Consider the following 56702-nt stretch of genomic DNA (forward strand, 5'->3'; position numbering starts at 1 on the left):
TAACGACGGCACCGGCAACGGTGCCGTCGTTTTTTGTGCGCCACTGGCGGGCCGGGCACTGGCCTGCCTAGAATCGGCCAGCCGGGACAAGGGGTCCAGGCAGGGGGAGAGAAGGATGCATAAGCGCTGGCTGGCCGCCATCATCGTGGCGGGACTTTGGTGTGGAACCGCTGCTGCGATCGATCTGGGCGCCTATGTGCGAGCGGACAAGTTCGGCGATGTCATGCTGTCTCCCGGGGGCGATTATCTGGCCGCGACCGTGCCAGCGGACGGCTTCACCGCTGTGATCATCCTTCGTACGGACGACAACACGCCGGTGGGCAACCTGCGCCCACCACTCAATTCGCATGTCTTCGGCCTGCACTGGGTCAACAACGATCAGGTGATGTTCGGTCTGGCGCAGAAGTTCGGTACCCGCGACGCGCCATGGGCCACCGGCGAGCTGCTGACACTGGATGCACGCACCGGACGACCGGAACTACTGGTGGGCTACCGCGACCTTGGCTTGCGCGTGCGGCCCAAGTACCGGACGTCGGCCGCAGCGTTCCTCAGTGACGCCCTGCCTGGCGACGATGCGCACGTGGTCATCGCGGTAGGCGGATCGCGGCTGGATGCCAACGGTTATGCGGCCCAGCTGGAACTGGCAAGCGGCAAGCAGCGGCTGCTGGCCCGCGCGCCGATGCCGGGTGCCTCCTATGTGGTGGATGCCCGCGGCGACGTACGTTTCGTACAGGGCGCCGGTACTGACAACGTCCATCGGCTCTACCACCGCAATGGTGGCGACTGGGCGCTGGTCAACGATGAGACACGTAGTGGTCGCAGCGAGGCGGCGCTGGGCTTTTCCGCCGACGGCCAGCTGGCCTACCTGCTCAGCGAGCAGCCCAGCGGCCCCGATGCCATCGTCAGCTGGAACCCGGCCACGCAGGAGCGCAAGGTCGTGCTGCGCGATGAGGTTGTCGATCCGGCACGACTGATCCGCAGCCCGGGCAGCACCGTGCCGGTCGGCGCGCTGTTCCTGGGAAACACGCCGCATACCCGGTTCTTCGACGAAAGCTCGGACGAGGCACGGTTGTACCGCAGCTTGGAGGCGGCCTTCCCCGGGCGTGCAGTATTCATCACCTCCAGTACCCGCGACGGTCGCCGGCTGCTGGTGGAAACCGGGTCCGGTTCCAATCCGGGCGAGTTCTACCTCTACGACCGCGACCGCAACCAGGCCCGCTTCCTGATGGCGCGCAGCGAATGGATTGATCCGGAGACCACTGCGTCGGTGCGGCCGGTCCTGCTGAAGGCGCGTGACGGGCTGGAGCTCCATGGATTCCTGACAGTCCCGCATGGCAGCACTGGCCGTGACCTGCCGATGGTGGTGGTGCCGCATGGTGGGCCGATCGGGATATTCGACAACGGCAGTTTCGACCACGAGAACCAGTTGCTGGCCGCTGCCGGCTACGCCGTGCTGCAGATCAATTTCCGCGGCTCGGGCAACTACGGCCGTGCCCACAGCCGGGCAGCACTCAAACAGTGGGGGCGCGCGATGCAGGACGACGTGACCGACGCCACGCGCTGGGCGATCAGCGAAGGCATCGCCGATGCCCGGCGCATCTGCATCTACGGTGCCAGCTACGGCGCCTACTCGGCGATGATGGGCGCCGCGCGCGAACCGGGGCTGTACCAGTGCGCGGCCGGCTATGTGGGCGTCTACGACCTGCCGCTGATGTTTACTGGCGGCGATATCCAGGACCGCGATTCCGGAATGAGCTACCTGCGCGAGTGGCTGGGTGATCCGGCCACGCTGGGCGCGGTCTCGCCGGTCAACCTGGCCGAGCGGATCAAGGTGCCTGTGTTCCTGGCGGCCGGGGGTCAGGACAAGCGCGCCCCGATCCAGCACACCGAACGCATGGAAGCGGCGCTCAAGCGTGCCGGTACGCCGGTGGAAAGCCTGTACTACAAGACCGAAGGGCACGGCTTCTATACCCAGGCCCATCGCAGCGAGTACTACGGCAAGCTGCTGGCGTTCCTGTCGCGCAGCCTGGGTGGCAAGACCGCCACGACTGCGGCTGCGGACGGCAAGGGCAGGGCGCCGTAACGCAAAGGGCGGCGGATGATCCAACCGCCGCCCCGGTTCCTGCCTGTGCGTGGGCTTACTTCACCCCGTGCATCATCTTCTTCAACAGTGGTGCGGCAATGAAAGCGGCCAGCGCACAGCCCAGGCCGATCCACATCAGCAGCCAGAACAGGTGCGCATAGGCACCGGCGGCGGCCACCATGTCCAGCGATTCGCCTTCCGGCACCTCGATCGCGGCCAGCTTGCCGAACAGCGCGGCCAGCGTCTCCGAGAAGGCGGTGGCCAGGAACCAGGTGCCCATCATCAGGCTCATCACCCGCGGCACGGCCAACTGGGTCACCGCCGACAGGCCGACCGGCGACAGGCACATCTCGCCACTGGCCAGCAGGAAGTAGGCCAGCACCAGCCACCACACGCTGGCCATCTCGCCGGTAGCGCCCACCTGCTGCGCGGCCAGTGCCAGCGGCACGAACGACAGTGCGCCGATCACCAGGCCCCAGGCTGATTTGACCGGCTTGCCCGGTTCCCAGCCGCGGCGGTCCATCCACGTCCACAGCGCGGCGAAGGCCGGTGCCAGCAGCACCAGGAACAGGCCGCCGAGGTAGGTCAGCGAGCCGGCGGTCTGCGGAATCACCAGGCAGTCGCGCACCAGCAGCACCAGCATCAGCACGACGATGGCGGCGAAGAACGTGCGCGGCGCAGCCGAACCCGGACGACGCTCGGACAACCGCGCGCTGACCACGAAGCCCAGCGGTGCCAGCAGCAGTGAGAGGATCGACCACGGCAGCGGCGTACCGCCGGTGATCACCAGCGAGGGCACGATGTCCTTGGTCAGCAGCCGGTCGGTGAAGGTCACCCACGAGCCGTAGGACTGCTCGTACATGGTGAAGAACACCAGCGCCATGAAGATCAGCACCATCAGCGCGATCATCTGCTGGCGCTGTGCCGGCGTGCACTTGCTGCCGGTGAACCAGGCGAACCAGACCAGCACGCCGCCCAGCACCACCACCATCAACATCAGTGCCAGGCTGATTTCACCGCCCAGCGCGAACGCGCCGTTGCCGGCCGCCCACATCAGCCACGCCACCGGCAACACACCGAGCACTGCGCACAGATAGATGAGCCATTCGCGCGGCAGGCCCAGCACCTTCTGCTTCAACGCCGCCGGTTGCGGCGGCTCGGCGTGGCCCTGCAGGTACTTCTGGCCCCACAGGAACATGGCCAGGCCGGCCAGCATGCCGATGCCGGCCGCACCGAAACCATACTTCCAGCCGTAGGCCTCGCCGAGGAAGCCGCACACCAGCGATGAGAACAGCGCGCCCAGGTTGATGCCGGCGTAGAACAGCGAGAAACCCGAATCGCGGCGCGGATCGTCCTTGGCGTACAGCTTGCCGACAATGGTGGAGATGTTCGGTTTCAGGAAACCGACGCCCATGATGATCAGCGCCAGCGACAGGTAGGTCACCGCCAGTGCCGAGGTGTCGCGCACCACTTCGCCGTTCACCCGGTACGCAGCGTGGCCTTCGAAGGCCATGCCGAGGTGGCCGAGTACCAGCAGGATGCCGCCGAACAGCACGGCCCGGCGCATGCCCAGCCAGCGGTCGGCCAGCATGCCACCGAATACAGGGATGCAGTACACCAGGCCACCGTAGGCGCCGAGCAGGTCCAGGCCGGCCTTGTCGCCGAACAGGTGGTACTTGGTCAGGTACAGCAGCAACAGCGCCTTCATGCCGTAGAAGGAGAAGCGCTCCCACATTTCGGTGAAGAAGCAGACATAGACGCCTTTGGGGTGGCCCAGGAAGTCGTCGGAAGCGATAGCGGTGGAATTCATCGCGGAATTATAGGCCTGTGGCCCGATCCGCTTTCAGTAGATCCACGCCATGCGTGGATTGCCGGACTGGCCTGGGCGATCACAGGTACCGCAACCACGGCAGGTCACGCCTTCGCGCCTTGAACCGCGCGAATGCCCGGGTCGGCGGGTACAGCACCACCGCCAGCGCACAGGCCACCAGCAGCAGGCCGCTGACCGAATCCAGGGCATACAACTCGCCATGGGTCGGCCCCCAGGCCGCCAGCGCGCCCAGGTACAGCGCCTTCAACACATACAGGTGCAGCAGGTAGAAGAACATCGGCGCGGCGCCGATATCGGCCAGCGGGCGCAGCGCACGCGCCAGTGGCGGCCATTCGTACAGGCGCAGCAGCAACAACCCCACGCCCAGGGTCAACAGCAGGAACTGCAGAGACGGCGGGTACTTGGTGATGTTGAGGATGCTCAGCCAGGTGCGCAGTGCTGTGGTCTGGTACTGCCAAGGGGCATCCCCGTACTCGTTGGCGAACCGCAGTAAGGTGAAAAGGGCCAGCGCGCCGACGCCTGCCCACAGCAGCCAGTGATGACGCTGCGCCGGCGCGCGCTCGCGGGCGAACCAGGGCCCCATCAGATAACCCAGGGCGATCACCCCGATCCACGGCAGCACCGGATAGGAGGTGCGCAGGCGCAGCGCGCCGGCCTCGATCCAGTCGCGCTGGTGCAGCACTTTCCACAGCACCGCCAGCAGGCCATTGCCTTGCACCCGTAAGCCGTCGAACAGGTTGTGCCCGGCCAACACCGCGATTGCCAGCACCAGCAGGGCCGGGCGCGGCAGCCAAAGCAGCCCGGCCAGCGCGATCATGCTCAGCCCGATGGCCCAGATCACCTGCAGGTACAGGGTTTCCGGCGGCAGCTGGAAGGTCCAGGCGAAATTCACCAGGGTCAGTTCCAGCACGACCAGGAACAGCCCGCGCTTGAGCAGGAACGCGGCCGTGGCCCGGCGCGGATCCGCCTGGCGCTGGCCGTACAGCCAGGCCGACAGGCCGGTCAACAGGACGAACACGGGTGCGCACAGGTGGGCCAGCAGACGGCAGGCGAACAGCGCGGGGGAGACCGTCGCCGCGTCCATCGGGTCGCTCACCTGGTGCTGCAGGAAGAAGGTCTCGCGCACGTGGTCGAGCAACATCAACAGCATCACGGTGCCGCGCAGCTGGTCGATGGAGGCCAGGCGGGTAGTGGGGGAAGGGGCCACGTGCGAGGTTCGGTCGGCGTGACAGGATATAACATTACAATTGCGTCTTTCCAGCGCGTGCTGGGCGGTTCCGACGAGCGCGCGCGTCGGCTCAGGGCAGGCAAACCGAGGGGCTCCAGCCCAGCGCCTCGTCGTAGTGGACCTGGATCGCTCGCAGGCTCCCGTCGGGGTTGGCCTTCAAGCAGAATCGGGCGCTGTGGTGTTGCGTGGCGCCGGTCCTGGAGGCCGACAGCGAAACGTCGTACAGGCGTCCGGGCTGCAGCGGCATCGCCGTCTGCCTTGAAATGGCGTTGGCTGGCAGTTCTCCGTAGACCACGCAGGCTCCGGGCGGAAGTGGGATTGATGCGGGATGGGCAAAGTAGAACGACCATTGCCGCCGCAGCGGTGGAGTAATTGCGTCATGCACCTCCACACCAAACACCTCCGGAGTTTTACCGATACGCTTGCGCTCCTTCCTGGGTAGTCCGAAACAAGGTTTGCCGGCGTTGTCGGTGATCTCGACTGCGCCAATGCGGCTCCAGGCAGATGCGTAATCGCAAAGCGGCATCAGGCAGGTCAGGGTCACGACAGCCACGACCGGTAATTTGATCGGGCGGATCCGCAGTGGGTTGTTCATCGGGCGGCTCAGCGTCATCGGTTCAGATCATGAACACGATGCACGGGGCGTTGAGGCACTTCAAACGATGATGGCTGGAATGCTGCAGTACTGGTTGGCCGGGCCCCTACAGGACAAAGAGACCGCGAGGCCCGGCAGCCCTCCGGCATGTGCCCCATGCGCTTGATGCGTTGGCCGAGTTTGGCTGGAAGCGACTATCTCACTGCCGACCTGGCCGCAACCCTCCCGAACCGCACTGGACTTGCTGCCTCCTGAACGCTAGCGTGCAAGGGATTTTTTGCCAGCAGGGGCTTCCATGAACCACGACGCTGCGCCCAAGCAGCTCACCTTCCGCGCAGTGGCCCTGGCCATCGTGCTGGCGGTGGTGCTGTCGGCCGCAAACGCCTACCTCGGTCTGTTCGCAGGCCTGACCATCGCCACCGCCATTCCCGCCGCGGTGATTTCCATGGGCGTGCTGCGCCTGCTGGGCGGTGGCTCCATCCTTGAAAACAACATCGTGCAGACCGGCGCTTCGGCCGGTTCGTCGATCGCCGCCGGTGTGATCTTCACCATCCCGGCGCTGGTGATCATGGGCTACTGGCCGGACTTCAAGTACTGGTGGGTGCTCGGCATCGCCGGCCTCGGCGGCCTGCTGGGCGTGTTGTTCTCGGTGCCGCTGCGTCGTTCGATGATCGTCGAAGACCCGCTTCCGTTCCCGGAAGGCAAGGCTGCGGCCGAAGTGCTCAAGGCCGGTGAGAATCCGGGCCCGGGCCTGAAGATCCTCGGCCTGTCGGCGGTGATCGGTGCCTTCGTCAAGCTGGCCGCGGAAAGCGGCATGCGCCTGATCCCGGATGCCTGGGCCACTTCGGCCTACGTCGGCAGCTCCAAGGTCACCGCCTTCATCGGTACCAACCTGTCGCCGGCACTGCTGGGCGTGGGCTACATCGTCGGCCTCAACGTCGGCATCGTGGTGGTGTCCGGTTCGATCCTGACCTGGCACATCGCCATTCCGATCTACCAGGCGTTCTTCATGAACACCGATCCGGCACTGGCCGCGTCGGTTGCCGCGGCTTCGTCCACCGAGGCGGCGTTCGCCATCTGGGGCGCGAAGATGCGCTACCTGGGTGTCGGCGCGATGCTGATCGGTGGCATCTGGACCCTGATCTCGCTGCGCAAGTCGCTGCTCAACGGCGTCAAGAGCGGCTTTGCCGCCGCCCGCAAGAGCGGTGGCCCGGTGCTGGCGCACACCGAGCGCGACCTGCCGATGAAGTGGATGCTGGTGGCCCTGGTGGTCTTCGTGCTGCCGCTGCTGGCCCTGTACCAGGCCATCGTCGGCCAGTGGCACGTGTCGATCCCGATGACCCTCATCATGATCGTCGCCGGCTTCCTGTTCGTTTCGGTCTCGGCCTACCTGGCTGGCCTGATCGGTTCGTCCAACAACCCGGTGTCGGGCATCACCATCTCCACCATCCTGTTCGCCTCGGCCGTGCTGGTCGTGCTGCTGGGCGCCGACGGCCTGAAGCCGGTCGGTGCCGGCGGCGCGCCGCTGGGCGCCGTGGCCGCCATCATGATCGGCGCGGTGGTGTGCTGCGCCGCTGCGGTTGGTGGTGACAACCTGCAGGACCTCAAGGCCGGCTACATCGTCGGCGCCACCCCGTGGAAGCAGCAGCTGATGCTGGGCATCGGTGCCTTCTCGTGTGCGCTGATCATGGCCCCGGTGCTGAACCTGCTGGCCACCGCCTACGGCATCGGCGTGAAGTCCGAGCTGCACCCGAACGCGCTGGCCGCACCGCAGGCCAACCTGATGGCCTCGGTGGCCAAGGGCCTGTTCGGTGGTGAACTGCCGTGGACCTTCATCGGCATCGGTGCCGTGGTCGGTGCCGCCATCATCGCCTTCGACAGCTGGCTGAAGGCGCGCAACGCCCGCTTCCGCGTGCCGGTGCTGGCCGCCGCCATCGGCATCTACCTGCCGCTGGAACTGATGGTGCCGATCTTCCTCGGCGGCCTGATCGCCCACCTGGTCGAGCGCTTCCACAAGGTGCGCGCCGATGACGAAGAAGGCCGCGACCGCGTGCACAAGCCGGGCGTGCTGTTCGCCGCCGGCCTGATCACCGGCGAAGCGCTGATGGGCATCGCCATCGCGATTCCGATCGTGGTCAGCAGCCGCGCCGACGTGCTGGCCGTGCCGTTCCACCTGCCGGGCGCGCAGTGGATCGGCCTGGCCGTGCTGTTCCTGGTCGGCTGGCTGATCTACCGCACCGGCAAGTACGCCAAGGCGTAAGGGGGCTCTGCCCCTGGGTTCAACGGGTAGTGCCGGCCGCTGGCCGGCAATCCCGGAATCCCGTGATACCCCTGGTTGCCGGCCAGCGGCCGGCACTACCGCAGACCCCGCTTCGGCGGGGTTTGCTGTTTCTGGCGATTGTCCGTCTGCAGCCATGACCGATGGCCTTGGCAGCCCCGGCCGCACGGGCCTACCATCGGTTTTTTGCCGTCCTGCGGAGACCCCGATGAAACTGCGTCATGCCCTGCTGCCACTGAGCCTGCTGGCCGCCCTGCCCAGCGTCGCCGCTGCCCGTGGCCTGGAAGTCCGCGACATGGTGGCCATGGACCGCGTCTCCGCGCCGGTGCTGACCGCTGACGGTGGCACCGTGGTGTTCGCCAAGCGCAGCGTCGATGCCAACCTGAAGGCCTCCACCGCGCTGTTCGCGCGCAGCCTGCGCACCCGCGATGCAGCGCCGCCGAAGCAGATCACCCCGGCCGGCTGGAACGTCAATTCCGCTTCGCTGTCGGCCGATGGCCAGACCGTGTATTTCCTCAGTGCCAGGAACGGCAGCCAGCAGCTGTACGCGCAGCCGATCAGCGGCGGTGCTCCGCGCCAGCTGACCGATTTCCCGGTCGACGTGGACAGCTACCACGTGTCGCCGCAGGACGACCGCGTGCTGTTCAGCGCCGGCGTGTTCCAGGACTGTGCCTCGGACCTGGCCTGCACCGAGAAGAAACTGAAGGAAAAGAAGGACGCCAAGGCCAGCGGCCAGGTGTGGGATTCGCTGTTCGTGCGCCACTGGGACACCTGGAACGACGGTCGCCGCAACACCCTGTTCGTCGCTCCGCTGCCGACGGCCAAGGCCGGTGCGGTCAAGGGCGCGTCGGCGCTGAGCGCGACCATCGATGGTGATGCGCCGTCCAAGCCGTTCGGCGGCAATGATGACTTCGCGTGGTCGCCGGACGGCGCCAGCGTGGTGGCCAGCATCCGCGTGGCCGGCAAGCAGGAGCCGTGGTCGACCAACTTCGACCTGTACCGCTTCGACGCCGCCGGCAAGCAGGCACCGGTCAACCTGACCGCCTCCAACCCGGCCTGGGATGCCGGCCCTGTGTTCAGTGCGGACGGCAAGACCCTGTTCTACCGTGCGATGAAGCGCCCGGGCTTCGAGGCCGACCGCTTCGGCCTGATGGCGATGGACCTGGCCAGCGGCAAGACCCGCGAAATTGCGCCGCAGTGGGATCGCTCGGCGGGCGGCATCACCCTGTCCGCCGATGGTGCCAGCATCTACACCACGGCCGATGACCTTGGCGAACACCCGCTGTTCCAGATCGACGTGGCCAGCGGCAAGGCCACCAAGCTGATCGGCGACGGCAGCGTGACCTCGGTGGATGTGGCCGGCAACAGCGTGGCGATCACCCGCAACAGCCTGAAGAGCAACGACCAGGTGCTGGTCGGCCTGCTGCCGGCTGCGGGCGAGGCCATCGGCGAACTGCGCGCGCTGACCCCGGCCGCTGGTGAGGTGCTGAAGGAGGTCAGCTTCGGCGACTACGAGCAGTTCGAGTTCAAGGGCTGGAACAACGACACCGTGCATGGCTATGTGGTCAAGCCGCACAACTACCAGGAAGGCAAGTCCTACCCGGTCGCGTTCCTGATCCACGGTGGCCCGCAGGGCAGCTTCGGCAATGGCTGGAGCTACCGTTGGAATCCGCAGACCTACGCGGGCCAGGGCTACGCCGTGGTGATGATCGACTTCCACGGTTCCACCGGCTACGGCCAGGCCTTCACCGATGCGATCAGCCAGCACTGGGGCGACCGCCCGCTGGAAGACCTGCAGAAGGGCTGGGACGCGGCGCTGAAGAAGTATTCCTTCCTCAACGGTGACAAGGCCTGTGCGCTGGGCGCCAGCTACGGCGGCTTCATGGTCAACTGGATCGCCGGCAACTGGAACAGCCCGTTCAAGTGCCTGGTCAACCACGACGGCGTGTTCGACCAGCGCATGATGGGCTACGCCACCGAAGAGCTGTGGTTCACCGAGTGGGAGCAGGGCGGCACGCCGTACCAGAAGGCCGCGAACTACGAAAAGTTCAACCCGGTCAACCACGTGGCGGACTGGAAGAAGCCGATCCTGGTCATCCACGGCCAGCAGGACTTCCGCATTCCGGTCGAGCAGGGCCTGGCCGCGTTCACCGCTGCCCAGCGTCAGGGCATCGAATCGAAGTTCCTGTACTTCCCGGATGAAAACCACTGGGTGCTGAAGCCGAACAACAGCATCCTGTGGCATGACACCGTCAATGCCTGGCTGAAGCAGCACATCGGCAACTGATGACTGCAGCGCCGCCCTTCGGGGCGGCGCTTTTGTTTCGCCATCTGCTTTACCGGTGGGGGCCGACCGTTGGTCGGCACACCCTCATGATCCGCCGCCAACAGCAGCCGGCCAGCGGCCGGCTCTACCCAGAGCACCTGCATGATCCAGAACGACATCGTCGTCTTCGGTTTGATCGCCGCCACCCTCGGCGCCGTGTTCTGGACCGCCTCGCGCGAGCAGGGCCTGTGGAAGCGCTTCTACACGTTCGTGCCGGCGCTGCTGCTGTGCTACCTGATTCCCGGCATCTACAACACCGTCGGCCTGATCGATGGGCAGAACACCAAGCTCTACAACCCGATCGCACGCGACATGCTGCTGCCGGCAGCGCTGATCCTGCTGACCCTGGCGGTGGACATCAAGGGCATCCTGCGGCTGGGCCCGAAGCTGGTGCTGATGTACCTGGGCGCCTCGGCCAGCATCATGCTCGGTGCGGTGGTGGCGTTCCTGGCGATGCGCGCGCTGCATCCGGAAACCGTGGCCGGTGACACCTGGGCTGGCATGGCCGCATTGGCAGGCAGCTGGATCGGTGGCGGTGCCAACATGCTGGCAATGCGCGAAGTATTCGACGTCAATGCGACCACGTTCGGCCAGTTCGCCGTGGTCGATGTGGGTGTCGGCTACGTGTGGATGGCCGCACTGATCTTCCTGGCGGGGCGGGCAGCGAAGATCGATGCGCGCAGTGGCGCCGATACCTCGGCCATCGATGAACTGAAGGAGCGCATCGCGCGCTTCCAGGCCGAACACGAGCGCATTCCCAGCCTCACCGATCTGATGCTGATCGTGGCGGTGGCCTTCGGCGGCGTGGGCCTCTCGCACGCCATCGGCGCGCCGTTGGCAGCCTGGTTCAAGGCCAACGTCAGCTGGGCCTCGCAGTTCAGCCTGGACGCGCCGTTCGTGTGGGTGGTGGTGCTGTCGACCACGCTGGGCCTGAGCCTGAGCTTCACCCGTGCGCGCACGCTGGAAGGCGCGGGCGCATCGCGCCTGGGCTCGCTGCTGCTGTACTTCCTGATCGCCTGCATCGGCATGCAGATGGATCTGCTGGCGCTGCTGGACCGCCCGTGGCTGTTCCTGCTCGGCCTGATCTGGATTGCCGTGCACATCGTGCTGCTGTGGTGCCTGGGCAAGCTGCTGAAGGTGCCGTTCTTCTATTTCGCCATCGGTTCGCAGTCGAACATCGGTGGACCGGCCTCGGCGCCGGTGGTGGCCGCGGCGTTCCATCCGGCACTGGCGCCGGTGGGCGTGCTGCTGGGCACGATGGGCTACGCCACCGGCACGTACCTGGCTTACATCGTCGGCATCACCCTGCGCGCGCTGGCAGGGCAGGGATGATGGGGTAGTGCCGGCCGCTGGCCGGCAACCAGGTAATGCTTCACGGGTTCATGAGGTTGCCGGCCAGCGGCCGGCACTACCGATGCGTTACGCCACCGGCAACCCACGTTCGATCAACCACGCCTTCGCGTCTTCGGCGTCCTGCTCGAACCGCGCCGAGTGAAAAGAGGGGCGCCGCAAGGTCCGGCGCGTCGCCACGCGCCCGTGGCCAACCGCGCCCGCGGCCTTACGCCACCGGCAACCCGCGTTCGACCAGCCACGCCTTCGCGTCTTCGGCGTCCTGCTCGAACCACGCCTGTGTCGACCCCAGCCGATACGTGTACCCCCAGGCATCCATGTCGGCCATCAACCGCGCACTGCCGACACCAGGCAAACGCCCGGCCAGCACGATCTGCAGGTAGCAGGTGGCATCTTCCTCGGCCACCGAATCGGTGGCGTCGGTGTGCACCTGCGCGCGCCGCTCCGGCGGCAGTACGATCAGGTGGCAGGCTTCATGCAGCATCGAATGCACCGGGGTGTCATCGCGCACATAGACATTGCTGGCGATGATGCCCGCCTCGGGCTCGCCCCAGTAGCTGCCGGGAATCGGTTCGCCTGCGGCCACGTGGTGCAGGCGAAGGCCATGCGCGGCGAGCAGGCACTGCGCGTCGGCGAAGGCGATGTCGCCCACGCAGGTGATGTCCACGGCGGTTGTCGTATCGGTCATGCAGGTCACGCGGCCCCGCCCATGCAGGCACGGGCGGGGCGGGGCATCAGGGTTTGTCCGGGCCTTCAGGCAGCGCCACGGAGATGTCCAGCACATCGTGCTGGCCATCCTTCACCAGGTCGACCTTGACCGCATCGACGTCGATGTTCACGTACTTCTTGATCACTTCCAGCAGCTCGCGCTGCAGCAGCGGCAGGTAGTCCGGGCCACCGCGGTGGCTGCGTTCCTGCGCAATGATGATCTGCAGGCGGTTCTTTGCGGTTTCGGCGGTGGTCTTCTTCGCTTTGAGGAAATCGAACAGGCCCATGCTTACCCTCCGAACAGCTTGCTGAAGAAGCCCTTCTTCTCGACGCTGGTGAAGCGCATCGGGCGATCTTCGCCGAGGATGCGCGCGACGGCGTCGTCATACGCCTGGCCGGCAGCGGATTCGACATCCAGGATCACCGGTTCGCCCTTGTTGGAGGCATTGAGCACGTCGCCCGATTCGGGGATCACGCCGATGGCCTTCAGCCCCAGCACTTCCTCGACGTCGGCGATGCTGAGCATCTCGCCGGTTTCCACGCGCAGCGGGGTGTAGCGGGTCAGCAGCAGGAAGGCAGGCACGTTCTGGCCGGATTCGGCCTTGTGGGTCTTCGAGTCCAGCAGCCCGATGATGCGGTCGGAGTCGCGCACCGAGGACACTTCCGGGTTCACCACCACCACGGCGCGGTCGGCGAAGTACATCGCCAGGAATGCTCCCTTCTCGATGCCGGCCGGCGAGTCGCAGATGATGTAATCGAAGCCATCGGCGGCCAGGTCCTTCAGGACCTTGCCCACGCCTTCCTGGGTCAGTGCGTCCTTGTCGCGGGTCTGCGAGGCGGCCAACACGTACAGGTTGTCGAAGCGCTTGTCCTTGATCAGGGCCTGCTTGAGGGTGGCTTCGCCATGCACGACGTTGACGAAGTCGTACACCACGCGGCGTTCGCACCCCATGATCAGGTCGAGGTTGCGCAGGCCGACGTCGAAGTCGATCACCGCCACCTTCTTGCCGCGCCGCGCCAGGCCACAGGCCAGGCTCGCGCTGGAAGTGGTCTTGCCCACGCCGCCCTTGCCGGAGGTGACTACGATGATTTCAGCCAAAGGACTTCTCCTGGTTCTGCATTAGTTTGGGGCTGCGTCAGTCCAGCGCAGCGATCTTGATCTGGTCCTGTTCCAGCCACACCTGCACGGCCTTGCCGCGCAGGTTGTCCGGAACATCGTCCAGTACCTTGTAGTGGCCTGCAATGGCCACCAGTTCCGCATGGAAATCACGGCAGAAGATGCGTGCCGCGGTGTTGCCCTGGGCCCCTGCCAGCGCGCGGCCGCGCAGGGTGCCGTAGATATGGATGCTGCCATCGGCGATGACCTCGGCGCCGGCGCCGACGGTGGCCATCACGGTCAGGTCGCAGTTCTCCGCGTACAGCTGCTGGCCCGAACGCACGTTGCCCAGCTGCATGCGGCCCGGCTGCGGCGCGGCTGCATCGGCGATCTTGGCTACCGGTGCGGCCGGGGCTGGCTTCGGTTCGGCACGCGCGGCGCGGCGCGGTTCCGGTGCGGGCGGCGGCGGGGCCGTTTCGGCCTCGGCACGTTCGTACTGGGCGCGGAACTTGGCCAGCAGCGGCAGGCCGAGCTGCTGCGAGAGCAGGTCGACCGCGCTGGTGCCATAGGCCAGCGCCACCGGCAGCACGCCGGCGCTGCGCAGGCCATCGACCAGCGCCTGTGCAGTGGCCACGTCCGGAACCTGGCTCAGGCCGCCGAAATCGAGGATCACCGCCGCGCGGCCGAACAGCTTCGGCGCACGGGTCACGCGCTCGCGCATTTCCTGCACGAGGCGTTCGACATCAAGGGTACGGATGCGAAGGTTGGCGATGCCCACCTGGCCGATCTTCAGTTCACCGGCCTGTTCGTAATCGAAATTCACCGCCACGCTCAGGTCCCCGTCGGCCGCTGTGCCTGCGCCGGCAGCTGCCGGGCGCGTGTCCATGCCACATCCGGCAGCTTGCCGCCGTAGGTCTCCTGGACCCACGGGTAGCTGCACAGTTCCTTGGCCAGCATGCTGGCACGCACATCGACCTGGGCCATGGTGTTCTGGCCCAGCTCGCGGAAGCCGAAGCTGCCGTGGAAGAGCAGGGCGGCATCGGCGCCGTGGTCGAGGAAGACTTCGCAGGTCATCTGCGGGTAGCGCAGCTCGGCAAAGCTCTGCGCGTCGGCATAGAACGCACGGCCGACGCCACCGCCGCGGCGGCGGCTGGCGACCACGATGCGGTCGATGTAGAAGAAGGGGGTGTCCAGCTGCTGCTTGAACCAGGCGAAGTTGCTGCTGTCGTGCTGGCTGTCGCTGCCGAAGCCGATCAGGAAGCCGGCCAGGTTGCCGTCGCGCTCGGCGACGCGGAAATACTCAGCGGTTTCATAGAACAGGCGCAGACGGGCCGCATCCAGGGGAAGGATGGCCAGGCCAGCGTTGTTGTTCAAAGCCAGGACGGAATCGAGCTCGTGCTCGCGCACGTCGCGGATGACAATCGACATTGTGACTCCGTGGGGTAACGCGGTTGGTCCATCAAGGGACCCTGCGCACGATTATTGCATGCCCGGGGTGGGCTGCGGCATGAACAGGCGACCGGGCAGGCATGACTTCCGTGGGGTGCGGTGTGCAGGCCGGGCCCGTAGAGTGCTGGCATGTTGGGAGTCCTCAGCCATACCCGCGTCCTTCGCCTGGCCGGCCTGTTCACCTGGGTCATGGTCGGTCTGCCCCTGGCGTACTCGCAGTTCGAGAACCTGCACAGCCGCGGTGACATGGGTGGCTGGGCGGTCCTGCTGTTCGTCGCCTACCTGTCCTTCGGCACCTCCTATTACTGGCTGACCCGCATCCTGCGCAGCGACAGCCCCACCAGCTGGCTGGACCGCGGCCTGCTGCTGCTGCTGACGATTTCGGCGCTGGGCGTCAGCTTCCTCAGCGGCTCGGGCCTGGGCAGCATCCTGATGATGGTGGCCGCCGGGGTCATCCCGTGGATGCTGTCGGTGCGGCTGGGCGTGCTGTGGCTGCTGGTCAGCCAACTGGCGGTGGCCCCGGTCTACTACTTGCTGCTGCGCTTCCCGTTGTTCGAAGCGGTGATGCAGTCGCTGCTGTACGGCGGCTTTTCCATGTTCATCTTCGTGACCAGCCTGGTTGCCCGGCAGCAGACCGAGGCGCGCGACGAACAGCGCCGGCTCAATTCAGAGTTGCGTGCCACCCGCGCCTTGCTTGCCGAGAGTGCCCGCGTCAATGAGCGCACCCGCATCTCGCGCGAGCTGCATGACCTGCTGGGCCACCAGCTGACCGCGCTGACCCTGAACCTGGAAGTGGCCGGGCACCTGGCCGAAGGGCAGGCGCTGGAGCACGTGAAGCGCTCCCATACCTTGGCCAAACTGCTGCTGGGCAACGTGCGCGAGGTGGTCAGCCAGCTGCGCGAGACCGGCGCGATCGACCTGGCCGCGGCGCTGCGCCCGCTGACCGAGAACGTGCCCTCGCTGGACATCCAGCTGGAGATCGAGGATCCGCTGAACGTGGAGGACCCCCAGCGGGCCCACGTCCTGCTGCGCTGTACCCAGGAGATCATCACCAACGCGGTGCGCCACGCCGGTGCGCGCCACCTGTGGATCAAGGTGTACCGTGAAGCCCCGGACCGGGTGGTGGTGGAGGCCCGCGACGACGGTGTCGGCGCGGACATGGTCAATGTGGGCAATGGCTTGCGCGGCATGCGCGAGCGCCTGCAACAATGTGGTGGCCAGCTGCAGATCGAGACCCGTCCCGGTGAAGGCTTCCGCCTGCGGGCAACGGTGCCGGCAACGGTGCTGGTGGCCGCCCTTACCAAGGTTCCTGAAGGAGTACGTTGATGATTCGCGTCTGCCTGGTCGATGACCAAACCCTGGTGCGGCAGGGAATCCGCTCCCTGCTGGCGCTCGACGATGGCATCGAGGTAGTGGCCGAGGCCGGCGATGGCCGGCAGGCGGTCGAGCTGATCCCGCAGGTGCGCCCCGACGTGGTCCTGATGGACATGCGCATGCCGGTGATGTCCGGACTGGAAGCGCTGCAGGTGCTGTCGCGGCAGGAACAGCTGCCGCCGACCATCATCCTCACCACCTTCGATGACGATCAGCTGGTGCTGGCTGGCCTCAAGGCCGGTGCCAAGGGTTACCTGCTCAAGGATGTGACCCTGGCACAGCTGGTCGGTGCCATCCGTACCGTGGCCGAAGGGGGTTCGCTGGTACAGCCGGCGGTGACCCAGCGCCTGTTGTCGGGCCTGGAGCACATGCGCAACGAGTTCGTCAGCCTGGACCGCCCGGACCCGCTGACCGACCGCGAGACCGAGATCCTGCGGCTGATGGCCAGCGGCTTCTCCAACAAGGAGATCGCCAACTCGCTGGGCGTGGCCGAGGGCACCATCAAGAACCACGTGTCCAACATCCTCTCCAAGCTGGGTGTGCGCGACCGTACGCGCGCGGTACTGAAGGCGTTCGAACTCCAGCTGGTCTGAGGAAAATCGTTTCGGTACAAAGACTTGGGTGGTGGCAGGGGGTTCCGGCCAAGGTGCCCCCCTACTTGCCGGGTAGCGGTATGCGTTACCCTTCGAATTCTTTGTCCATACAAATACGCAGCCGGCAGGGAAACCGGTGCGCCAATCCCGATAAACAATGCCCGCGAAGCCTGCTAGGATTGGCGCTTCGCTTCAATCAACCCGGCCGTGGGATCGGCCCCGGAGACTCTCTGAATGACCCGTATTATCGAGTTCCTGATCGCCTTGGGGATCGTGGCTGGCCTGTTCGTCATCATTGGCGTATGTCTGCCGGGCGAGCGTCACATCACCGAAAGCATCGAGACCAACCGCAAGATGACGATCGTGTACGACACGGTCAGCAGCCTGCGCCGCTTCAAGGACTGGAACCCGCTGGTACTGCGCGATCCCGCCGTTGAACTGAAGCTGTCCGGCCCGGCCTCCGGCAAGGGTGCCACCCTGGACTTCACCTCCAAGGACCTGGGCACCGGCTCCTGGAAGATCACCGACGCCGAAGAGAACAAGCGCGTTGCGATCGCCATCGAAGACGCCACCAAGGGTCACGACAAGGTCACCACCTTCACCCTGGAGCCGACCGGCAAGGGTGGCCGCAACGTGAAGATCACCCAGGACTACTCGGTGAAGTACGGCTTCGACCTGTTCGGCCGTTATGCAGGCCTGTATGTCAGCCGCCAGATCGGCGACGACATCAAGATGGGCCTGTCGCGCATGGCCAACATGCTGGCCACCGTCCCGAACGTCGACTACCGCACGCCGGAAGCCCCGCTGACCGATCTGGCCATCGTCGATGTGCCGGCTGAGGATCTGCTGGTCGTCAACGCCGGTAACGTGGACCGCGGTCAGGACACGATCACCAAGTCCATCAAGGACAACCAGGAGTGGATCAAGCGCGTGATGGAGGCCAATGGCCTTGAAGCCGCCGGTCCGTTCCGCATCATCACCACCGACTTCGGCCAGGAGAAGTACGCCTTCGACATCGCCCAGCCGGTGAAGAAGAAGGGTGCTGAAGGTGCCACCGCTGAGGCCCTGACCGTCAAGATCGACGGTGGCGCTCCGGTGAAGTACGTGCACGTGGCTCCGCACCGCTCGGCACATGCGGCCTACACCGGCCACATGGCGGGTCTGGACGTTGCCCGCAACGGCCTGCGCGCCTGGGCTGTGACCTCCGGCAACGAAGTGATCGACCGTCCGTACGAAACCTGGAAGGATGGCATCGACAAGTCGTTCACCCCGGAAGGTACCTACGACATCTACTGGGCCGTCAAGTAAGCCTCGGCTGACCCATGTAGTGTTGGACACGAAAACGCGCCGCTCATTGCGGCGCGTTTTTTTTTCATCTGGCGCCCGGAAAGGGCGCTGTGCAAGGAGTCCCCATGTTCAACCTGGAACGTCGCGCACGTAAGCCTTCCCTGCTGGCCTGCCTTGGTGCGCTGCTGGCGGCGGCATCGATCGGCCTGTCCGCCTACGCATCGCACGGTGTGGCTGACCCGCTTTCACAGCAGCACCTGAACATGGCAGCACTGTATGCGTTCGCGCATGGCGCGGTGCTGGTGGCGCTTGGCCCGCGTGCGCAGGGGGCGACCGCGCACCTGGCGCTGTACGTGCTGCTGCTGGGCGTGTTGCTGTTTTCCGGCAGCCTGGTGGGCGGTGCCTTGTGGCAGTGGCCGACGCGGATGGCGCCGATCGGGGGCACCAGCACGATGGCCGGATGGGTGTTGCTGGCGATCAATGCGTTGAGGCGGTGACGGTCGCAGGGCTGTCGCTCCGATCCATGCCGATGCGATCGTGATGGTTCATGGGCGTTACTTTTCTTTTCGCGCGAAAAGAAAAGTAACCAAAAGAAACGCGCCGCCGGCCGCGAGCCGGCGCTGCGCACCGGTCCCCTGCGCTCCTCGGCCCGTCGAGGGGCGGTGCGGGAACTCGCTGCGCTCAGACACCCGCACCTCTTCGCCCTCGCCGGACCTGCGGTGCTCGGCTCGCTTGAAGGCGGACCCAACAGCCGCGCGCTGATCCCTTATAGAGGCTTCGAGTGAAGCGACCGGCTTCTGTCTTTGCCTTCTTGTTCCATCCCGCGGCCATGCGCTGACCGCTCCAGGCTTTCGCCATGAGGGGCTCAGCCGTTGGCCGGTCTCCAGCACCAGTGCCACGGTTCGTAGACGATGCCGTGCGGGTTGTCGCGCGGGTAACTCAGATGGAAGCCGTGCCCGCCGGCATGCGCCTGCAGCCACGCGAACGCATCGGTGGCGTCGAACGACTCTTCGGCCGGGGCGTCGCCCGGTGTGCCGATGTCCAGCGCGTGGCCGCTGTGGTGTTCGCTGAAACCCGGTGCGGCATTCACCTTCAGGATCTCTGCCACGCTCAAGCCGCGCGCCAGCTTCCGTTCGAAGATGCCCAACTGGTAGGCATGGCTGCGGAAGCCGGAGATGGCATCCAGCGCAATTCCATCCCGTGCCGCGTGCAGTCGCATCCGTCGCCAGCCCTGCGCGGCGCCACGGCGCAGCCACAATGGACGTGCAAAGCGGTCGCGACCGGCGAAGTGCAGCAGGCACGGCTCGGATTCCAGCGGCAGGCCGCTGTCGTCGGCATAGCGCTGTCCATCCAGGCCAAGCTGCTGCAGGCGCTGCTGCAACCCGGCCAGCGGCAGCCACTGATCTTCCAGTCCGGCGCCGAAGGGCCGTGCAGCCGCGGCATCCAGCAGTGCCAGTGCTTCCTCGACCCCGGGTTCGCGCGGCAGGCGCGGCACCATGGGGTGCACACCCTGCGCCAGTACCACCGCCAGATAGCGGCCATCACGCTTGCGCCGCAGCACCCACTGCGCCTGCGACAGCAGGCGTGCATCCAGGTTGCTGCGTGCGCGCAACAGGTGGGCGGGCCACAGCTCGATGGCCTCGGTATTGATCAGCAGGGGGGCGCGTCGTTGCATCGCCGCAGCTTACTGCCGCGGCGCCGACGCGGCCACCTTGCGCAGCGCATCGAGCAGCGCCTGCGGCCGGTCCACACTGAGCAGCAGCGTGCTGCCATCACTGACCGGCAGGGCGAGCACCCGCGCACGGTCGGTGACCAGGGCGAAGCCCTTGCCGCCTCCCTGCAGGCGAAAGTGGCCCGAGTAGAAGCCCGGCATTGAATAGCCATTGGTTTTGACACGGATGCCATAGCGGCGGTCACGCTGCAGGTCGACCACCTCGGCCTGGTCCAGCCGCAACTGCGCCACCGGCACCCGCCGCCGGTACATCGTTGAACGGACGTCCAGCACATCGCCGGCCAGTTCCACCCGGCGGCGGAAGAAGGCCGTGCCCAGTCCAATGCCCAGCAGGGCAATCACCAGCAGGCTCCATGCCGCACTGCCGCCCATCCGGAACCAGGGCGGCGACAGCGTTACTTCGATCCAGGGTGCGCTCGCCGGTGCCTTGTACAGCTGTGCATACAGGCAGGCCACGAAGGCAGCCAGCAGCGGCAGCACGATCCAGAGCACGCGCAGCGGCGAGCTCTCGGCCACGTCAAAGGGTTTCGGGTCGCTGCCGCCCATGGTTCAGGCCTCCTTCTTGAACACCAGCATCGCCGGGCGCATCGGCGCCGGGATGATGATGTTGACCCGTTCCCAGCCCAGTTGGCCCTGGCGGCTGAGTTCGGCCTGGATGTCCTCGGGCTTGAGTACACCCATCATGGACGTCTTGACCTCGATGGTCTGGTAGCTCCAGCGCTTGCTCATTCCTTGTCCTCCGGCGATGGCGTGGGTTTCGGCAGGCGTCCTGCCTTGCGCAGGGCGTCGCGCAGTACGTATTCGATCTGCGCGTTGAGGCTGCGCAGCTCGTCGTCAGCCCAGCGCTGTGCCGCGGCCAGGACCTCGGCATTGATGCGCAGCGGATAGGCTTTCTTCTCACTCATGAAAACTCCTGGCGGGGCGGTGGGGCGCCCCGTTGCGAGGATGGCTCAGTAAAGCGAACCGGCGTTGACGATCGGTTGGGTGCCGCGGTCCGAGCACAGCACGGTCAGCAGGTTGCTGACCATGTGCGCCTTGCGTTCCTCGTCCAGTTCAACCACGCCATTCTTCTGCAGTTCGGCCAGGGCCATTTCGACCATGCCGACTGCACCGGCCACGATGCGCGTGCGAGCGGCGATCACCGCGTTGGCCTGCTGACGCTGCAGCATGGCCTGGGCAATTTCAGCGGCGTAGGCCAGGTGGCTGATGCGTGCGTCGATCACCTGCACGCCGGCGTCGGCCAGACGCTCGGCCAGCTCGTTCTTCAGGTGCTGGGAGATCTCGCTGGCGTGGCTGCGCAGGGCCAGCTGGCCATCCTCGTGCTGGTCGTAGGGATAGCTGGTGGCCATCGCGCGCAGCGCGGATTCGGACTGGATGTGCACGAAGCTCTCGTAGTCGTCCACGTTGTAGACCGCCTCGGAGGCATCGACCACCTGCCAGACGATCACCGCGGCGATCTCGATCGGGCTGCCGTCCAGCTCGTTGACCTTCAGCTTGCCGCTCTCGAAGTTGCGCACGCGCTGGCTGACCCGGCGCTTGGCATAGAAGGGGTTGTTCCAGCGCAGGCCGTTGTCCTTGACCGTGCCCACGTACTTGCCGAACAGGCTCAGCACGGCGGCCTGGTTGGGCTGGATGGTGTACAGGCCGGCCAGGATGAACACGCCCAGCACCACCAGCAGGGCGCCCAGCAGCATCAGCAGCAGGTTGGGCGAGCCGGCACTGGCCTTGGCTGCCACTCCCAGTACGAACAGGGCGGCGCCAGCGAGGGCGACGAGCAGGGCGCCGGCCAGCGTGCCGAGGCCGTTGAGGGAAGACAGCGACTTCTCTTTCATGGCGGTACGTCCTTGAGGGTTCGGAATGAAGATATCAAAGTGATATCACTTGTCGGCTACCGTTCGTCGGATGCCGTGGCCGGGGCGGTCGGCCAGCTAGAATGCCCACCCGCCTTCACATCGCTGCTGGAACCGCCATGGCCAAGCTTGGAACTCCGTTGTCCCCCTCCGCCACCCGCGTGCTACTGCTGGGCTCGGGCGAACTCGGCAAGGAGGTGGCCATCGAGCTGCAGCGGCTGGGCGTGGAAGTGATCGCCGCCGATCGCTATGCCGATGCGCCGGCCATGCAGGTCGCGCACCGCTCGCACGTGATCGACATGCTCGATGCGATGGCGCTGCGCGCGCTGATCGCCCAGGAGCAGCCGCACCTGGTGGTGCCGGAGATCGAGGCCATCCACACCGAAACCCTGGTCCAGCTGGAACAGGAGCAGGGCCTGCGGGTGATTCCGACCGCGCGTGCCGCACGCCTGACCATGGACCGCGAGGGCATCCGCCGCCTCGCCGCCGAGACCCTGGGCCTGCCGACCTCGCCGTACCGCTTCGTTGATACCGAGGCCGAGTACCGTGCTGCCGTGGCCGCCATCGGCCTGCCGTGCGTGGTCAAGCCGGTGATGTCGTCCTCGGGCAAGGGCCAGAGCACCCTGCGCAGCGAGGCGGACATCGCCCCGGCGTGGGAGTACGCACAGACCGGTGGCCGCGCTGGCGCCGGCCGCTGCATCGTCGAAGGTTTCATCGACTTCGATTACGAGATCACCCTGCTGACCGTGCGCCATGCCGGTGGCACCTCGTTCTGCGCGCCGATCGGCCATCTGCAGAAGGACGGCGACTACCGCGAAAGCTGGCAGCCGCAGCCGATGTCGAGCGCGGCACTGGCGCGTGCCGAAGAGATTTCGCGCGCGATCACCGACGACCTCGGCGGCTGGGGCCTGTTCGGCGTGGAGCTGTTCGTGAAGGGCGACGAAGTGTGGTTCAGCGAAGTGTCGCCGCGCCCGCACGACACTGGCCTGGTGACGCTGGTATCGCAGGAACTGAGCGAGTTCGCGCTGCACGCGCGCGCCATCCTCGGCCTGCCGATTCCGGTGATACGCCAGAGCGGCCCGTCGGCCTCGTGCGCGCTGCTGGCGCACGGCGAGGGCGTGCCGTACTTCAACAACGTCGCTGCCGCGCTGCAGGTGCCGGACACCGCCGTGCGCCTGTTCGGCAAGCCGAGCGTGCATGGCCACCGCCGCGTGGGCGTGACCCTGGCGCGCGCGGCAACCATCGACGAAGCACGCGCCATCGCGCGTGATGCCGCCGACGCCATCGGCGTCGAACTGCGCCCGTAAACCAAAAAAGGGGACGGAGGGGATTAAGTCGTTTGTGGCACAAACGACTTAATCCCCTCCGTCCCCTTTTTCCACCGTGCAGTCGACGAACAGTCGACTCTACCCAGTCGACGCTACCGCACGTCCACCCACACCAGGTGGTGGTCGCTGCCGTCGGCGATCTTCGCTTCCGGGCTCTCATTGGCCGGCCAGAAGATGCCGCTGCCCACGTACTCGAAACCGGTCGAGGGCAGCACGTAGTCCAGGCGCATCGTGCCGGACTTCGGGCCGAAATCGCCGGTGGCGTGGAACGGTGCGCCCTTGCGCTCGATGCCCTTGGCCGCATAGGCCAGGCTGGTCTGCTCGCCGCCGACGCTGCGTGGGGTGGGGTAGCGCAGCACGCGGGCGTTCTCGATCAGCTCGACGATCGCCTCATGGCGGCCATCGCCATCGACCGGGTCATTGTTAAGGTCGCCGAGGATCACGAAGCGCGCGTCCTGCGCCAAGCCGCCGCACTGGCCCTTGTCGTCGCACAGCCACGGCTTGTCACCCTTGGACAGGTATTCCTGCCACAGGCGCAGTTCGTCGTGGTTGCGCGCCGCGTTGCGCTTCTCCGGACCGTCGAACACCGGCGGGGTCGGATGCGAGACCAGCGCATGCACCACGCCGGCCGGGGTCTTCACCGGCACGTCCCAATGCGACTTCGACGACAGGCGCAGCTGCGACCACACGTGGTCGTTGTAGAAGCTCTGGCCGGTACGTGGATCGACCGGGCGGATCGCGCCGGGCATCGCGCTCCACTTCAACAGCTGGAAGCTGCGCACCTTGGCTTCGTCGATCGGATAGCGCGACAGCACCAGCATGCCGTACTGGCCCGGGTGCAGGCCGTAGCCCCACGCGTCATTGCCACGGCTGCGGCCTTCGCCACCGACCACGCCGTTGTTGTCCAGGTCCAGCCCGCTGGGCACGCCGGTATTGACCGGTGCCAGGTAACGGTAGGCGAAGTGCAGCGGCTTGCCGCCGCCAGGCTGGGCCACTTCCAGGTAGCGCTTCTGGAACAGGTCGGCGGCGCGATGGGCGTCGTCGAAGTCGAACTCATTCAGCAGCACCAGGTCCGGGCGCACCTGCTGCAGCACCGCGGCGATCTTGCGCGCGTGCTCGCTGTCGCCTTCCAGCTCCTTGATCAGGCCGCCGGCGTCATCGGAGTACAGCGAGGTGTTGTAGGTGGCCAGGCGCAGCGCAGCGGACGGCTTTTCGGTCATCGCAGGGGACGTGGCGAAGGCGGGGGCCGTGGCGCCGCAGAGCAGGGCCAGGGCGAGGATCAGGGGATGGCGGCGGGTCATGTTCATGGGCCGTATTGTGCACCCGGCCCGGTGTCAGCGGTTTGTCAGCGCCCGTCCAGATCGTTGTCGAAATCGTGCCAGCGGCGGCCATCGTAGGCTTCCAGCGGATGGAAGCGACGCTTGTAGTCCATCTTCTGGTGGCCGCGGATCCAGTAGCCCAGATACACGTGCGGCAGCCCCTCGCGGCGCGCCCATTCGATCTGCTGCAGGATCGCGAAGGTGCCCAGCCCGCGCGCGGCGTGGTCCGGGTCGAAGAAGGTGTAGACCGCCGACAGGCCGTGCTCGGTGACGTCGGTCACCGCCACCCCCAGCAGCTGGCTGGGCTGGCCGTCGTGGCCGGGCAGGCGCATTTCCATGAAGCGGGTGTGCGACCAGCTGCCGATCAGGAACTGCTCGAACTCGTGCGGTCCATGGTCGTCCATGCCGCCGTTGGCGTGGCGGTGGGTGAGGTAGCGGTGGTACAGCGCGAACAGGTCGTCGCGGGCGGTGGCGGCGGTGATCCGCACCTCCAGGTCGGCATTGCGGGCGGCACACCGGCGCTGGCTGCGGTCCGGGGCGAAGCGCGCCACCGGGATGCGCACGGCCACGCAGGCCTGGCAGTGCGCGCAATGCGGCCGGTAGACCAGGTCGCCGCTGCGGCGGAAGCCCCAGCTCAGTGCCAGCGGATAGAGCGCACCGAGGCGGCGGTCGTTCGGGTCCAGCACCAGGTCGCGTGCCACCCGGTCCGACCAGTACCCGCAGGGGTGCTCGCCGGTCTGGAAAAGTCGCAGTTCGTCGTCTCTGTCGCCATGTATCGCCATGGGCACAGCATAGCCCCAGGTTGTCGCAGTGGCGGCGACTGTCCGGCGGATGAATGGAATCGGCAGTAGCGTCAACCGACGTCGCGCCCGGGCGTTGTTGTCCCCCGAGGGTGAAGTGATCACCCCGACGCTGTTCCCATCCCCAGGAGTGACCTCATGATCCGTACCCCCCTGCTGCTGGCCCTGCTGCTGGGCACCTCCGCTTCCGGTATCGCGCTCGCGGCCGACACCCCGACCACGCCCGCGCCGCGCCCGGCCAGGCTGGACACCAACGGCGACGGCGTCATCGACCGCAGCGAGGCCGCCGCCAACCCGCGCCTGGCCGCGAAGTTCGACGAGCTGGACAAGAACAAGGACGGCAAGCTCTCGCGCGATGAGCTGCCGCGCTGGCAGCATGGGCGACGTGGCCACGGCGGTGAGCGCTGGGCCAGGCTGGACGTCAACAAGGACGGCCGCATCAGCCGCGAGGAAGCCAAGGCCGATCCGCGCCTGGCCGCGCGCTTCGACCAGCTTGATCTGAGCAAGGACGGCTACCTGGACAAGGCCGACCGCGAGCTGCGCATGAAGCAGCATCGTGATGCCTGGTTCGCTGCCGCCGACACCAACAAGGACGGCCAGCTGAGCAAGGCCGAGTTCGACGCCGCCAAGGGCCCGATGCACGGTGGCCCGCGCCATGGCGGTCCGCGTGATGGCGCTGCGCCGAAGCCGCAGCGCTGAGGTTCAACGCAGTGAATGACGACAACGCCGGCAGGCTGCCGGCGTTGTCCGTTACGCGTTTCCGTTGCGCATCAGCGCATATGCCACCAGGCCGATCACGAATACGTTCGCCCCGATGATGCCGGTGCGCCCGTACACGGATTCGTATTTCCAGTTGGTTCCGCTGCGGCCGCGCCGCGCTGAATCGCGCGCGATCATGGGTGCCATCACGCGCTGCAGCGGCACCAGGCACTGGTAGTTCACCGTACCCAGGCCGATGACGAGAATCGCAAGTTGCAGCCAGATTGGCACCTGCAGCATCAGCGAGATCAGCAGGCTGGTGCAGACGACCATCGCGGTGAACGTATTGAGGTGCACGAAGCGCCGCACTGCTGTTCGTTCCTGCTGGGTGTCTGCGAAGCGCAGCAGGAAGCGGCCACCCAGATGGCTGCCGATGATGCCGCCGACGACGCCACCGGCAACGGTGGCCCAGTCGCTGGCGGGAATCAGGTGCAGCTGGCTGGCGGCGGCCGTCAGTGAACCCATGGCAGCCCCGCCTGCGGCACTGACGCCGCCCAGGCCCAGCTTGCTGCCGCCCACGCCGACACCTGTGCCGAGCAGGATCGCTGCGCTGGCCGTGCCGGGCGCGGCCACCAGTACCATCGAAACCACCGCCGTAGCGAATGCGGCGCTCGGCGCGCTGCTGCGCGCGAACTCACCGAAGCGCTGCAGCAGGCCGTCGCGCACCAGGGCACGTGCACGTGACAGGCGCTTGCGCACGGCAGCATCGCTGAGCCCGAGCAGGTCGGCGACCTGTTGCGAGCGCTGCCCTTCGCGGTAGTACAGCAGCAGGACTTCGCGGCTGTCGGCCGGCAACGCGGAGATGATGTCCTCGGCGGCGATCTCTTCTTCCACCCGCTGCAGCCGGTCGGCCGCGCCCGGTGAAGGGTCGGCGGCCATGCCCATCGCCACCTCGGCGGCCTCGCCGGTCAGCGGCCGGCCACGTTGTGCACGCAGCCAATCGCGGGCCAGGTTGCGGGTGATCTGCCGAAGCCAGGGCAGGAAACTGGTCGAACTGCGCAGCTGGTGCAGCTGCTGCCAGCCCTTGACGAAAGCCTCCTGCGCGATGTCCTCGCTGGCTTGGCGGTCGCGGGTGATGGCCAGCGCGATGGCGGTGACCGTGTTCTGGCAGGCCAGCACGATGCGGCCATAGGCGTGCTGGCAACCGCTGGCGGCGGCCGGCAGTTCGCGTTCCAGGGTCTGGTCGATCGATGCGGCGAACGTCGTCATGGCGGCGGCTCTCCTGCGGGGATTGTGTCCCATGACGGAGCCGCGCGCCCAATGTGACCGACTTTCTGTGCGTTAGTGGCGGCCGCTGGCCGGCAACCTCATGCCAAAAAAAGGGGACGGAGGGGATTAAGTCGTTTGTGCCTCAAACGACTTAATCCCCTCCGTCCCCTTTTTGCGGCTGCCGGACGGCGGCCGGCACTACCCGTGCGTCATTTTGAGGGCTGGATGCGGACCCGGACTTCTTCTTCCTCTTCCGGCGCGGCCTGCGGTGCCGGCTGTGCCTGCTGCGGCTGGGCCTGCGGGGCAGGGGCCGGTGCGACCGGTGCCGGGGCACCACGATGGCGCAGGCCGATCACCAGCGCCACGCCGGCGATCACCACCAGCAGGGCGATGCGGATGCGCCAGGCCCAGCTGCGGCCGCCGCTGCCCGGTTCCGGCGCGTCGCGGAAGGCGAACTCGGCGGTCGGGTGGTCGCGACGGGTGGTGTCGAGCAGGCGCGCCTCGCGCAGGATTTCACGCGCGCGCGGCTGGTCGTCGGCGCGTACGATCCACACCGCTGGATAGGCGTTGGCGTTGCCCAGGTCGGTATAGCTGAACTGACCGCGGCGGCGGGTCTTGTACGAGCGCCCGTTGGTCACCTTGACGTCGATGCCATGCTCGCGCAGGAGCTCGGCCACGCCTTCGACAGTTTCCACGCGCTGGCTGCTGAAGATCTGGCGCATGGGGTTACTCCTTGGCTGGCACGGCAGCGGCCGCGGCCTGGTCGGGAACGACGCGGATCAGGCCTTCCTGCGCGGTGCTGGCCACCAGCACGCCATTGCGGGTGAAGAACTGGCCGCGGGCCAGGCCGCGCGAATCCTGCGCGCTGGGGCTGTCCAGCGAATACAGCAGCCAGTCGTCGGCGCGGAACGGGCGGTGGAACCAGATCGCGTGGTCGAGCGAGGCCATCTGCACGTGCGGGTGGTAGTAGCTGATACCGTGCGGGAAGGTCGCCGTGCCCAGCAGGTGGAAGTCGGAGGCGTAGGCCAGCAGCGCCTGGTGCAGCTCCGGCGCATCGCCCACCGGTTCGCTCAGGCGCAGCCATACCTGGTGGTAGGGCGGGCGCTTGGGTGGGTTCAGTTCGTCGCGCGGGTACACGTGGCGGAACTCGAACGGGCCACCGCGCGACAGCCAGCGCTGCACCTTGATCGGCAGGCGTTCGAGCACTTCCGCCGGCAGCGGACGATTCGGCTCGATGTCTTCCGGCTGCGGCACTTCGGGCATCTTGTGCTGGTGCTCGGCGCCGGTCTCGGCCTGCTGGAACGAGGCCGCGCAGAAGAAGATCACCTTGCCGTGCTGGATCGCGGTGACCCGGCGCACCGAGAAGCTGCCGCCATCGCGGGTGCGGTCCACGTCGTAGACGATCGGGTGGTCGATGTTGCCGGCGCGCAGGAAGTAGGCGTGCAGCGAGTGCACGTGGCGGCCGTTGTCGACCGTGGCCTGCGCCGCGGCCAGCGCCTGGCCCAGCACCTGCCCGCCGAACACGTACTTGGTGCCGATGTCGCGGCTCTGCCCGCGGAACAGGTTGTCCTCCAGCCGCTCCAGCGTGAGCAGGTCGATCAGCTCGGAGACGACGGGTTCGGGCGTGTCGTTCAAGGGGGGCGGCCACAGCAGTGAAGAGGCCCCGATTATACCGGTGCAGGCCAGCCCATCATCGGTAGTGCCGGCCGCTGGCCGGCAGCCTCAGGCGTCCCGGAAGGATTGCCTGGTTGCCGGCCAGCGGCCGGCACTACCGTTTACTTGCCGAGCCGGGCTACCAGGGCCTGCAGCGCGTTCTGTGCATCCGGGGCGAACCAGGCCTCGACGAAGCGGTCCAGCTGGATCAGGTCCGGGTGCAGCGCCTCATGCAGGTCGGCACGGGCAATCGCGCGGGTCAGCAGCATCGGCTGGCGCGGCTGCTTGAGCAGGTTCTGCAGCCAGGCAATGGCGCGTGCCACCACCAGGTCTCCCTCGGCCAGCTCATCCACCAGGCCGATCTGCAGCGCCTGTTCGGCCGGCACCAGCGAACCGGTGGTCAGCAGCACGCCGGCGCGGTGCACGCCCACCGCGCGGCGCAGCAGGCGCTGGATGCCCTCCGGCGCAATCAGGCCCACCTGCACCTCGTTCAGGCCGATGGCATACGGCCGCGACGGATCGGCGCTGCGCGCCATCACCCGGTAGTCGCAGCACAGGGCCAGCACGCAGCCACCCGCCGGGGCGTGGCCGGTGATCGCCGCGACCACCGGAATGCGGCTCTCGGCCAGCGTGCGCACGGCGCCAAAGAAGGCGTTCCAGGTGTCCAACAACTTGTGCTTGTCATCGCCATGCGAGAGCAGGTGCGGCACGTCCATGCCGCCGGTGAAGACGCGCTCGCTGCCCGACAGCACGATGCCATGCGCGTCTTCGGCCATGGCCAGCTCGATGGCATGGATCAACTGCCGGCACAGTTCGGTGTCCAGTGCGTTGACCGGCGGCCGTGCCAGGCGCAGTTCGCGGATGGGGCCATGGTTGATCACCTCGATGAGCGTCGTCATGCTGCGGTCTCGTTGCGAAGAAGGAACCTGGGCGATGATAACCAAACCATTCGTTGGCGTACTGTGGGTCCTGTGTGCGACCGCAGCATCGGCCTCGGCCGCCGAACCGGCGTGCGTCACGGTGGAGCAGGGCTGGGCGCGGTTGCCTCCGAATCCGGCAATGCCGATGACCGCCGGCTACGGCGTCATCCACAACGGCTGCAGCAAGGCGATGGCGATCACCGGCGCGACCAGCAGCAGCTTCGGTGATGTGTCGCTGCACGAGACCACGATTGTCGACGGGGTCAGCCGGATGCGCGCGATCGAGCGCCTGCCGCTGGCAGCCGGCGCGCGTGCCGAGCTCAAACCCGGTGGCCTGCACCTGATGCTGATGCAGGGCAAGGGTGCGTTGAAGGAAGGGCAGGTGCTGCCGCTGCGGCTGCAGCTGGAAGGTGGTAGCGAAGCGAGTGCGACGTTGACCGTGCGCAAGGCCGCGCCGTAGCGGGATGGCAGTGCCGGCCAGCGGCCGGCACTACCAAACAGGCTTACGACCAGTCGTAAGAGAACAGCACCGTGCGGCTGACCGGCTCGTACAGCATCACGATCGCGTCGGCACCGGTGGCGCACCAGTTGTAGCCGGCTACGTCGGCCACGGCGAAGAATTTGTTGCCATTGCGGGTGATGATCACCGTTTCGGCATCGTCCGCAGCGTTGGGGTCATCGGCCGCCTCGGTGAAGCCCAGTTCGAAGGCTGCGGGAATCTCCGCGGTCTCGGTCCAGTTGCCGAAACCAATGGGGCCACCCAGCGTATCCAGATAATCGCGCTCGCTGGCCTCACCCTTGCCGTAGCGCGAGTAGCAGGCGAGACGACCGTGCGTGGCATGGTAGTCGCGGGCCTTGGCGTAGCTCTCGCGCATCTGCGCGATGTGTTCCTGTGCGTCCTTGTCCTGTACCGCATCGCCGATGAAATAGCCCTCGTTGCCGAGGAAGCGCATCTGGTTGCCGGCGGTCAGTTCGAAGGCGATCCAGTTGGTGCCGGTGAAATCGTTGTGGTGGTCTTCGGTGGTCTCGCCGATGCAGCCGTCGTACGGCTCGATCGGGCACAGCATCGTTGCCACCTGGCCAGCCAGTTCCGGGCGCAGCACGCCCAGGTCGATCTTCAGCAGCGGCAGCAGGTGCTGGCCGAGCCAGGCCTGGTCGGCGGGAAAGACGTCGGTGGGGAAGGGGACCATGCCGGGCAGCAGGTCGCGCAGTTCGGTCTTGTGGATCATGTCAGTCCTTTGATCAGTGTCGGTCGTGCCGGCCGCTGGCCGGCAACCTCATTGCAGCCAAAGCGTGCCGACCAAGGTCGGCACCCACCAGGGCGCGTCAGGTAGAGGCGCTGCGGATCGCCTCCGGCAGCGGTGCGCTCTTGCCGGTCTGGGTATCCATCCAGACCACCACCACGTTGCCATCGGAATACAGCTTCGAATCGTCCTGCTGATCGACGATGCGGTGGCCGATGGTCACGCTGCTGTTGCCCAGGCGCTCGACGAACAGTTCGACCACGATGTCGTTGGGCCACACGATCGGCAGCCGGTAATTGACGTTGGTCGCGGCCACCACCGGTGCGATGCGGTCGGTCATCGATACGCCGTCCACGCCCAGCATCCAGCGCACGCGCGCTTCCTCCAGGTAGGAAATGTACTTGGCGTTGTTGACGTGGCCCATGCTGTCCATGTCACGCCAGCGCACGCTGATCGGGATGCGGGCCAGGATCTTGTGTTCGCTGCTCATCAGGCGTCCTTCTTCTTGGTCGTGCTCTTGCTGGCCTTGCCGGTGCTCTTGGTAGCCACCGCCTTCTTCGCCACCTTGGCCGGCTTCTCAGGCTTCACCTTGCGCGGCGGGCGGGCATCGGGCTTGTTGGCCACGGCGGCCGGCTGTTCCGGGCGCGCGCTGGTGGATGGCAGCATGCGGGCCAGGAACTGGCCGGTGTACGACTGCGGGCAGGCCGCCACGTCTTCCGGCGTGCCGGTGACCAGGATGGTGCCACCGCGATGCCCGCCTTCCGGGCCCAGATCGACGATCCAGTCGGCGGTCTTGATCACGTCCAGGTTGTGCTCGATCACCACCACCGTGTTGCCCTCGTCGCGCAGCTTGTGCAGCACGCCCAGCAGCGCTTCGATGTCGTGGAAGTGCAGGCCGGTGGTCGGCTCGTCGAGGATGTACAGGGTGCGGCCGGTATCGCGGCGCGACAGTTCCTTGGACAGCTTCACGCGCTGCGCTTCACCACCAGACAGCGTGGTCGCGCTCTGGCCCAGCTTGATGTAGCTCAGGCCGACGTCGACCAGCGTTTCCAGCTTGCGCGCGATCGACGGCACCGGCTCGAACAGCTTCAGCGCATCCTCGACGGTCATTTCCAGCACGTCGTTGATGTTGAAGCCCTTGTACAGGATCTCCAGCGTTTCGCGGTTGTAGCGCTTGCCATGGCAGACATCGCACGGCACGTACACGTCCGGCAGGAAGTGCATCTCGACCTTGATCAGGCCGTCGCCCTGGCAGGCTTCGCAGCGGCCGCCGCGCACGTTGAAGCTGAAGCGGCCCGGCGAATAGCCACGCGCGCGCGCTTCAGGCACCTGTGCGAACAGTTCGCGCAGTGGAGTGAACAGGCCGGTGTAAGTGGCCGGGTTGGAACGCGGGGTGCGGCCGATCGGCGACTGGTCGATGTCCACCACCTTGTCGAACAGGTCCAGGCCATCGATCTCCTTGTACGGGGCGATCGGGTGCGAGGAACCGTTGATCTCGTTGGCGGCCAGCGAGAACAGGGTGTCGTTGATCAGGGTCGACTTGCCCGAGCCGGACACGCCGGTCACGCAGGTCAGCAGGCCCGACGGAATCGCCAGGTCCACGCCCTTCAGGTTGTTGCCGCTGGCCCCGCGCAGGTGCAGGGTCATCTTCGGATTCGGTTTGTGCCGGCGCGCCGGAATCTCGATCGCGCGCTTGCCGGACAGGTACTGGCCGGTCAGCGAGCGCGGTGCCTCCAGGATGTCCTGCAGGGTGCCTTGGCCGACGATCTCGCCGCCATGAACGCCCGCGCCCGGGCCGATGTCCAGCACATAGTCGGCCAGGCGGATCGCATCCTCGTCATGCTCCACCACGATCACCGTGTTGCCGAGGTCGCGCAGGCGGGTGAGGGTGCCGAGCAGGCGTTCGTTGTCGCGCTGGTGCAGGCCGATGGACGGCTCGTCGAGCACGTACATCACGCCGACCAGGCCGGCGCCGATCTGGCTGGCCAGGCGGATGCGCTGCGCCTCGCCACCGGACAGGGTGTCGGCCTTGCGCTCCAGGGTCAGGTAATCCAGGCCCACATCGACCAGGAAGCCGAGGCGTTCGCCGATTTCCTTGACGATCTTCGCGGCGATTTCGCCACGCCAGCCCGGCAGGCTCAGTTCGCTGAAGAACTTCAGCGCCTCGTCGATCGGCAGCACCACCAGGTCCGGCAGCGGGCGGTCGGCCACGAACACGTTGCGAGCCGCCTTGTTCAGGCGCGCGCCGTGGCATTCCGGGCACGGCTGCTCGCTGATGTACTTGGACAGTTCTTCGCGCACCGCCGGCGACTCGGTTTCCTTGTAGCGGCGTTCGAGGTTGGGAATGATGCCCTCGAAGCGGTGCTTGCGCTGGGTGCGGCCACCGGCTTCGGTGAAGTAGGTGAAGGTGATCGCTTCGTCGCCGCTGCCGTACAGCACGGCCTGCTGCACCTTGGCCGGCAGCGAGTTCCACGCCGCGTCGACGTCGAACCGGTAGTGCTTGGCCAGCGAGGCGATCAGCTGGAAGTAATAGGCGTTGCGACGATCCCAGCCGCGCACCGCACCGGCGGCCAGCGACAGTTCGGGATGCACCACCACGCGCGAGGGGTCGAAGAACTCGGCCATGCCCAGGCCATCGCAGCCGGGGCAGGCGCCCATCGGTGCGTTGAACGAGAACAGGCGCGGTTCCAGCTCCGGCAGCGAGTAATCGCAGACCGGGCAGGAATACTTGGAGGAGAACAGCGTCGGCGCGGTTCCGGTGTTGTCCAGGCTCTGCACCGAGGCCATGCCGTCGCCCAGCTTCAGCGCGGTCTCGAAGCTCTCGGCCAGGCGCTGCTTGATGTCCTCGCGCGGGCGGAAGCGGTCGATCACCGCCTCGATGGTGTGCTTCTGGCGCAGTGCCAGCGGCGGCACCGCGTCGATTTCATGCAGCTCGCCGTCCACGCGCACACGGACGAAGCCCTGCGCACGCAGCTGGTCGAACACCTGCGCATGCTCGCCCTTGCGGTCGCGGATGACCGGCGCCAGCAGCATGTAGCGCTGTTCCGGGTCCAGCGTCAGCACCTGGTCGACCATCTGGCTGACCGTCTGCGCTTCCAGCGGATAGCCGTGGTCCGGGCAGCGCGGGGTGCCGACGCGGGCGTACAGCAGGCGCAGGTAGTCGTAGATCTCGGTGATCGTGCCGACGGTCGAACGCGGGTTGTGCGAGGTCGACTTCTGCTCGATCGAGATGGCCGGGGACAGGCCTTCGATGTGGTCCAGGTCCGGCTTTTCCATCACGCTCAGGAACTGGCGCGCATAGGCCGACAACGACTCGACATAGCGGCGCTGGCCTTCTGCATAGATGGTGTCGAACGCCAGCGAGGACTTGCCCGAGCCGGACAGGCCGGTGATCACGATCAGCTTGTCGCGGGGCAGGTCGAGGTCGAGGTTCTTCAGGTTGTGCGTCCGCGCGCCGCGGATGCGGATGAAATCCATCGCCATGGGGGATCCGGTTGTGGGGGCGTTGGCTGGGTGCCGGGCCAGCAGGGAACGGCAATCGGTCAGCCTACCGAGGTGACCAGATGGGGGCAATGGGCGACATTGCCAGCCCGGTGTCTCACCTTGTGAGACAGGCCGTCAGCCAGGGGTCAGATCCCTGGCTGACGGCGTGAAAAGGGTTCTGACCCCTTTCCGGTGCCGTCTCCTTCGACGTTCAGGGGTTGACTTGACCCGCGCCCGCTGATCTGCGTAAAATTCCGCTCCTGTCCGCCCTCGATGGCGGCAGCTCAGACCACAATAACTACAGAGGAAGGCCTGGTCATGTACGCAGTACTGGTCACCGGCGGTAAGCAATACCGCGTGGCGCAGGGCGAAAAGCTCCGCATTGAAAAGCTCGAAGTCGAAGTCGGCAGCGAGATCAAGTTTGACAACATCCTGATGCTGGGTGACAGCGACGGCGTGAAGCTGGGCGATGCGCTGAAGGGCGCTGCCGTCACCGCCAAGGTCCTGTCCCAGGGTCGTGCTGACAAGGTCCGGATCATCAAGTTCCGTCGCCGCAAGCACCACATGAAGCGTCAGGGTCACCGTCAGTACTACACCGAAATCGAGATCACCGGCATCGCCGGCTAAGCATCAGGAGAAGCAGTCATGGCACATAAAAAGGGCGTAGGCTCCTCGCGCAACGGTCGCGACTCCAACCCGAAGTACCTGGGCGTCAAGATCTTCGGCGGCCAGGCCATCGAAGCCGGCAACATCATCGTGCGTCAGCGCGGCACCCAGTTCCACCCGGGCACCGGCGTTGGCCTGGGCCGTGACCACACCCTGTTCGCCCTCGTGGACGGCAAGGTGGAGTTCTCGGTCAAGGGCGCCAAGAAGCGTCGCACCGTCAGCATCGTCTCGGCTGACGCCTGATCCAGGCATCGCCGGCGCCCGTGCCTCGGCATGGGGGTGCTGCATGAAGAGCCCCGCTTCGGCGGGGCTTTTCGTTAGAGTTGAAGCAAGACCGGCCAGGCCGGGCTGCCGGCCATCGGCAGGCATAACATTCAAGGTGGCGGCCGGCAGGCCGCGCCCATCGCAGGCATCGAAACAATGAAACTGGTAGACGAAGCAGAAATCGAAGTGTTCGCCGGCAACGGCGGCAACGGCTGCATTGGCTTCCGTCGCGAGAAGTTCATTCCGCTCGGCGGCCCGGACGGCGGCGACGGCGGTGCGGGCGGCAGCGTGTACATCCGCGCCGACGAAAACCTGAATACCCTGGTCGACTTCCGCCATGACCGCATCTTCAAGGCGCAGCGTGGCGAGAACGGCATGGGCCGCCAGGCCTACGGCAAGGGCGGCGAAGACCTGACCATCACCGTGCCGGTCGGCACCGTAGTGATCAACGTTGCCACCGATGAAGTCATCGGCGACCTGACCCAGCACGGCGACCGCCTGCTGGTGGCCAAGGGCGGCCGCGGTGGCCTGGGCAACATGCACTTCAAGAGCTCGACCAACCGCTCGCCGCGCCAGGCGCTGCCGGGCGAGCCGGGTGAGGAGCGCACGCTGAAGCTGGAGCTGAAGCTGCTGGCCGACGTCGGCCTGCTGGGCTTCCCCAACGCCGGCAAGAGCACCCTGATCCGTGCCGTTTCGGCGGCGACGCCGAAGGTGGCCGATTACCCGTTCACCACGCTGTACCCGAACCTGGGTGTGGTGAAGGTGGAAAACTACCGCAGCTTCGTGATTGCCGACATCCCGGGCCTGATCGAAGGCGCGGCCGACGGTGCCGGCCTGGGTGCGCAGTTCCTGCGCCACCTGCAGCGCACCCGCCTGCTGCTGCACCTGGTGGACATCTCGCCGATGGAGGGTGGGGTGGAAGGCATTTCTCCGGTCGAGCAGGTACGCGCCATCGAGCGCGAGCTGGAAAAGCACGATCCGGAACTGCTGCAGAAGCCGCGCTGGCTGGTGCTGAACAAGGCTGACCTGATGTTCGAGGATGAAGCGAAGGCTGCGGCCGAGCAGATCGTCGCCGAGCTGGGCTGGAAGGAGCCGTGGTTCCTGGTCTCCGCGCTGGGTCGCGAAGGCACCTTCCCGATCATGAGCCGGATCATGGCCTTCTTCGATCGCCAGAAGGAAGAAGAGCAGGAAGCCCGCGACGCGCGTTAATGCTGTTGTGGTTCCATGCGAAAAACCCGGCTTCGGCCGGGTTTTTTTTGTTCCCCGGTAGTGCCGGCCGCTGGCCGGCATTCCTCGGGGTTGCCGGCCAGCGGCCGGCACTACCGGATCGCGCGGACCCCGTGGATCGCTGGCAACAAAAAACCCGGCCGGGGCCGGGTTCTTGTCTGCTGCCCGGCCCCTAAGGGCAGGGCGGCAACGCCGGATCAGGCGGCCTTGAGGGCCTTGATGCGGTCGTTCAGGCGGCTCTTGTGGCGAGCAGCCTTGTTCTTGTGGATCAGGCCACGCGCGCTGAAGCGATCCAGGATCGGCTGGGCAACGGCGAAGGCGGCTTCGGCGCCGGCGGCATCGTTGGCGTCCAGCGCCTTGATCACTTTCTTGACAGCGGTGCGCAGCATCGAGCGCTGAGCCACGTTGCGCGCGTTGCGCACGACGGTCTGCTTGGCGCGCTTCTTGGCGGACTTGATATTGGCCACGGTGGTGGTTTCCTGAAAAAATCGGTGTTATGGGAACAGCAAGCTAGCTAGTATGATGGCGTAAGAAATGCACGTCAAGTCGATTGTCAAGAGGGACGCTGAGTGAGTTCACCCAAGTTGTTGCGGGGCCTGCTGTCGTTCAGCAGCATGACCATGGTCTCGCGCGTTCTCGGACTTGTCCGGGACTTCGTGGTGACCACCACGTTCGGCACCAACGCCATCACTGATGCTTTCTGGGTCGCCTTCAGGGTACCCAATTTCCTGCGGCGTTTGTTCGCCGAAGGCTCTTTCGCCACCGCTTTCGTGCCCGTGTTCACGGAAGTGAAGGAGACCCGCAGCCACGCCGAGCTGCGTGAACTGATGGCCCGCACCGCCGGCACCCTGGGCGGGGTGCTGATGCTGGTCACTGCGCTGGCGCTGATCTTCGCGCCGCAGCTGGCCTCGGTCTTCTCCAGTGGCGTTGATACCGATCCGGTCAAGCAGGGCCTGCTGGTCGACCTGTTCCGCCTGACCTTCCCGTTCCTGTTGTTCGTGTCGCTGACCGCCCTGGCCGGCGGCGCGCTGAACAGCTTCCAGCGCTTCGCCATGCCGGCGCTGACCCCGGTCATCCTCAACCTGTGCATGATCGCCGGCGCGCTGTGGCTGGCCCCGCGGCTGGGCGGCACCCCGGAAAAGCAGATCCTGGCGCTGGGCTGGGCGGTACTGGCTGCCGGCATCCTGCAGCTGCTGTTCCAGCTGCCCTCGCTGAAGGGCATCAACCTGCTGACCCTGCCGCGCTGGGGCTGGAGCCATCCGGGCGTGCGCAAGGTGATGACGCTGATGGTGCCGACCCTGTTCGGCTCCTCGGTGGCGCAGATCAACCTGCTGCTGGACACCGTCATCGCGGCCAAGCTGACCGATGGCTCGCAGTCCTGGCTGTCGCTGGCCGACCGCTTCCTGGAGCTGCCGCTGGGCGTGTTCGGCGTGGCGCTGGGCACGGTGATCCTGCCGGCGCTGGCCCGTCACCACGTCAGCACCGACCGCGAAGGCTTCTCGCGCTCGCTGGACTGGGGCCTGCGCATGACCCTGCTGATCTCGGTGCCGGCCATGCTGGGCCTGCTGCTGCTGGCCGAACCGCTGATCGCGACCATCTTTCAGCACGGCCAGTTCAGTGCCTTCGATACCCGCATGACCGCGCTGTCGGTGTACGGCCTGAGTTTCGGCCTGCCGGCGTTCGCCCTGCTGAAGGTGGTGTTGCCAGCGTTCTACGCACGCCAGGACACCAAGACCCCGGTGCGCGCGGGTGTGGCCGCGCTGGTGGCCAACATGGTGTTCAACTTCGCCCTGCTGGCGGTGCTGTACCAGGTCATGGTGCCGGACGAGCTGAAGGCGCAGGGCGTGATGGCGGCCATCGGCAAGCAGCCGGGCCTGCATCTGGCGCTGGGCATTGCCAGTGCACTGTCCAGTTACCTGAACCTGGGCCTGCTGTGGTACTGGCTGGGCAAGACCGACGTCTACCAGCGCCGGCCGGGCTGGGGCGGCTATCTGCTGCGACTGCTGCTGGCCTGTGCGGCCATGGTTGGTGTGCTGCTGGCCCTGCTGCACTGGCTGCCAGGCTTCTCGGCGATGAGCGTGTGGGAGCGGATCGGCAGCCTGTCGCTGCTGGTCGGCGGTGGCGGTGCCACCTACGCGGTAGCCATGCTGGCGATGGGCTTCCGCCCGCGCGATCTGCGTGGGCATTGATCGCGGCTTGTGGCGGCTATACTTCAGGGTTACACCATTGAAGCGGCGGCCCCGGTCGGGCCGGAACGAGAGTTGATGAGCAGGCTGTTCAGAAGCGTCGAGGGCGGGGGGTTGTTCCCCAACGGAAGCGTGGTCTGTATCGGTGCATTCGACGGCCTCCACCTGGGCCATCGTGCGCTGGTCCGCCACGCGGTTGCCCGCGCGCGCGCCTTGGGCGTGGCCGCCGTGGCCGTGGCGTTCGAGCCGCTGCCGCGTGAGTTCTTCGCCCAGGGCACACCGCCGCCGCGGCTGACCCTGGCGCGCAGCAAGGTCGAGATCCTGCGCGAGCTCGGTGTCGATGCGGTCGGCCTGCTGCGATTCGACGCGGCGATGGCAGCGATGCCGGCCGAGGCCTTCGTGCGCCAGTTGCTGGTCAAGCGCCTGAGTGCGCGTGAGGTCTGGATCGGCCCGGAGTTCTGCTTCGGCAACCGCCGCCGTGGCGACCTGGCTCTGCTGCAGAAAATGGGTGCCGAACTGGGTTTCACTGCGGGCGAAATTGAAGCGGTCGACCTGCATGGCGAACGCATTTCCAGCACCCGCATCCGCCAGCTGCTGCAGCAGGGCGACTTCGCCCGTGCCAACGACCTGCTGGGCCGTCCGTACGCGATCAGCGGCCGGGTGGTGCGCGGGCGCCAGCTCGGCCGTACGCTGGGGTTCCCCACCGCCAACCTGCGGTTCCCGAAGACCCCGGCGTTGTCGGGCATCTACGCGACCTGGGTGCATGGCGTGTTCGACCAGCCGTGGCCGTCGGTGTCCAGCTTCGGCACCCGCCCGACGGTGGAGGGCGTGGAGCCGCTGCTGGAAGCCCACCTGTTCGATTTCCAGGGCGACCTGTACGGGCGCCACATCGATGTGGAGTTCGTCGCCAAGCTGCGCGACGAAGAGAAATTCAATGATCTGGCGGCGTTGACCGACCAGATGCACCGCGACGCCGAACAGGCGCGCGCCATCCTTTCCGAACATAGATTGCGAGCCACTGCGTGAGCCAGGACTACAAGACCACCCTGAACCTGCCAGCCACCGAATTCCCGATGCGCGGCGATCTGCCCAAGCGCGAGCCGGGCATTCTGGCGCGGTGGGAAGAGCAGGGGCTCTACCAGCAGCTGCGCGACAACGCCGCCGGCCGCCCGCTGTTCGTGCTGCACGATGGCCCGCCGTACGCCAACGGCCGCATCCACCTGGGCCACGCGGTCAACAAGATCCTGAAGGACATCATCGTCAAGTCGCGCTACCTGGCCGGCTTCGATGCGCCCTACGTGCCGGGCTGGGACTGCCATGGCCTGCCGATCGAGATCGCGGTGGAAAAGAAGTGGGGCAAGGTCGGCACCAAGCTCGACGCCGTTGAATTCCGCCAGAAGTGCCGCGAGTTCGCCGAAGAGCAGATCAACATCCAGCGCGTGGACTTCAAGCGCCTGGGCGTGACCGGTGACTGGGACAACCCGTACAAGACCCTGAGCTTCGACTTCGAAGCCAACGAGATCCGTGCGCTGTCCAAGGTCGTGGCCAACGGCCACCTGGTGCGTGGTGCCAAGCCGGTGTACTGGTGCTTCGACTGTGGCTCGGCGCTGGCCGAGGCCGAGATCGAGTACCAGGAAAAGGAATCGCCGGCGATCGACGTGGCCTACGCCGCACGCGATGCGCAGGCCATCGGCCAGGCGTTCGGCGTGAGCGTGCCGGCCGACGTGGACGTGGCCGTACCGATCTGGACCACCACCCCGTGGACGCTGCCGGCCTCGCTGGCGGTGTCGCTGGGCGCGGAGATCACCTACGTGCTGGCCGAAGGCCCGGCGCACCACGGCAAGCGCCGTTGGCTGGTGCTGGCTGCGGCGTTGGCCGAGCGCGCGCTGCAGCGCTATGGCGTCGAAAACGTGGTGCTGCACGGTGAAACCACCGGTGCGGCGCTGGAGAACCAGCTGCTGGCGCACCCGTTCTACCCGGAGCGCGAGATCCTGGTGCTCAACGGCGACCACGTCTCCGACGAGGACGGTACCGGTGCGGTGCACACCGCCCCCGGCCACGGCCAGGAAGACTTCGTGGTCAGCCAGAAGTACGGCCTGCTGGACAAGTACAACGCCGGCCAGGTGACCCCGATCGACGGCCGTGGCGTGTACCTGGAATCGACCCCGCCGGCCGGTGACGTGGTGCTGGCTGGCCAGCACCTGTGGAAGGCGCAGGAGGCCATCGTCGGCGTGCTGCGCGACAACGGTTCGCTGCTGGCGTTCCATCCGATCCGCCACAGCTACCCGCACTGCTGGCGCCACAAGACGCCGGTGGTGTTCCGCGCCACCCCGCAGTGGTTCATTTCGATGGACAAGGCCAACCTGCGCAACGATGCGCTGGCCGCCATCGACACCGTCGGCTGGTTCCCGACCTGGGGCAAGGCGCGCATCCAGAGCATGGTCGACGGTCGCCCGGACTGGACCATCTCGCGCCAGCGCACCTGGGGCGTGCCGATCGCACTGTTCACCCACCGGCAGACCGGCGAGATCCATCCACGTTCGGTGGAGCTGATGCAGCAGGTCGCCGACCGCGTCGAAGCCGAGGGCATTGACGTGTGGTACTCGCTGGATGCCGCCGAACTGCTGGGCGCTGAAGCCGCCGACTACGAAAAGGTCACCGACATCCTCGACGTCTGGTTCGATTCGGGCGTGACCCATGAAGGCGTGCTCGCCGCGCGTGGCTTCGGCAAGCCGGCCGACCTGTACCTGGAAGGTTCCGACCAGCACCGCGGCTGGTTCCAGTCCTCGCTGCTGACCGGCGTGGCGATCGACAAGCGCGCCCCGTACAAGCAGTGCCTGACCCACGGCTTCACCGTGGACGAGCACGGCCGCAAGATGTCCAAGTCGCTGGGCAACGGCATCGAGCCGCAGGACATCATGAACAAGCTGGGCGCGGACATCCTGCGCCTGTGGATCGCCTCGGCCGACTACAGCAACGAGATGTCGCTGTCGCAGGAGATCCTCAAGCGTAATGCCGATGCCTACCGCCGCCTGCGCAACACCGCACGCTTCCTGCTCGGCAACCTGGACGGTTTCGATCCGGCCCAGCACCTGCGTCCGCTCGACCAGATGGTCGCGCTGGACCGCTGGATCGTGCATCGCGCGTGGGAGCTGCAGGAGAAGATCAAGGCGGCCTACGACGGCTACAACATGGCCGAGATCGTGCAGCTGCTGCTGAACTTCTGCAGCGTGGACCTGGGCTCGCTGTACCTGGACGTGACCAAGGATCGCCTGTACACGATGCCGACCGATTCGCACGGTCGCCGTTCGGCACAGAGCGCGATGTACCACATCGCCGAAGCGTTCACCCGCTGGGTGGCGCCGATCCTGACCTTCACCGCCGACGAGCTGTGGGGCTACCTGCCGGGCGAGCATGCCGGCCATGTGCTGTTCACCACCTGGTACGACGGCCTGGCGCCGCTGCCGGCCGATGCCCAGCTCAACGCCACCGACTTCGACCAGCTGCTGGCTGTGCGCGAGCAGGTGGCCAAGGTGCTCGAGCCGATGCGTGCCAACGGCGCCATCGGTGCCGCGCTGGAAGCGGAGATCACCATTGCCGCCAACGAGGAGCAGGCCGCGAAGTGGCAGCCGCTGGCCGATGAACTGCGCTTCCTGTTCATCAGTGGCGACGTGCAGGTGCGCCCGGCGACCACCGACGAGGTGTTCGTCAGCGCCCAGCCGACCACCAAGGCCAAGTGCGTGCGCTGCTGGCACCACCGCGCCGACGTCGGCAGCAACGCCGACCATCCGGAACTGTGCGGCCGTTGCGTGAGCAACGTGACCGGCGTCGGCGAAGTGCGGAGCTGGTTCTGATGGCCGCGCCCCGTCCGCATCCGAACGCCCTGGTCTGGCTGCTGCTGTCGGCCGCCATCATCGGCCTGGACCAGTGGTCCAAGGCCTGGGTGCTGTCGAGCCTGCCGGAGTTCCAGCCGGTGGTGGTCATCGACGGCTTCTGGAACTGGTACCGCACCTACAACACCGGCGCCGCGTTCAGTTTCCTGAGCGACGCCGGTGGCTGGCAGAAGTACTTCTTCACCGCGCTGGCGATCGCCATCAGCGGCCTGATGGCGTGGTGGCTGCGCGGCACCGCGCGCGGCAACTGGAAGGCCGCGGTGCCGTATGCGCTCATCATCGGCGGCGCCATCGGCAACGTGATCGACCGCCAGGTGCACGGCCACGTGGTCGACTTCATCCAGTGGTACGTGGGCAGCTACACCTGGCCCTCGTTCAACATCGCCGACTCGGCCATCGTGGTGGGTGCCATCGGCATCGCCCTGTTTGGCCTGTTCGACGGCAAGTCCGCCAAAAAGGCGGATAATGCCAATCCGAAGCCGTAAGCCGGCCGCTGCCGGGAGATTGAACTGATGGATGTGCTGCTCGCCAACCCGCGTGGTTTCTGTGCCGGTGTCGATCGTGCGATCGAGATCGTCAAGCGCGCGATCGAAACGCTGGGCGCGCCCATCTATGTTCGCCATGAAGTGGTGCACAACCGCTTCGTGGTCGATGACCTGAAGCAGCGCGGGGCGATCTTCGTCGAGGAACTCGACGAAGTGCCGGACAACAACACGGTGATCTTCAGCGCCCATGGCGTGTCCCAGGCCGTGCGCCAGGAAGCCGAGCGCCGTGGCCTGAAGGTGTTCGACGCCACCTGCCCGCTGGTGACCAAGGTCCACTTCGAAGTCGCCCGCCACTGCCGTGCCGGCCGTGACGTGGTGCTGATCGGCCACGCCGGTCACCCGGAGGTGGAAGGCACCATGGGCCAGTGGAACCGCGAAGCCGGCACCGGCCAGATCTACCTCGTGGAAGACGTGGAGCAGGTTGCCACGCTGCAGATCAACCAGCCGGAAAACTTCGCCTACACCACCCAGACCACGCTGTCGGTGGATGACACGCGCGGCATCATCGATGCGCTGCGCGAGCGTTTCCCGGCGATGCAGGGCCCGAAGAACGACGACATCTGCTACGCCACGCAGAACCGCCAGGATGCCGTGCGGGATCTGGCCAAGCGCTGCGACCTGGTGCTGGTGGTCGGTTCGCCGAACAGCTCCAACTCCAACCGCTTGAGCGAGCTGGCCCGCCGTGAGGGCGTGGAGTCGTACCTGATCGACGGCGCGCACGAGATCGACCCGGCATGGGTGGCAGGCAAGCAGCACATCGGCGTGACCGCCGGCGCCTCTGCACCGCAGGTGCTGGTCGATGGCGTGCTGGCGCGCCTGGCCGAACTGGGCGCCACCGGCGTGGGCGAGCTGGACGGCGAACCGGAATCGATGGTGTTCGCGCTGCCGAAGGAACTGCGCCTGCGCCTGGTCGACTGACCGGGAAGCGCCTCATCCACGCATGGCGTGGATCTACTGGAACTGCTCTGGTGGGTGCGAACTGGCACACGGTGGGTGCAAACCAGCACAAGGTGGGTGCGAGCCGGCACAAGGTGGGTACGAACCTTGGTTCGCACGCTTTTTCGCACGCAAGGATGGGCGGCCCGCCCATGACCTTTGGCCATGGGGCAGGGCACGTTACAGGCCTAGCATCGGAAGATTCTCCGCTGTTGGAACCTGCCCGATGAAGACCCGAGCCTTGGCGATGTCGTTGCTGTTCGCGCTGGCGGCCACGCCTGCACTGGCGCAGACCTCGCCACCGGCGAACGCTGAGGCCCCCGGCCTGCTGCGCATCGATGTCGACGCGCGCGATCTGGCCCGGCGCATCTTCAAGGTGACCGCTACGGTGCCGGCCAAGCCCGGCCCGATGACCCTGCTGTACCCGCAGTGGATTCCCGGCAACCATTCGCCCACCGGCCCGATCGACAAGCTGGCCGGCCTGCGCGTGACCGCCAACGGCAAGCCGCTGGCCTGGCAGCGTGACCAGTTCAACGTCTATGCGTTCAAGGTGAACGTGCCCGAGGGCGTGAGCGAGATCGTCGCCCACTTCGACTTCCTGTCCTCGCAGGGCGGCAGCCAGGGCCGGGTGGTGATGACCCCGGAAATGCTCAACCTGCAGTGGAACGCCAATTCGCTGTATCAGGCCGGCGTCGATGCGCGCAACCTGCAGGCGCAGGCCAGCGTGACCCTGCCCAAGGGCTGGTCGTTCGCAACCGCGCTGGAAACCGCGCGGCGCGACGGTGACACCGTGGTGTTCAAGCCGATCTCGTATGACCATCTGGTCGATTCGCCCTTGTTCGCCGGCGAGCACTACCAGCGCATCGATCTCGACCCGGGCGCGAAGGTGCCGGTGCACCTCAATGTGTTTGCCGACGACGCCAAATCGCTGAAGCCGAGCGAGGCACAGATCACCCTGCATCGCGCGCTGGTGCAGCAGGCCGACAAGCTTTACGGTGCGCGCCACTACAACCACTATGAGTTCCTGCTGGCATTGACCGACCGCCTCGGTGGCATCGGCCTGGAGCATCACCGTTCCAGCGAGAACAGCGCTGACCCGGGCTACTTCACCGAGTGGGACAGCAACGCGTGGATGCGCGATCTGTTGCCGCACGAGTACACCCATTCCTGGAACGGCAAGTACCGTCGCGGCGCCGACCTGGCCACCGCCAACTTCAACGTGCCGATGGGCGACAGCCTGCTGTGGGTGTACGAGGGCCAGACCCAGTTCTGGGGCCAGGTGCTGGCGGCGCGTTCGGGGCTGTGGTCGACCGCGCAGGCGCGCGACATGCTGGCCAATGTGGCCGCGACCTACGACCGTGGCCGACCGGGCCTGGCCTGGCGGCCGCTGCAGGACACTACCAACGATCCGACCATCGCCCAGCGCCGCACGCTGCCCTACCGCAACTACCAGATGAGCGAGGACTACTACTCCGGCGGCCAGATGCTGTGGCTTGAAGTGGAGGGCAAGCTGCGCGAACTGAGCGGCAACCGCCGCAGCCTGGACGACTTCGCGCGTGCGTTCTTCGGCGTCGGCAATGGCGACTGGGATGTCAACCCGTACACCTTCGATGATGTGGTCGCGACCTTGAACGGCATCGCGCCGTACGACTGGGCGACGTTCCTGCGCGGGCGCCTGGACGGCCACGGTTCGTTGACCGGCGGCCTGGAGCTGGCAGGCTGGAAGCTGGTCTACCGCGATACGCCGAACGACGCCTACAAGGCACAGGAAAAACGCGCCAAGGCGGCACTGCTCGCCTATTCGCTGGGCGCGACCGTGCTCGACAGCGGTACGGTCGGCGATGTGATCTGGGACAGCCCGGCGTTCAACGCCGGTCTTGCACCGGGCATGAAGGTGATCGCGGTTGGCGGCCGTGAGTACAGCAGCCAGCGCTTGAAGGACGCGGTGGCTGCGGCAGCGAAGGACAAGGCGCCGATCGTGCTGCTGGTGAAGCAGTTCGACCGCATCGAAACGATGAGCATCGCCTACCACGGTGGCCTGCAGTACCCGGTGCTGGAGCGTATCGCCGGCAAGCCTGACCGCCTCGCAGAATTGTGGAAGGCGCGATGAAGCCGCGCGCCCGCGATGGCGTGATCCTGCTGATGGCGATCCTGGCCATCGTCGGCACGTTCCTGCACGGTGACGGGCGCTGGCTGCACTGGCTGGCCAAGCCGACCACCACGCTGCTGATCGCTGCCATCGTCTGGCGCGTGCATGATCCCGCGCAGCCGTTCTATCGACGCGCGGTGCTGGCCGGCATGCTGCTGTCGTGCGTGGGTGACATCGCTTTGATGCTGCCGATGGATGCGTTCGTGCCGGGCCTGGTCGCGTTCCTGCTGGCCCACCTCTGCTATATCGTCGCCTTCCGCGACGGCCTGCGTGCCGGACGTGGCCTGCTCGCCGCCAGCGTCCTGCTGGCGACGTTTGCCGTGCTCAACGTACTTGGCCTGTGGCCGCACCTGCCTGCACCGATGCGTGCGCCGGTGCTGGCGTATGTGGTGGTGCTGGCCTCGATGGCGGTGCTGGCACTGGCACGCCAGTGGCGCCGGCCACAGCCCGCTGCCGTGGAAGCCAGCAGCGCGCGCTGGGCGGCCGCTGGTGCGCTGCTGTTCGTCGCCAGCGATTCACTACTGGCCTGGGACCGCTTCGCCGGCGGCCTGCCGCTGGCCAGCCTGCTGGTGCTGTCCACGTACTACGGCGCGCAGTACGCCATCGCCCGCTCGGTGAAATAGAAAAAGGGGACGGAGGGGATTAAGTCGCAATCCGCACCAAGGCACATGCGACTTAATCCCCTCCGTCCCCTTTTTTTGTAGCCTATCGGCGGTTCACGCCGCGCAGGGTGCCCTGCGCATCGAACTGCAGGCGCACGGATTCGCGGTCACCGGCGACGTCATCCGGCAGCCACACCAGCTTGCCGCCTTTGCGCACGATCACGTAGACGTGGCCGACTTCGGATGCGGGGTTCTGCAGCGCGTTGCGTTGTTCCTGCAGTGCCTGCGCCACGCGCGACACGGCCTCGAAATCGATGCTGGCCAGGGGTGTGCTGCTGCGCTGCAGGCTGATGGTCGGCGCGAACTGCTGCGGGTTCACCGGATTGCCCTTGCGCCACTGGCCACGTTCGAAGTGGTAGCTGTCGACGTGGCCCGGCTGTTGCGGGTCGACCAGATCGAGGTTGATGCGGCCATCGTCATAGAAGTGGATGCTGTGGAACACCGTCAACCGCTGTCCGGCCAGTGCTGGCAGCTGCTCCAGTGCCTGGCGGGCAGCCAGCAGGTAGTCCGCATCGAACAGGCGATTGTTGCGCTCGGGCGCCGCAGCGGTACTCGCCGCGGGGAAGGCGGCCGGGGACGGCACAAGCGATGCGGGTTGCTCGCGCGGCGACTGAGACGGGACGGAGGGTGGCAACCGGTCCGGCTGTACCGAATGCCCCAGCGTTTCGCTGATGGTCTGCAGGGCGCCGCCGGCAACGGCCACGCCCGCCAGAACCAGCAGCAGTACCAGGAACACGGTGCGGGTGGAGGGCGGCTGTTTCATACGTCCTCCAGGCGCACGTTGCCACGGTCATCCGGGTCGTACAGCAGGGTCACGTTTTCGCGCGGGATGTTGGCTAGATCGATCAGCGGGATGAAGCGGCGCACGCTCACCTGCTGCACGTGGCCGTCACGATCGGTGTACTCCAGCTGGAACTCCACCTGCGGCTGTTCGTTGAGGTAGGTGCCGGTCTGACGCACCTTCAGCACCCTGGCCTCCACGCCGATGCCGCGGTACTTCAACGCGTCGCCGCGCGCATCAGCCTGCAGCAGGCGGCCAAGCAGGCGCAGCCCCAAAATGTACCCACACAGCACCAGCGGGCACACCAGCAGCGGATGGCCGAAGGACAGGAAGGTCCAGCCAAGGCCCTCGCTCTGCAACCGGTAGGCCGCCACATAGGCAGCGGCTACCAGGACGATGCCGAGCGCTGCGCCGATGCTTCGCCGCCACAGGCTGGCGACATCCAGTTCGGGCTGGGCACCGTCCAGTACCACGTTCGGGAACGCGCCCGGCACCCGGCTCAGGCGTGCATCGACGTGCCTGCCGACGCCGAAGCGCTGCAGTTGCGGCTTGCTGTCGACCACCAGCAGCTGTTCGCGGATCGGCGTGCCGGACAGGTTCTTGAAGGACAGCTGCAGTTTCCATTGCGCGAAGCCACGCACCTGTACGCCGGTCTGTTCAGCGTGTTCGATCAGCGCATCGCGCGGTTCGCCATCGGCGAGGATCGAGCGGACGCGATGCAGGGCGCGCGGTGGGCCGAGCAGCAGGAAATGCAGGAACGCGAACAGCAGAGAGAGCCATGCAGCCAGCGACAGCACAAGCAGCAGCAGGGACAGCCATGGCGCGCTGCGATCAGCCAGCGCCACCGGCCAGGAGGTTCCGAAATAGAGGATGCAGGGGAAGGGCAACGCGAAGAACAGCAGGAACGCGCCCCAGAACCAGAGATAGGCTTTCATGGGGAAGGTGGCAGACCGGTGGAACAGGCCGCGTAGCGTACTACGCTCAGCGGAACTGCAGGGTAAGCAGGTAGTAGCGACCCAGTGGATCGTCCAGCCCCGGCATCTGCCCACCATTGCCGACCAGGTAGTTCACCGGTTGCGCATCAAGCACGTTGTGCACGTCCAGCGCCGCGATGACGCGTGTGCCCAGGCGGCGCGCCAGGTGCAGGTTCCAGCGCAGCTGGCGCGGATTCATGCAGTGGTTCTGTTCGATCTGCCGCTGCGGGCACTCGGCGCCGGGCAGCCATGCGCGGGTGCGGCCCACCTGGTTGCCGCGCAGGGCGATGTCCCAGTTGCTGTTCTGCCATTGCACGTTGAGGACCGCCGCCATCTCGGGCGTGACATGCCCGCGCAGGTCGATCGCCGGCTCGTGGTCCCGACGGCGGCGCAGCTCCTGCTGCTTCAGCGCGTCCAAGGAGAACAACCACTGGCCGGCGCTGCCGGTGTCGACCCGGTATTCGCCACGCAGCACCCAGTTGCGGGAAGTGGTGCGGCCGATATTGTCGAACGACAGGCGGAGGCTGCTCAGGTTGCCATCCTCATCCAACTGCCAGGTGTCACGGTTCCACACGGCATCGGCCGGCTGCAGCGCGAGGATCTCGTTGCGCAGCTCGACGATGTTGTGGGTCAGCGAAAGCGAGAACGCATCGCTGGGTGACCAGGTCGCCGCCAGCGAATGGCTGCGTGAGCTCTCGGCCTTGAGCGCGTTGTTCTCCTCCACATCCGCAGTGACCACGCAGCGGCCGTCCGGCTCGCTCTGTGCACAAGGTGGCAGTGCGCTTGAGACGGGCAGGGTAAGGGTACCGAACTGTCCTGGCGGGCGGCGCTGTTCGAACAGGCTGGGCGCGCGATAGCCGCGGCCGCTGGCCAGCAGGAACGACCAGTGCGGTGTTGGCGTCCAGCGCAGGCCGGCACGGGGCGAGAATGCCGTGTAGTCGCCGTCGTAGTCCCAGCGCGCGGCCAGGTCCATGCGCAGTTCCGACGTGAGTGGCAGGCCCAGTTCCGCATACGCACCGCCACTCTGCCGCGACAGGCGCCGCTGCTGCTGCGGCAGCCCCAGTGCCAGATCGCCCTGGCTCAGCAGGGTGTCCGGGTGCGACGTCCAGCGTTCATGGCGCAGATCGATGCCGGTAGCCAGCTGCGCATTGCCGCCCCGCATCGGCATCAATGCGCGCTGTATGCCCCACCAGCCCTGCCACTGCTCGGTAAGTCCACGGTTGCGGATCGATGGGAACAGCGAAGTGGCTTCATCGGCGGGCAATGCATCGAAGCCTGGCAGGAACCTGAGCGACTGCGCCGCCTCGATGAACGGTTCGGCGCGCACGGTACCCGGCGTGGCCAGGGTGACGTCGCTGCGCTGCGCGCTGATGCCAGCGTCCCAGCTGTGGCTGCCCTGGTCCCGGCCGATGCCCAGGGTGAGATCGGCGTCGGTGGCACGGACCTGGGGACGCACATTGCCGGCTTCGCGCAGGACACTGTTGAAGGTGTAGCCGTACAGGCCGAGGGCGACGGCGGTCGGGCCCAGATCGAAACGCTGCCGGTTGTGGCTGGCGCGGGCTTCGGCATAGACGTAGCGTCCCTGGCCACGCTCATGCCGGTAGCGCAGATAGGCCGAGGCGGTATCGGAGGCCGGTTGAAGCGAACGAGGGCGCGAACTGTCGAACCAGCAGGCGCCATTGCGTCGTTTCAATGGTCCGTCGCAGCGCGTAGCGGGCCAGTAGTCGCCATCGCGGAAGGCGCCGATCAGGTACTGCGACGTCTCCGCGTGCCAGTCACGCTGGTCCCCCGCCAGGTGATCGACGCGATGCAGGTCGATGCCTGCGAACCAGCGGTCGCCGCTCCCGCGCAGGCCTCCGGTGGCGGCCTGCACGCGGTACTGGCCGGCGTCGCCACGACTGCTCAGACCGGTCTGCAGCGTTGCCTCCGGACCGTCGGCCTGGTCGCGGAGGATGATGTTGACCACGCCGGACATGGCATCGGCACCGTAGATGGCCGAAGCACCGCCGCGCACCAGTTCGATGCGTTCGACAAAGCTGAGTGGAATGCCGCCCAGGTCGGTGAGCCCGCCCTGTTCCAGGGACACCATCGGATAACGGGGCAGGCGCCGGCCATTGACCAGGAACAGGGTGGCGCGCGGTCCCATGCCATCCAGGCTGGTGGTGGCGGCCGCACCGACAGGCAGGTACTGCGAATCGCCACTGCGTGCGCTGCTCATCGCTGGCAGCCCGTTCATGCCCGGCAGGTGTCGCAGCAGGTCGAACAGGCTGCCGTAGCCACTGCGCAGGATATCTGCGCGATCGATCGTGGTCACCGGCAGGGTGGTCTGCACGGAGGTGCGCGGCAACCGGCTGCCGGTGACATGGATCGGCGCCAGGTCCACCTGGGGGGGCGACTGCGGGGGCATGCGCGGGCGCGGCGCCACCGTTGCCGGAACCGGCGGCGCGACGGCGGGCGCGACGCGGATGCGGCGGACCACGAAGCCACCGGACGGTGTTCGAAGGATGGTCACCGGCATGCCGGCGACCAGCTGTTTCAGGGCCGATGCTGGATCGGCCTGGCCATGGGTGCCGTTGGCATGGAGCCCCGCCAGTTCCCGGGCATCGAACACCAGAGCGATGCCGCTTTGCCGTGCCCATTGCTGCAATGCCGAGGGCAACGGGCCAGCGTTGATGCGGTAGTCGTGGGTGGCAGCCGGATCGCCTGCGAGGGCGGCAGGCGGCGCGGCGACCAGCAGCGCCAGGCACAGCAGGGGGCGGAGCAGCCCCCACTGCAGCGCGCCTGGTCCTGCCATCACCGCAGGCCTCCTCAGTACGTGCGGCGCAGTTCCAGCGCGCCATCCGGGCGCGTCTGGCCAGCAATGGACCAGCCAAGTTCCAGCGCGGACAGCAACTCCTGTGCGTCGCCTGCGCGGAACGTGCCGCTGACTGCCAGATCGGTGATCTCCGGGTCGGCGATCACCAGCGGTGCATGGCCATAGCGGTTCATGCGTTCGACCACGATCGACAGCGGGGTGGCATCGAAGACCAGCTGCCCATGCAGCCAGCCCTCGGCGGCTGCCGTGGAGGACAGCGCTGGACCGGGCTGGATGCGCCCGGAGGGGAGTACCTGCAGTTGCTGGCCAGGGGCCAGGGTGTGCTGGGCGGCGCCGTTGCTGACTTCCACCGCACCCTCCAGCAGCGCGACCTCGACCAGGCCATCGTGCAGGCGCTCGACCTGGAAGGTGGTGCCGATATCGCGGATGGTGCTGGTGCCGGCGCGCAGCTGCAGTGCTTTGTTCGATGGCGCGACCTGCAGCTGCAGGCGGCCGCGTTCGAGGTCCAGCTCGCGGTGGCGCCAGCCAAAGCGTGCGTGCAGCGTCGTGCCGGCATCGAGCGTGGCTACGCTGCCATCGGGCAGGGTCAGCCGCTGCGCCTGATGCGTGTCATTGGCAAAGCGCTGCGGGGCTGGGTTGCCATCCACCGCTACCATCCAGCCCACGCCGATGGCCAGGCAGATACCAGCGGCCGCGGCCGCGGCAGGCAGCCAGCGGCGTCGGGCAGGCCGTGCCGCACGCGCCGCAGCCGTCCGCAGCCATGGGTCCGCAGCCAGGCCCTGGCCCTGCTGGAAAAGATCTTCGGCCTGCGCCCAGGCTTTGACATGGGCAGGGTCTTCAGCCAGCCAGTCTTCGAACGACTCGCGTTCGGCAGGGGTGCAGTCCGGGGCCTCCAACCGCGCCACCCAGGCGCTGGCGCGTGCGAACAGCGAGGCGTCTTCCGTGTGCCGGTGGCTGCTCATTCGGTATCCCCGTCGTTGTGCAGCGGATCCGGTCCCAACTCCTGGCGCAGGCCCTGCAGGGCGCGGGCGATGTGTTTTTCCACGGTCTTGGCTGTAATTCCACAGTGCCGCGCGATCTGCGTATAGCTCATGCCGGTGATCCGGTTGAGCAGGTACACCTCGCGCGCACGCTCGGGCAATTTGAAAAGGGCCTGCCGCAGCAGGGACAACATCTGCCCGGACTCTGCCTGGCGCAAGGGGTCCGGCGACGGGCTGGTGGGCTCGTCGTGACCATCATGCTCGGCCAGTGACAGGTGCGGTCGCGACTGCGGCGATCGGCCGCGATCGGCCAGGCGATTGCGCGCGATACGATACAGCAGCAGGCGCAGTTCGTCGGTGCCGTGCGCGCGATAGCGGATCAGCCGCTCCATGCAGTCCTGCGCGATGTCCTCTGCATCCTCCGGCCCGACGCCCCGTGTGCGCAGGAACGCGCACAGTGGCGCGCGTTCCTCGCGTACGAACGCGATGAAGGCGTCCGCAGGCGCGGGTGGCTCCGGCGCGTGGTGGATCAGGGGGGACGGAACGGACAGGGCTGGCCTCGGCTGACGTTGGCGGGTGCGCCTTCGAGTTTTACGCGACGATGACCGGATGGGGAAGAGTGTGTGGTGCCCCTCTCTCATTGTGAATGCATTCATTTTTTCCGGCCGACCGGGCTGGGGGAGATTCCGGCGCTTTGCCGTTTGACTCCTTACCCGCGTGTTGCGGGTGGAGAGAGAGAACGTATGAAGCATTCGAAGTTGAGCCTGGCCCTGGCCGGGCTGATCGCCGTTGGCGCCATCGCGGCGGCTGATGACGTCATGGCAATGAGTTATCACGTGCAGGGGGATCGCATCTTCCTGAGCGGCGGGGTGACCTACGCCGATGTGGTGTCGTTGCCCGCCTTGCTGGCCAAGGCACAGGCCGAGGGCCGGCCGATCCGCGAAGTGGTGCTGCGCACCTCCAATGGTGGCGCGCTGATCGCCGGCGAGTGGCTGCAGGGCGTGATCCGCACGTCCGGCCTGAACACCATCGTGTCCGGCCACTGCATTTCGTCCTGCTCGATCATGCAGTCCGGTGGCGTCGAACGCTATCTGGCCGGTGATCTGCCGATCGTCGATTCGGTACAGATCCACGCGGCCAGCAACAGCGGCAAGGTGATCTACACGCCATCGCCGCGGATGACCCAGATCTACACCGGCAACTACGGCGGCGGCATCGATGCCGGGCTGCTGCACAAGGCCATGTATGAAGTCGTGCAGCCCAACGGCCTGCTGGTGTTCCGCGATCCGGCGCGCACCACGGGTGCCTCGGTCACTTTCGATCCTGATGGCAGCGGCAGCAAGCTGGAGTCGTTCCCGGGCCAGGACATCTACAGCAACAGGGTCATCACCGCCAAGGGCTACCGCGATCCGGGCGATACATTGAATGTCACCGCCAACGTGAGCGGCGACATCAATCCGGGCTACCTGCGCACCGGTCGCCAGCTGCAGACCTTCGTCGATGATGACTTCGCGCGCTGGAACACCAACTGGCAATCCAGCTACATCAACCTGGCGCAGAGCATCTACAACGCGTCCAGCAATGGTCCGCAGGGCATCGGCGCGAACTCGGTACAGGACTACCAGAACGATCCGTACTACAAGGCCCTGCTGCTGTCGAAGCTGCGCCTGGGCGATCTGGATGCGTCCACGCTGGACAACTCCATGGGCGTGATCCGCGTGACCAATGGCGCGACATGGCGGACCTCCGCGACCACCGGTGCCGACTTCATGCTGGTCGACAACGGCACCATCGCGCTGGAAGGCGGCGCCCTGCGCGCTTCGGAGGTGCGGGTAATGGGCGCAGGCATGCTGGTCGGCAATGGTGACGTGGCCGGCACCGCTATGGATCTCAGTGCGCTGGCCAGCGGTACCCGCCCGTCCTGGCGCGAGGACGGCTTCAACCGCCTGCGCGTGTACGGGACCCTGATGCCGCGCGGCGGCGATCTGGTCACCCATGGCTACGTCAACATCATGCCGGGCGGGAAGGTGCTGTTCGATGTGACCGAGAACGGCGGGGCGGGCAGTGGCCGCCTGCGTGTAGGCAGTTTCTTCGACAGCAAGCAGACCGACGGCGCGCTGGTGATCTCCAAAGGGGCCTTCCTCGAACTGAACGTGGCGCAGGGTTACTACGGCCAGGACTTCCGCCGTGACCTGGTGCAGGGCCCGATCTACCAGGGCGGCTTCGAAGAGGTCGTGCGTCTGGGTGACACCGGCTACAGCGCCAGCATCACCGGCGGCGAAGTGTTCCGCCCGCGCCACAACTCGCTGCTGAGTTTCAACGTGAAGCAGGCCGCTGACGGCCTGTGGCTGACCGCCAACCCGGGTTTCGACCAGCTGGGCCTGTTCACCAACGGCACTTCCGGCGATGGCTTGGGCCGCGCGCTGGCGACCGCTTCCGATCGCAGGGATGGTGGCCTGAAGTCGCTGCTCGGCGCCCTGCAGTTCGCCGACCGTGATGTGATCGCACAGCAGGCCGGTGCCCTGCGCGGTGACGCGCACGCGACCCTGCGCCTGGCCGACAACGCATTGGTGGGCAGCATCGGCAACGTGGTGCAGCAGCACCAGGCCGCGATGCGCAGTGGCGGTGATGCCGACGGCCTGGCCTCGCAGGCCGCGCAGTCGGTGTCGGCGCAGCCGGGCATGCGCCACGGCAGCCTGTTCAACCAGCTGGCCATGCATCTGGTCGAGCCGGCGGCGGGCGGCGGTGAAGGCAGTGGCCCTGGTCGCAACCATGGCCTGTGGGCGCGCGGTTTCGCCAGCCACGGCCGCATCGATGCCGACGGTGGCGTGGCAGGCTTGAGCCATAACATCGGCGGCATCGTCGTCGGCGCCGATACCCGCGTTGCCGATGACCGCGTCACCCTGGGCGTCAGCGTGGCCGCGGCGGATATGTCGACCAAGGGCCGCGACGGCTCCGACTTCAGTGGTGACGTGCGCGCGCTGGACGTGGGTGGCTACCTGGACGCGACCTATTCGCGCGGCTATCTCTCGGCGGCGGTGCGCTACACAGACCTGCGTCACGACACCCGCCGCAGCGTCAGCGGTATCGATGGCCTGCAGCAGCCGCTGCGTGCCAAGTACAGCAACGATGCGATCTCCGCGCGGGTGGAGCATGCGTTCTCATTCACCACGGGCAAGGGCCTGGTGATCCAGCCGCTGTTGCCGGTGGTGGACTACGCGCGTACCTCGGCCACGCGCTTCAATGAAGGGCAGGGCGCGGGTGCACTGGTCGGTCGCAGCGGCAGCCTGGAGAGCATCCGCGTGGGCGCCGGCCTGCAGCTGTTCAGGACCTTCGAAGGCAACAACGGCGAGCGCATTACCCCGCGTGCCCGCGTGGTCTGGCAGAAGGAACTGGGCGACTCGCAGGCGCGCTACAGCACCGGCTTCGCCGCAGCACCGGATCTGGTGTTCGGGGCAAGCAGCCAGGCCGTGGGCGAGCAGGTGCTGGCCTGGAACCTGGGCGTGACCAGCCGCGCCAGCGAACGCCTGTCGATCATGGCCGACTACGTGGGCGAGCGTCGTGACGGGCAGATCCAGAACGGCGTGATGCTGGGGCTGGGTTACAAGTTCTGAGTGGCACAGGGCACCGGCGATGTTCGCATCGCCGGTGCCATCCCCACGGACGCGTGGCTGCGGTATGGTCGGCATGGCATTCCATCCAGGTTATTCCATGCAGATCGCCGTCTTCAGCGCCCGACCCTACGACCGTCGCTTCCTGGACGAAGCCAACCTGCGTGAGGCGGCGGGGCAGGGTTACACGTTCGTCTACTTCGATGCCGCGCTGGATGTGCATACCGCAGCGCTGGCACAGGACTGCGCCGCGGTCTGCGCGTTCGTCAACGATCGGCTGGATGCGCAGGTGCTGCGCGCGCTGCACGCGTTGGGCGTGCGTGCGGTGCTGCTGCGCTGTGCGGGCTTCAACAATGTGGACCTGGCCGCTGCGAAAGCGTTGGACCTGTTCGTCGCGCGGGTGCCGGCGTATTCGCCCGAAGCCGTGGCCGAGCATGCACTGGCGCTGGTGATGACCCTCAACCGCCAGACCCATCGTGCCTACAACCGCGTGCGCGAAGGCAACTTCATGCTCGACG

51 protein-coding genes (1 of these 51 running past the window's edge) are annotated in these 56702 nt (G+C 66.8%); 23 read left to right on the forward strand and 28 right to left on the reverse strand.

Annotated elements, in window-relative coordinates:
• The first annotated feature begins 115 nt into the window (after positions 1-115).
• The gene (locus AC5P8Y_RS05095; protein WP_049430368.1) at positions 116-2083 is read left to right on the forward strand and encodes an alpha/beta hydrolase family protein; all 1968 of its coding nucleotides are present in this window, start codon (positions 116-118) and stop codon (positions 2081-2083) included.
• 55 nt (positions 2084-2138) lie between these two features.
• Here AC5P8Y_RS05095 and AC5P8Y_RS05100 read toward each other — a convergent pair whose 3' ends face one another.
• The 3 genes from AC5P8Y_RS05100 to AC5P8Y_RS05110 form a co-directional block, all read right to left on the reverse strand.
• Positions 2139-3893 carry a peptide MFS transporter gene (locus AC5P8Y_RS05100; RefSeq protein ID WP_049430364.1) on the reverse strand — a complete coding sequence of 585 codons (1755 nt, stop codon included), beginning with the start codon at positions 3891-3893 and terminating at the stop codon, positions 2139-2141.
• A gap of 79 nt (positions 3894-3972) precedes the next feature.
• A complete protein-coding gene (locus AC5P8Y_RS05105; protein ID WP_049430362.1) occupies positions 3973-5121 on the reverse strand; it encodes an acetyltransferase domain-containing protein in 1149 nt (382 codons plus the stop codon).
• A 91-nt stretch (positions 5122-5212) separates the two neighbouring features.
• A complete protein-coding gene (locus tag AC5P8Y_RS05110; protein WP_239501111.1) occupies positions 5213-5755 on the reverse strand; it encodes a hypothetical protein in 543 nt (180 codons plus the stop codon).
• Positions 5756-6032: 277 nt separating this feature from the next.
• Between AC5P8Y_RS05110 and AC5P8Y_RS05115 the strand changes: the two genes are divergently transcribed.
• The 3 genes from AC5P8Y_RS05115 to AC5P8Y_RS05125 all read left to right on the forward strand — a co-directional run bounded on the left by AC5P8Y_RS05115 (position 6033) and on the right by AC5P8Y_RS05125 (position 11673).
• Positions 6033-7997 carry an OPT family oligopeptide transporter gene (locus AC5P8Y_RS05115; RefSeq protein ID WP_005408528.1) on the forward strand — a complete coding sequence of 655 codons (1965 nt, stop codon included), beginning with the start codon at positions 6033-6035 and terminating at the stop codon, positions 7995-7997.
• A gap of 226 nt (positions 7998-8223) precedes the next feature.
• Positions 8224-10302 carry an alpha/beta hydrolase family protein gene (locus tag AC5P8Y_RS05120; RefSeq protein WP_049430360.1) on the forward strand — a complete coding sequence of 693 codons (2079 nt, stop codon included), beginning with the start codon at positions 8224-8226 and terminating at the stop codon, positions 10300-10302.
• 141 nt (positions 10303-10443) lie between these two features.
• Positions 10444-11673: a DUF819 family protein gene (locus AC5P8Y_RS05125; RefSeq protein WP_111108425.1), complete on the forward strand. Its 1230-nt coding sequence runs from the start codon at positions 10444-10446 to the stop codon at positions 11671-11673.
• Positions 11674-11899: 226 nt separating this feature from the next.
• On the opposite strand, the gene AC5P8Y_RS05130 is transcribed toward AC5P8Y_RS05125, so the two are convergent.
• From AC5P8Y_RS05130 to AC5P8Y_RS05150, 5 genes are read right to left on the reverse strand one after another with little or no spacing between them, the layout of a single operon-like run.
• On the reverse strand, positions 11900-12379 hold the full coding sequence (locus tag AC5P8Y_RS05130; RefSeq protein WP_044569652.1) for a hypothetical protein: 480 nt from the start codon (positions 12377-12379) through the stop codon (positions 11900-11902).
• A gap of 46 nt (positions 12380-12425) precedes the next feature.
• Positions 12426-12686: a cell division topological specificity factor MinE gene (gene minE, locus AC5P8Y_RS05135; protein ID WP_005408532.1), complete on the reverse strand. Its 261-nt coding sequence runs from the start codon at positions 12684-12686 to the stop codon at positions 12426-12428.
• A gap of 2 nt (positions 12687-12688) precedes the next feature.
• Complete coding sequence (gene minD, locus AC5P8Y_RS05140) at positions 12689-13498, reverse strand: septum site-determining protein MinD (protein ID WP_005408533.1); 810 nt, start codon at positions 13496-13498, stop codon at positions 12689-12691.
• Positions 13499-13535: 37 nt separating this feature from the next.
• Positions 13536-14381, reverse strand: a complete 846-nt coding sequence (gene minC / locus AC5P8Y_RS05145) for a septum site-determining protein MinC (protein WP_049403214.1) — start codon at positions 14379-14381, stop codon at positions 13536-13538.
• Positions 14327-14923 carry a GNAT family N-acetyltransferase gene (locus tag AC5P8Y_RS05150; protein WP_005408535.1) on the reverse strand — a complete coding sequence of 199 codons (597 nt, stop codon included), beginning with the start codon at positions 14921-14923 and terminating at the stop codon, positions 14327-14329. The genes minC and AC5P8Y_RS05150 overlap by 55 nt, the downstream gene beginning before the upstream one ends.
• A gap of 150 nt (positions 14924-15073) precedes the next feature.
• Here AC5P8Y_RS05150 and AC5P8Y_RS05155 point away from each other — a divergent pair, with 150 nt between their 5' ends.
• The 4 genes from AC5P8Y_RS05155 (at position 15074) to AC5P8Y_RS05170 (ending at position 18695) form a co-directional block, all read left to right on the forward strand.
• Positions 15074-16270, forward strand: coding sequence for a sensor histidine kinase (locus tag AC5P8Y_RS05155; protein WP_005408536.1), 1197 nt, complete (start codon positions 15074-15076; stop codon positions 16268-16270).
• Positions 16270-16911, forward strand: a complete 642-nt coding sequence (locus AC5P8Y_RS05160) for a response regulator (protein WP_005408537.1) — start codon at positions 16270-16272, stop codon at positions 16909-16911. The genes AC5P8Y_RS05155 and AC5P8Y_RS05160 overlap by 1 nt, the downstream gene beginning before the upstream one ends.
• A gap of 234 nt (positions 16912-17145) precedes the next feature.
• Positions 17146-18219, forward strand: coding sequence for a polyketide cyclase (locus tag AC5P8Y_RS05165; RefSeq protein WP_005408538.1), 1074 nt, complete (start codon positions 17146-17148; stop codon positions 18217-18219).
• A 104-nt stretch (positions 18220-18323) separates the two neighbouring features.
• Complete coding sequence (locus AC5P8Y_RS05170; protein WP_495201854.1) at positions 18324-18695, forward strand: DUF423 domain-containing protein; 372 nt, start codon at positions 18324-18326, stop codon at positions 18693-18695.
• Between the two features lie 368 nt (positions 18696-19063).
• Here AC5P8Y_RS05170 and AC5P8Y_RS05175 read toward each other — a convergent pair whose 3' ends face one another.
• The 5 genes from AC5P8Y_RS05175 to AC5P8Y_RS05195 are packed head-to-tail and all read right to left on the reverse strand — an operon-like array spanning position 19064 to position 21762.
• Positions 19064-19873 carry a M15 family metallopeptidase gene (locus tag AC5P8Y_RS05175; RefSeq protein ID WP_033833349.1) on the reverse strand — a complete coding sequence of 270 codons (810 nt, stop codon included), beginning with the start codon at positions 19871-19873 and terminating at the stop codon, positions 19064-19066.
• A 9-nt stretch (positions 19874-19882) separates the two neighbouring features.
• On the reverse strand, positions 19883-20476 hold the full coding sequence (locus AC5P8Y_RS05180; protein WP_024956285.1) for a PH domain-containing protein: 594 nt from the start codon (positions 20474-20476) through the stop codon (positions 19883-19885).
• Between the two features lie 3 nt (positions 20477-20479).
• Complete coding sequence (locus tag AC5P8Y_RS05185; RefSeq protein ID WP_049431768.1) at positions 20480-20659, reverse strand: DUF4177 domain-containing protein; 180 nt, start codon at positions 20657-20659, stop codon at positions 20480-20482.
• Complete coding sequence (locus AC5P8Y_RS05190; RefSeq protein ID WP_005408543.1) at positions 20656-20835, reverse strand: type II toxin-antitoxin system antitoxin; 180 nt, start codon at positions 20833-20835, stop codon at positions 20656-20658. The genes AC5P8Y_RS05185 and AC5P8Y_RS05190 overlap by 4 nt, the downstream gene beginning before the upstream one ends.
• A gap of 45 nt (positions 20836-20880) precedes the next feature.
• Complete coding sequence (locus AC5P8Y_RS05195) at positions 20881-21762, reverse strand: SPFH domain-containing protein (RefSeq protein WP_049431765.1); 882 nt, start codon at positions 21760-21762, stop codon at positions 20881-20883.
• Positions 21763-21899: 137 nt separating this feature from the next.
• Here AC5P8Y_RS05195 and purT point away from each other — a divergent pair, with 137 nt between their 5' ends.
• Entirely contained in the window at positions 21900-23087 is a 1188-nt protein-coding gene (gene purT / locus AC5P8Y_RS05200; protein ID WP_049431763.1) for a formate-dependent phosphoribosylglycinamide formyltransferase, read from the forward strand.
• A 113-nt stretch (positions 23088-23200) separates the two neighbouring features.
• Here purT and AC5P8Y_RS05205 read toward each other — a convergent pair whose 3' ends face one another.
• Both AC5P8Y_RS05205 and AC5P8Y_RS05210 read right to left on the reverse strand, forming a co-directional pair.
• Entirely contained in the window at positions 23201-24415 is a 1215-nt protein-coding gene (locus AC5P8Y_RS05205; protein WP_005412618.1) for an endonuclease/exonuclease/phosphatase family protein, read from the reverse strand.
• A 38-nt stretch (positions 24416-24453) separates the two neighbouring features.
• Positions 24454-25209 (reverse strand): arginyltransferase, encoded by a 756-nt coding sequence (locus tag AC5P8Y_RS05210; RefSeq protein WP_005408547.1) that lies wholly within the window; start codon positions 25207-25209, stop codon positions 24454-24456.
• A 156-nt stretch (positions 25210-25365) separates the two neighbouring features.
• Here AC5P8Y_RS05210 and AC5P8Y_RS05215 point away from each other — a divergent pair, with 156 nt between their 5' ends.
• A complete protein-coding gene (locus AC5P8Y_RS05215) occupies positions 25366-25926 on the forward strand; it encodes an EF-hand domain-containing protein (RefSeq protein ID WP_049431760.1) in 561 nt (186 codons plus the stop codon).
• Positions 25927-25977: 51 nt separating this feature from the next.
• Here AC5P8Y_RS05215 and AC5P8Y_RS05220 read toward each other — a convergent pair whose 3' ends face one another.
• From AC5P8Y_RS05220 to AC5P8Y_RS05235, 4 genes are all read right to left on the reverse strand, one after another.
• Entirely contained in the window at positions 25978-27195 is a 1218-nt protein-coding gene (locus AC5P8Y_RS05220; RefSeq protein WP_495201855.1) for an RNA polymerase sigma factor, read from the reverse strand.
• A 209-nt stretch (positions 27196-27404) separates the two neighbouring features.
• Positions 27405-27917, reverse strand: coding sequence for a pathogenicity-like protein (locus AC5P8Y_RS05225; RefSeq protein WP_049404707.1), 513 nt, complete (start codon positions 27915-27917; stop codon positions 27405-27407).
• 4 nt (positions 27918-27921) lie between these two features.
• Complete coding sequence (gene tesB, locus AC5P8Y_RS05230) at positions 27922-28830, reverse strand: acyl-CoA thioesterase II (RefSeq protein WP_005412623.1); 909 nt, start codon at positions 28828-28830, stop codon at positions 27922-27924.
• A 140-nt stretch (positions 28831-28970) separates the two neighbouring features.
• A complete protein-coding gene (locus AC5P8Y_RS05235) occupies positions 28971-29747 on the reverse strand; it encodes an enoyl-CoA hydratase/isomerase family protein (protein ID WP_012479449.1) in 777 nt (258 codons plus the stop codon).
• A 34-nt stretch (positions 29748-29781) separates the two neighbouring features.
• Between AC5P8Y_RS05235 and AC5P8Y_RS05240 the strand changes: the two genes are divergently transcribed.
• Positions 29782-30228 (forward strand): copper chaperone PCu(A)C, encoded by a 447-nt coding sequence (locus AC5P8Y_RS05240; RefSeq protein WP_033833357.1) that lies wholly within the window; start codon positions 29782-29784, stop codon positions 30226-30228.
• 43 nt (positions 30229-30271) lie between these two features.
• On the opposite strand, the gene AC5P8Y_RS05245 is transcribed toward AC5P8Y_RS05240, so the two are convergent.
• The 3 genes from AC5P8Y_RS05245 to uvrA form a co-directional block, all read right to left on the reverse strand.
• On the reverse strand, positions 30272-30997 hold the full coding sequence (locus tag AC5P8Y_RS05245; RefSeq protein ID WP_033833358.1) for a hypothetical protein: 726 nt from the start codon (positions 30995-30997) through the stop codon (positions 30272-30274).
• A 97-nt stretch (positions 30998-31094) separates the two neighbouring features.
• Positions 31095-31502 (reverse strand): acyl-CoA thioesterase, encoded by a 408-nt coding sequence (locus tag AC5P8Y_RS05250; RefSeq protein WP_033833359.1) that lies wholly within the window; start codon positions 31500-31502, stop codon positions 31095-31097.
• Positions 31502-34495: an excinuclease ABC subunit UvrA gene (gene uvrA / locus AC5P8Y_RS05255; RefSeq protein ID WP_049454959.1), complete on the reverse strand. Its 2994-nt coding sequence runs from the start codon at positions 34493-34495 to the stop codon at positions 31502-31504. Before uvrA ends, AC5P8Y_RS05250 begins: the two co-directional genes overlap by 1 nt.
• Positions 34496-34813: 318 nt before the next feature.
• On the opposite strand from uvrA, the gene rplU reads away from it, so the two are divergent.
• The 3 genes from rplU (at position 34814) to cgtA (ending at position 36634) form a co-directional block, all read left to right on the forward strand.
• Complete coding sequence (gene rplU / locus AC5P8Y_RS05260) at positions 34814-35122, forward strand: 50S ribosomal protein L21 (RefSeq protein ID WP_005408557.1); 309 nt, start codon at positions 34814-34816, stop codon at positions 35120-35122.
• Positions 35123-35140: 18 nt separating this feature from the next.
• Positions 35141-35404 (forward strand): 50S ribosomal protein L27, encoded by a 264-nt coding sequence (gene rpmA, locus AC5P8Y_RS05265; RefSeq protein ID WP_005408558.1) that lies wholly within the window; start codon positions 35141-35143, stop codon positions 35402-35404.
• Positions 35405-35581: 177 nt separating this feature from the next.
• On the forward strand, positions 35582-36634 hold the full coding sequence (cgtA, locus tag AC5P8Y_RS05270) for an Obg family GTPase CgtA (protein WP_033833360.1): 1053 nt from the start codon (positions 35582-35584) through the stop codon (positions 36632-36634).
• A gap of 215 nt (positions 36635-36849) precedes the next feature.
• Here the strand turns inward: cgtA and rpsT are convergent, their stop codons facing one another.
• Entirely contained in the window at positions 36850-37119 is a 270-nt protein-coding gene (gene rpsT, locus AC5P8Y_RS05275) for a 30S ribosomal protein S20 (RefSeq protein WP_005408560.1), read from the reverse strand.
• Positions 37120-37236: 117 nt separating this feature from the next.
• Between rpsT and murJ the strand changes: the two genes are divergently transcribed.
• The 7 genes from murJ to AC5P8Y_RS05310 all read left to right on the forward strand — a co-directional run bounded on the left by murJ (position 37237) and on the right by AC5P8Y_RS05310 (position 46984).
• Entirely contained in the window at positions 37237-38841 is a 1605-nt protein-coding gene (murJ, locus tag AC5P8Y_RS05280) for a murein biosynthesis integral membrane protein MurJ (RefSeq protein ID WP_032965638.1), read from the forward strand.
• A gap of 75 nt (positions 38842-38916) precedes the next feature.
• The gene (locus tag AC5P8Y_RS05285; protein WP_049404718.1) at positions 38917-39864 is read left to right on the forward strand and encodes a bifunctional riboflavin kinase/FAD synthetase; all 948 of its coding nucleotides are present in this window, start codon (positions 38917-38919) and stop codon (positions 39862-39864) included.
• The gene (gene ileS, locus AC5P8Y_RS05290; protein ID WP_049404719.1) at positions 39861-42692 is read left to right on the forward strand and encodes an isoleucine--tRNA ligase; all 2832 of its coding nucleotides are present in this window, start codon (positions 39861-39863) and stop codon (positions 42690-42692) included. The genes AC5P8Y_RS05285 and ileS overlap by 4 nt, the downstream gene beginning before the upstream one ends.
• Positions 42692-43216 (forward strand): signal peptidase II, encoded by a 525-nt coding sequence (gene lspA, locus AC5P8Y_RS05295; RefSeq protein WP_005408564.1) that lies wholly within the window; start codon positions 42692-42694, stop codon positions 43214-43216. Before ileS ends, lspA begins: the two co-directional genes overlap by 1 nt.
• Before the next feature lie 27 nt (positions 43217-43243).
• Positions 43244-44194 (forward strand): 4-hydroxy-3-methylbut-2-enyl diphosphate reductase, encoded by a 951-nt coding sequence (ispH, locus tag AC5P8Y_RS05300; protein ID WP_005408565.1) that lies wholly within the window; start codon positions 43244-43246, stop codon positions 44192-44194.
• Positions 44195-44438: 244 nt separating this feature from the next.
• Positions 44439-46322 carry a M61 family metallopeptidase gene (locus AC5P8Y_RS05305; protein ID WP_049430976.1) on the forward strand — a complete coding sequence of 628 codons (1884 nt, stop codon included), beginning with the start codon at positions 44439-44441 and terminating at the stop codon, positions 46320-46322.
• Positions 46319-46984 (forward strand): lysoplasmalogenase, encoded by a 666-nt coding sequence (locus tag AC5P8Y_RS05310; protein WP_049430973.1) that lies wholly within the window; start codon positions 46319-46321, stop codon positions 46982-46984. The genes AC5P8Y_RS05305 and AC5P8Y_RS05310 overlap by 4 nt, the downstream gene beginning before the upstream one ends.
• An 82-nt stretch (positions 46985-47066) precedes the next feature.
• Here the strand turns inward: AC5P8Y_RS05310 and AC5P8Y_RS05315 are convergent, their stop codons facing one another.
• The 5 genes from AC5P8Y_RS05315 to AC5P8Y_RS05335 are packed head-to-tail and all read right to left on the reverse strand — an operon-like array spanning position 47067 to position 53061.
• Positions 47067-47786, reverse strand: a complete 720-nt coding sequence (locus tag AC5P8Y_RS05315; protein WP_049430971.1) for a hypothetical protein — start codon at positions 47784-47786, stop codon at positions 47067-47069.
• Positions 47783-48739, reverse strand: a complete 957-nt coding sequence (locus AC5P8Y_RS05320; RefSeq protein WP_111108421.1) for a hypothetical protein — start codon at positions 48737-48739, stop codon at positions 47783-47785. Before AC5P8Y_RS05320 ends, AC5P8Y_RS05315 begins: the two co-directional genes overlap by 4 nt.
• Positions 48740-48785: 46 nt before the next feature.
• Complete coding sequence (locus AC5P8Y_RS05325; RefSeq protein ID WP_353949645.1) at positions 48786-51572, reverse strand: TonB-dependent receptor domain-containing protein; 2787 nt, start codon at positions 51570-51572, stop codon at positions 48786-48788.
• Positions 51573-51586: 14 nt separating this feature from the next.
• The gene (locus AC5P8Y_RS05330) at positions 51587-52555 is read right to left on the reverse strand and encodes a FecR family protein (RefSeq protein ID WP_033833367.1); all 969 of its coding nucleotides are present in this window, start codon (positions 52553-52555) and stop codon (positions 51587-51589) included.
• Positions 52552-53061, reverse strand: a complete 510-nt coding sequence (locus AC5P8Y_RS05335; RefSeq protein ID WP_080052359.1) for an RNA polymerase sigma factor — start codon at positions 53059-53061, stop codon at positions 52552-52554. The genes AC5P8Y_RS05330 and AC5P8Y_RS05335 overlap by 4 nt, the downstream gene beginning before the upstream one ends.
• 255 nt (positions 53062-53316) lie before the next feature.
• On the opposite strand from AC5P8Y_RS05335, the gene AC5P8Y_RS05340 reads away from it, so the two are divergent.
• Together AC5P8Y_RS05340 and AC5P8Y_RS05345 are read left to right on the forward strand one after the other, a co-directional pair.
• A complete protein-coding gene (locus AC5P8Y_RS05340) occupies positions 53317-56187 on the forward strand; it encodes an autotransporter outer membrane beta-barrel domain-containing protein (protein ID WP_049404728.1) in 2871 nt (956 codons plus the stop codon).
• A 97-nt stretch (positions 56188-56284) separates the two neighbouring features.
• A protein-coding gene (locus AC5P8Y_RS05345) for a 2-hydroxyacid dehydrogenase (RefSeq protein ID WP_033833399.1) crosses the window boundary here: on the forward strand, positions 56285-56702 show its beginning. Its footprint extends 587 nt past the window's final position; only the first 418 of its 1005 coding nucleotides appear in the window; it begins with the start codon at positions 56285-56287; the stop codon falls past the right edge of the window.

It is taken from the genome of Stenotrophomonas sp. YJH_SMC_12-1 (genome assembly GCF_059370935.1).

Coding starts and splice junctions, on each gene's coding strand:
- AC5P8Y_RS05095 (WP_049430368.1), top strand. CDS start 116: ATGCATAAGCGCTGGCTGGCCGCCATCATCGTGGCGGGACTTTGGTGT.
- AC5P8Y_RS05100 (WP_049430364.1), bottom strand. CDS start 3,893: ATGAATTCCACCGCTATCGCTTCCGACGACTTCCTGGGCCACCCCAAA.
- AC5P8Y_RS05110 (WP_239501111.1), bottom strand. CDS start 5,755: ATGACGCTGAGCCGCCCGATGAACAACCCACTGCGGATCCGCCCGATC.
- AC5P8Y_RS05115 (WP_005408528.1), top strand. CDS start 6,033: ATGAACCACGACGCTGCGCCCAAGCAGCTCACCTTCCGCGCAGTGGCC.
- AC5P8Y_RS05120 (WP_049430360.1), top strand. CDS start 8,224: ATGAAACTGCGTCATGCCCTGCTGCCACTGAGCCTGCTGGCCGCCCTG.
- AC5P8Y_RS05125 (WP_111108425.1), top strand. CDS start 10,444: ATGATCCAGAACGACATCGTCGTCTTCGGTTTGATCGCCGCCACCCTC.
- AC5P8Y_RS05130 (WP_044569652.1), bottom strand. CDS start 12,379: ATGACCGATACGACAACCGCCGTGGACATCACCTGCGTGGGCGACATC.
- minE (WP_005408532.1), bottom strand. CDS start 12,686: ATGGGCCTGTTCGATTTCCTCAAAGCGAAGAAGACCACCGCCGAAACC.
- minC (WP_049403214.1), bottom strand. CDS start 14,381: ATGGACACGCGCCCGGCAGCTGCCGGCGCAGGCACAGCGGCCGACGGG.
- AC5P8Y_RS05150 (WP_005408535.1), bottom strand. CDS start 14,923: ATGTCGATTGTCATCCGCGACGTGCGCGAGCACGAGCTCGATTCCGTC.
- AC5P8Y_RS05155 (WP_005408536.1), top strand. CDS start 15,074: ATGTTGGGAGTCCTCAGCCATACCCGCGTCCTTCGCCTGGCCGGCCTG.
- AC5P8Y_RS05160 (WP_005408537.1), top strand. CDS start 16,270: ATGATTCGCGTCTGCCTGGTCGATGACCAAACCCTGGTGCGGCAGGGA.
- AC5P8Y_RS05165 (WP_005408538.1), top strand. CDS start 17,146: ATGACCCGTATTATCGAGTTCCTGATCGCCTTGGGGATCGTGGCTGGC.
- AC5P8Y_RS05170 (WP_495201854.1), top strand. CDS start 18,324: ATGTTCAACCTGGAACGTCGCGCACGTAAGCCTTCCCTGCTGGCCTGC.
- AC5P8Y_RS05175 (WP_033833349.1), bottom strand. CDS start 19,873: ATGCAACGACGCGCCCCCCTGCTGATCAATACCGAGGCCATCGAGCTG.
- AC5P8Y_RS05180 (WP_024956285.1), bottom strand. CDS start 20,476: ATGGGCGGCAGCGACCCGAAACCCTTTGACGTGGCCGAGAGCTCGCCG.
- AC5P8Y_RS05185 (WP_049431768.1), bottom strand. CDS start 20,659: ATGAGCAAGCGCTGGAGCTACCAGACCATCGAGGTCAAGACGTCCATG.
- AC5P8Y_RS05190 (WP_005408543.1), bottom strand. CDS start 20,835: ATGAGTGAGAAGAAAGCCTATCCGCTGCGCATCAATGCCGAGGTCCTG.
- AC5P8Y_RS05195 (WP_049431765.1), bottom strand. CDS start 21,762: ATGAAAGAGAAGTCGCTGTCTTCCCTCAACGGCCTCGGCACGCTGGCC.
- purT (WP_049431763.1), top strand. CDS start 21,900: ATGGCCAAGCTTGGAACTCCGTTGTCCCCCTCCGCCACCCGCGTGCTA.
- AC5P8Y_RS05205 (WP_005412618.1), bottom strand. CDS start 24,415: ATGAACATGACCCGCCGCCATCCCCTGATCCTCGCCCTGGCCCTGCTC.
- AC5P8Y_RS05210 (WP_005408547.1), bottom strand. CDS start 25,209: ATGGCGATACATGGCGACAGAGACGACGAACTGCGACTTTTCCAGACC.
- AC5P8Y_RS05215 (WP_049431760.1), top strand. CDS start 25,366: ATGATCCGTACCCCCCTGCTGCTGGCCCTGCTGCTGGGCACCTCCGCT.
- AC5P8Y_RS05220 (WP_495201855.1), bottom strand. CDS start 27,195: ATGACGACGTTCGCCGCATCGATCGACCAGACCCTGGAACGCGAACTG.
- AC5P8Y_RS05225 (WP_049404707.1), bottom strand. CDS start 27,917: ATGCGCCAGATCTTCAGCAGCCAGCGCGTGGAAACTGTCGAAGGCGTG.
- AC5P8Y_RS05235 (WP_012479449.1), bottom strand. CDS start 29,747: ATGACGACGCTCATCGAGGTGATCAACCATGGCCCCATCCGCGAACTG.
- AC5P8Y_RS05240 (WP_033833357.1), top strand. CDS start 29,782: ATGATAACCAAACCATTCGTTGGCGTACTGTGGGTCCTGTGTGCGACC.
- AC5P8Y_RS05245 (WP_033833358.1), bottom strand. CDS start 30,997: ATGATCCACAAGACCGAACTGCGCGACCTGCTGCCCGGCATGGTCCCC.
- AC5P8Y_RS05250 (WP_033833359.1), bottom strand. CDS start 31,502: ATGAGCAGCGAACACAAGATCCTGGCCCGCATCCCGATCAGCGTGCGC.
- uvrA (WP_049454959.1), bottom strand. CDS start 34,495: ATGGCGATGGATTTCATCCGCATCCGCGGCGCGCGGACGCACAACCTG.
- rplU (WP_005408557.1), top strand. CDS start 34,814: ATGTACGCAGTACTGGTCACCGGCGGTAAGCAATACCGCGTGGCGCAG.
- rpmA (WP_005408558.1), top strand. CDS start 35,141: ATGGCACATAAAAAGGGCGTAGGCTCCTCGCGCAACGGTCGCGACTCC.
- cgtA (WP_033833360.1), top strand. CDS start 35,582: ATGAAACTGGTAGACGAAGCAGAAATCGAAGTGTTCGCCGGCAACGGC.
- AC5P8Y_RS05285 (WP_049404718.1), top strand. CDS start 38,917: ATGAGCAGGCTGTTCAGAAGCGTCGAGGGCGGGGGGTTGTTCCCCAAC.
- lspA (WP_005408564.1), top strand. CDS start 42,692: ATGGCCGCGCCCCGTCCGCATCCGAACGCCCTGGTCTGGCTGCTGCTG.
- ispH (WP_005408565.1), top strand. CDS start 43,244: ATGGATGTGCTGCTCGCCAACCCGCGTGGTTTCTGTGCCGGTGTCGAT.
- AC5P8Y_RS05305 (WP_049430976.1), top strand. CDS start 44,439: ATGAAGACCCGAGCCTTGGCGATGTCGTTGCTGTTCGCGCTGGCGGCC.
- AC5P8Y_RS05310 (WP_049430973.1), top strand. CDS start 46,319: ATGAAGCCGCGCGCCCGCGATGGCGTGATCCTGCTGATGGCGATCCTG.
- AC5P8Y_RS05315 (WP_049430971.1), bottom strand. CDS start 47,786: ATGAAACAGCCGCCCTCCACCCGCACCGTGTTCCTGGTACTGCTGCTG.
- AC5P8Y_RS05320 (WP_111108421.1), bottom strand. CDS start 48,739: ATGAAAGCCTATCTCTGGTTCTGGGGCGCGTTCCTGCTGTTCTTCGCG.
- AC5P8Y_RS05325 (WP_353949645.1), bottom strand. CDS start 51,572: ATGGCAGGACCAGGCGCGCTGCAGTGGGGGCTGCTCCGCCCCCTGCTG.
- AC5P8Y_RS05330 (WP_033833367.1), bottom strand. CDS start 52,555: ATGAGCAGCCACCGGCACACGGAAGACGCCTCGCTGTTCGCACGCGCC.
- AC5P8Y_RS05340 (WP_049404728.1), top strand. CDS start 53,317: ATGAAGCATTCGAAGTTGAGCCTGGCCCTGGCCGGGCTGATCGCCGTT.